Below are 44,220 nucleotides of genomic sequence, written 5' to 3' on the forward strand. Positions count from 1 at the left end.
GCCAATCAATCACCTGATCCAACTTCAATAGTGGGAAGCGGTCGATGTGTTTGGCAATCATGGCTTGTGCGGTTTGCCGGAAGAAGGTGCCCATGGAAAATCCCCTAAATGTCTTGGTGGGAATTTAGGGGATTTTGGGGAATTTTGCAAAGGTCTCAGACGGCCTTTGTTTTAGAGTAGATCTTGGATGGCTGAACGCTCTTCTTCTAATTCGGCCAGCGTAGCGGCAATACGTTTTTGGCTGAATTCGTCCGATAAATCTAAGCCTTGGACGATACGGTAGCTGCCTTCGTCACAAATGACGGGGAAGCCGAAAATCAAACCTTCGGGAATGCCGTAAGAGCCGTCGGATGGAACGCCCATGGTTATCCATTTGCCGCTGCTGCCGAGCAACCAGTCGCGCAGGTGATAGATGGCGGCATTGGCGGCGGAGGCCGCAGATGATGAACCGCGCGCAGCGATAATGGCAGCACCGCGTCCGGCGATTTTCGGCATGAAGACTTCGGTATTCCAGTCGGGTTCGGTAATCATGTCTTGGACGGACTCACCGTTGCTGGTGGCGTAGCGGTAGTCGGCGTACATGGTCGGACTATGGTTGCCCCAAACGCACATTTGCTCGATGGAAGTAATCGGGCGGTTGATTTTTTCGGCAATTTGGCTGACGGCACGGTGATGGTCAAGACGCATCAGGGCGGTGAAATTTTCCGGCGGGATGTCAGGTGCGGATTTCATGGCGATGTAGGCGTTGGTATTGGCCGGATTGCCGACGACGAGGACCTTAACGTTGCGATTGGCAACTTTGTTCAACGCCGCACCTTGTACTTTGAAAATTTCGGCATTGGCGTGCAGCAAATCGGCGCGTTCCATGCCTTGGGTACGCGGGCGCGCTCCAATCAAGAGAGCGATGTCGGCATCTTTGAAGGCGACTTCGGGGTCGTCTGTGGCGAAGATGTCGGCAAGGAGCGGGAAGGCGCAATCCTGCATTTCCATAATCACGCCGCGCAATGCCTGTTGTGCCTGCGGCAGGTCGAGCAGCTGCAGGATAACGGGTTGGTCGCGTCCGAGCATGATGCCGCCGGCGATACGGAAGAGGGTGGCGTAGGCGATTTGGCCTGCCGCGCCGGTAACGGCGATTCGGATGGGTGGCTTGAGGGTCATATTTTTCCTTTTGAAGTCGTTGTTTTACTTGATTTTTGGATTATAGCAGTATTATGGGGAGAATGATGTAGTCAGGCCGTCTGAAATTTGATTTTCAGACGGCCTTGAGTGTTTGAAAAGATTATTCGCCGTTTTTCTTTTCGGCTTGTTCTTCCGCTGCTTCATAGGCTTCGACGATTTTCTGCACCAAAGGATGGCGGACGACGTCTTCGCTGGTGAAGGTGTGGAAATACAGGCCTTCTACATCGCGCAGCTTTTCGCGTGCATCTTTCAAGCCGGATTTGATGTTGCGCGGCAGGTCGATTTGGCTGATGTCACCGGTAATGACTGCTTTGGCACCGAAGCCGATACGGGTCAGGAACATTTTCATTTGTTCGGGCGTGGTGTTTTGCGCTTCATCCAAAATGACATACGCGCCATTTAAGGTGCGGCCGCGCATATAGGCCAGCGGCGCAATTTCAATCAAACCTTTTTCCATCAGTTTGGTTACGCGGTCGAAGCCCATTAAATCATACAGTGCATCGTAAAGTGGTCGCAGGTAGGGATCGACTTTTTGCGCCAAATCGCCCGGAAGGAAGCCTAATTTTTCGCCTGCTTCGACTGCGGGGCGAACCAAAACGATGCGTTCGATTTGGTGTTTTTCCATGGCATCGACTGCGGCGGCAACAGCAAGATAGGTTTTACCCGTACCGGCAGGGCCTAAGCCGAACACGACATCGTGGTTGAGCAAGGCGCGGATATAGCCGTTTTGGCGCGGGGTACGGCCGCCGATGCTGCCGCGTTTGGTGCGGAAATAGTATTGTTGGTCGTGGTGTTTTTCTTCGTGTTTTTCATCTGCGGTTTTTGCTTCAACGGCCGCGAGGCTGATGGCGTTGTCGTCCAAGTCGCCTTTTTCTGCGGCTTCGGCAAGCGACAGCAAGGCATGACGACCGGCGTGTGCCAGTTCGCCCATGAAGGTGAAATGTTCGAAGCGGCGGCTGATTTGGATATCAAGGGCTTTGCCTAAGGCTTCGAGATTGCTGTCGAGCGCGCCGCACAGGCGTTGCAACACGGTATTGTCAATTTCTTCAAACTGCAAATGGACGGTGTGGGTCATATCGGTTTCCGTAAATAAATCTAATTTTTCCATATTATACCTTGTTCAGACGGCCTGCTTTATAATACGTCGCTTCTTTTTAATAAACCATTCCAATCAAAATGAATCACACTGCTTCTCCTCGCTCAGAATTTCTGCGCGGTATCAAAGAAACATCGCCCATGCTGATCGGCTTGTTGCCGTGGGCGCTGATTTTGGGCATGCAGGGCGGGCAGAAAGGCATAAGTTGGCTGGAAATGCTGCTGATGACGGGCATGAATTTTGCCGGAGGTTCGGAATTTGCCGCAGTCAATTTGTGGGCAAATCCCTTGCCGATACTGCTGATTGCAACGGTTACGTTTATGATCAATTCGCGCCATATACTGATGGGTGCGGCGATTGCGCCGTATATGAGGGATATGCCGCTGAAAAAGGCGATGCCTGCGCTGTTTTTTATGTGTGATGAAAGCTGGGCAATGGCGTTTGCTGAAATTCAAAAGCGTAAGGCGGCAGGTTTGCCTGCATTCAATATGCCGTTTTATGCCGGCGTGTGTTTTATTTTGTATGTAACGTGGATTGGTTTTGCGGCATTTGGCGCTGCAGTTGGCCCGCTTTTCGGCGATGTGGCGGCTTGGGGCTTCGGCATGGCGTTTCCTGCGGTGTTTTTAGTGTTGCTGCGCGGTATGTGGAAGAGCTTTGCGGCTTCACGCCCTTGGTTTGTCAGCCTGATTGTGGCGTGCGTAACCTATTTGACCGTAGATGGTGCATGGTATGTTCCGGCCGGAACGTTGTCGGGATTGTTGGCGGCGTATTTGTGGGGAGAGCAAAAATGAAGGATTTGCTGTCGCTGCAATCGTTTCTGCTGTTTTTAAGCATGTTGGCCGTTACTTATTCAACCCGATTAATCGGCTTTTTTGCCTTGCGCAACCGTACATTGAGCCGTCGCGCGCAAGTGGTTATGGAGGCTGCGCCGGGTTGTGTGTTGATTTCTGTGATTGCGCCTTATTTTGTATCGGATAAACTGCATGAGTTGATTGCTATTGCTTTGACGGTATTGGCCGCCAGCCGGTTTTCGATGTTGGTAACGGTATTAATCGGCGTTGGCACTTCGGGCATACTCGGTTATTTGATGAAATAAAAAATTTTCAGACGGCCTTACTTGTTATAATGGCCGTCTGAATTTTTTGATAAAGCAAAAACATGGCAAACCAACGACTCATCTATGGCTTTCACGCCGTCAATGCCCGTTTGTGGCAAAACCCGAAATCGATTACCGAACTCTATATCCAAGAGGGCAAATCTGATGCGCGCACCCGCGATGTATTGGATAAAGCGGCCTCTGAAAACGTGCGCGTACATTTTGCCGATGCCGACCGCCTGAATGCCATCAGCAAAGGGGCGCGCCATCAGGGCGTAGTAGGGTTTATCGATGCTTCCAAAAACTATGTTCACTTGGAAGATGTGTTGGAAAACCTGAGCGAACCGCCGTTTTTGCTGGTATTGGACGGCATTACCGATCCGCACAACCTCGGCGCGTGCCTGCGTACTGCCGATGCGATGGGGGTGCATGCCGTGATTGCGCCCAAAGACAAAAGCGCTGGCCTGAATGCGACTGTCAGCAAAGTTGCCTGTGGCGCAGCGGAAACTGTGCCGTATATTACCGTAACCAATCTTGCCCGTACTTTGCGTGAGCTGAAAGAATACGGCATTTGGATTGTCGGCACGGACATGGGCGGCGACTCCGACCTTTACCACTGCGACTTGCCCGACAGCGTGGCCTGGGTAATGGGCAACGAAGGCGAAGGCATGCGCCGCCTGACGCGCGAACATTGCGACATGCTGGTGTCGATACCCATGTTCGGCACGGTCGAAAGCATGAACGTCTCCGTCAGCGCGGGCATGGTGTTGAGCGAAACGCGCCGTCAGCGGGTGTTGAAAGCAGAGAAATAACGCTTAGGTTAACGTCGTCTGAAAACTGGAAATTTGGTTTTCAGAGACGTTTGTTATAGGCGGATTAGTACCGTCATTCCTGCGCAGGCAGGAATCCATCGTAAAACTTGAGAAACCTTTATTTGAAAAACAGTTTCCGAATTTCAAAAATGGATTCCCACCGTAGCCTGTCCTCGCGTAGGCGGGGGCGGGAATGACGACAACCGGTAAATTGTGTATCGAAAATAAAGTAACTTAGATATAGGTATTTTTTATTTGAATTTAGAATATTGACGGATTAACTTCCCCATACATAGCAAACGTCGTCTGAAAACCAGATTTCCAGTTTTCAGACGACGTTTTACTTAGAGGCGATTCTGTTTATCCGACCATTTCATCGACTTTGCGTTGATAGCTTTTCAACAGCTCCGCCGAGCGGGCAAAGCGTTCGGTTTCATCGTCGGAAAGTTGCAGGTCGATGATGCGGACCGCGCCTTGGCGGTTGACGACGGTCGGTACGCCGATATACACACCGTTTTGTCCGAACTCGCCTTCAAGCAGGGTGGAAACGGGCAACACGACGCCTTGATTGTGCAGGATGGCGTTGGAGATACGGCTCAAGCCCATACCGATGCCGTGGCTGGTCGAACCTTTGGCGGCGATGACTTCGTAGGCGGCATTGCGCACGGTGTTATAGATTTTGTCCATACGCGCCTGCCCGTCTTCTGATTGTTCCAACATCTTCTGAACCGACATACCAGCGATGTTGGCGGTACTCCAAAGCGCAATGATGCTGTCGCCGTGTTCGCCGATCATCATGGCATCGACGCTCCAAGGCGCGACGTCGAATTCGTTGCCCAGACAAACGCGGAAACGGGCGGAGTCAAGGATGGTGCCTGAGCCGATAACGCGCTCTTTGGGCAGCCCTGAAAAGCGCAGAACGGCATAAGACAGTACGTCCACAGGATTGGAGGCAACCAAGAAGATGCCGTCAAAGCCCGAAGCCATGACTTTCGAAACGATGTCGTGGAAGATGCGCAGGTTTTTGTCGATTAAGTCCAAACGGGTTTCGCCGGGAGCCTGCGCCGCGCCCGCACAAATACACACGATGTCTGCATCCGAGCAATCATCGTAATCGCCGACGTAAATGCGCGCAGGCGAGGCGGCATAAGGCATTCCGTGGCGGAAGTCGCGCGCTTCGCCTTCCGCGCGCGTGCGGTTGATGTCGATTAAAACCATGTCGTCGCACAAGGCTTGGTTGAGCATGGAATAGGCGTAGCTGACACCGACCGCGCCCAAGCCCACAACGACCACTTTGTTACCAACTTTTTTCATATTTATTCCTGTTTGTTTGTGAATAGGAATTATTAATAACACTTGGACAGAGTGGCGTCAAATTTCAGACGACCGAGGTCTTGAAATGCTCAAAAAATAGGCGGAAAACGGCGTGCAAAACGACACTTGCCAAACCGTGCAAACCGACCTCATCCAGAAGACAGCGGTTTGGTGCACATCGAGCTATGCAGCAAAAGCCAAATCTTACACCTATTCAACTATTAAGATAATACCTTCAAATTCTTCAGTTTAGATATTGGGCTACTTGCTACACCAAGCTTTTGGGATGCAGAGATCCTATTCAAAAGAAATCGCATTCTCACCGAATTCCAAGGTGCACCGACTGAACAATGTGTCTTGCAAAAACTGATTGATACGATACTAAAGACAATACAGTCCTATACTGAGAAATCGGAAAAGACACGGTAGAATTGGATTTTGTGCTGCAATATGGGCAAAATGTTGTGCCAATTGAAGTGGAAAGTAGATGAGAATTTGAAAACAAAGAGCTTGAAAGTTTATGTAGAGCAAACAGTTTGCAATCAAAGAGGCATTACGCTTTCAATGGCGGATTGTCGTGATTAGGATTGGATGGTAAATATCCATTATATGTTATGAATTCAATATAATTAATCAAGGAATAATGATGAACTTTTTATTATTAGATAGAAATGAAAGACTTCCTTCTAATGCTAGAAATTTAGTCTGTTTAACTTACGATAATTGGAATGACTATTCTTATATTACTATGTTTTTTATGAATTATATCGATGAATATGGAAGTGTTCATCCTATTGGTAATATTAAAATTGGATTTAAAGGACAAACACCTGAAACTTCTACTTGTAAGAAAATTATAGAAATATGCCATGGGAAAACTTTCGAATCTCTACCTGAAAATTTTTTCTCTTTAGCTGAGGATGTTGAGTTCTACAAATCAATTATGAAACTTCCAAAAGAATCAAGAGAATATATATTAGGAAATTTAAACGACGTAGTCTACAAACCAGAATTATTTGATAGGTTTAAAGATGAAGATGTTTTTAAGACATCACTAATGAGATCAATAAGAGATGGAACTATTAAAGAGCAATTTAGAAGAGTTTTAGACGATAAACCACCTCTAACTAACTTTAAGTTTTCTTTCATTCGAACAGAAAAAGAGAATATGGGAAATATACAATTAGATTTCAATGTAATTGCCAATTCAACGCCAAGTACCAACATTCATGCAATTATTGGTAGAAATGGCGTAGGAAAAACAACACTATTAAACGGAATGATTAAATCATTCACTCATCAAATATATGAAGATGGGGGATTTTATACCATTGACTGGTCTGGTCAAAAATATAAAATTAATAATGATTATTTTAGCTATTTAGTAGCAGTATCCTTTAGTATTTTTGATCCGTTTATACCTAATCATGAAGATTTGAAATATTATTCTTATGTTGGTTTAAAGAAGTCGGATACACAATTGAAATCATCAAAAGAATATTTTGAAAAAGATTTTTTGTTGACTTTTCAAGAATGTAAGAGTTTTACTGCTAAAAAAGAACGTTGGCTTAATGCCATTCAAAATCTTGAATCAGACGATAATTTTGCAGAAATGCAATTAAGTAGATTAATAGAAGATAGATTAACTCAAGATGAAATTCTAAAAATAATTGGAAGGATGAGCTCTGGACATGCATCAGTATTGCTAATTATTACTCAGCTAGTAGCTAAAGTTCAAGAGAAAACATTGGTTCTGCTTGATGAACCCGAAAGCCATCTTCATCCACCATTATTATCAGCTTTTGTTCGTGCTTTATCCGATTTATTGGATAACCGAAATGGAGTAGCCATTATTGCTACACATTCTCCCGTTGTATTACAGGAAGTACCAAGATCTTGTGTTTGGAAAATTGAGCGGACGGGAAAAGTTACAAATCCTTATAGACCTAATATTGAAACATTTGGGGAAAATGTTGGTGTTTTAACAAGAGAAGTTTTTGGTTTAGAAGTAATTAAATCAGGATTTCATAAATTATTAACCAAAGAAGTATCAACAGGAAAGTCCTATGAAGAAATTTTATTTAATTTTAATGAACAATTAGGAACTGAAGCAAAGATTTTATTAAAAACCTTAGTACGAATTAGAGATGATAGAGATGGAGGGAATCGCCAGTGATTCGCATAAGATTACCTGCTGATCTCCTAAGTTATTCAGAGATAATTGACGTGTGCTGCAGTCGAAATACCCAATACAGAAGTGATGTATTATCTAATAAACAATATCTATTGGATATAGGGAATGATTACGAAGAATATGCACGATTAAATAATTTATACAGTTTTGATACAATTCTTACTATTGAACCAAATGGACTAATTCATAATACATTGAGTAATTCTCATATGGTTGAATTATATAATTATTGTTTACGTAATACCCGTAGTGGAGATGTATATGATAAGATCCTTGCCTTTGCCAAAAATCCTGAAATAAGATGTCCATTTTGTGGAGGAATTAGCAATCCATCACAAATAGATCATTTTTTACCAAAATCAAGATATGGACATTTTTCAGTATTTCCTTATAACTTAATTCCTATATGCAAAGATTGTAATACAGAATTTAAAAAAGAATTTTTCCCTATAGAAAAAAATGAACAATTAATTCATCCTTACTTGGATGAGGATTGTTTTTTTAATGAACAGTGGTTGTATGCGGAATATATTGATGATGGAACTGAATTTGGAACAGTTAGTTATTATCTTGTTCCTCCAAGTGGATGGTCTGATGATAAAAAGAATAAAATCAAATTTCACTTTGAGAAATTTCATTTGGCAGATAGATTTTCTGAATTTTCATCAGGAAATTTGTCTGATATTTTAGTACAAATGAAAAGTCATAAAATGAATGGTGCATTTATGGAAGACTTTGAAAAATGCAGTATAGATTCTGTTATTACAAAAGAAAGAAAAGCCAATCATTGGAAAAAAGCTCTTTTCCAAGCAGTTAAAACTAAACTTTCAGTGATTTGGGGAAGGATATAAAAAAGATTTTCCTTATGATTAAAAATACAGCTCAATGGGTTTAGCTTCAGCACTTTCAAGAAGTGAACTAAGGTCGTCTGAAACCATTTTCAGACGACCTCTTTTTAACTTTGCAGCAAAGCCAAAGAATATTTCATCATTTCCTATTTGGAAAATATATTGTTCATAAATTGAGATTTATTGCTTAATCATTTATCCGTACAATCCGCCTCATCAGATATTAAGGAGGCAACGATGAAAAAATGCCTGTATTATTTGTCGGACATGGCAGTCCGATGAATGTGTTGGATAAGGAAAATCCTTTCAATACCCACTATTTTTATAACTTAGGCAAGATTTTGTCGGGCTGAGACGATTTTGCAAAAGTCTCAGCTCCGATTTATCTTACATTAACTTTTCTTCCGGCGACGTTCGCCCGGCAGCAGCATATCTGCCCATTTGATAATGTTGGCGACTTCTGCCGGATTAAGTTCGTAGAACTGGCCGCGTTTGAGGCGGTTTGGCAGGCCGATGGGGCCGAAGCCTACGCGGACGAGACGGCTGACGGTCAGGCCTTGGCTTTCAAAAATACGGCGTACTTCGCGGTTGCGGCCTTCTTTGATGACGACGTTATACCATTTGTTTGCGCCTTCTCCGCCTTGTTCGTAGATGCGTTCTACTTTTGCCAAACCATCTTCGAGCATGACGCCTTCTTCGGTCAGGACGCGCATTTGTTCGGTGGTCAACTCGCCCAATACGCGCACGGCGTATTCGCGTTCGACTTCAAAGCTGGGGTGGGCAAAGCGTTGAACCAGTTCGCCTGAAGTGGTTAGAATCAAAAGGCCGCTGGTATTGATGTCCAAACGGCCGATGGCCACCCAGCGGCTACTGGCTGCTTGTGGCAGGCGGTCGAAAATGCTGACGCGGCCTTGCGGGTCGTCGCGGGAAACGATTTCGCCTTCTTGTTTGTAATACAGGATGATACGTGGCAGGCGGTCGGCCCATTTGAGTTTGATGATGCTGCCTTTGACGGTAACGTGGTCGTCGGGCGTAATTTTTTCGCCCAGTTGGGCTACGCGGCCGTTGACCGTTACCCAGCCGTTGCTGATCCATTCTTCCATTTCGCGACGTGAGCCGACGCCGGAAGCGGCCAGGACTTTTTGCAGGCGCTCGGGTTCAAAGCGTGAAAGGTCGCTGCGGCGTTCTTTCAAATCGCGGGCGTGCTCCATGATTTTTTGGTTGGGATTGCGGACCACCAGTTTTTTGGCTTTGGCGGCTCGTTGTTTTGGGGCGGTATTTTGAGCTTTGGGGCCGTCTGAAACTTTTTGGCCGTAAGTTTTGCCTGATGTTTTTCGCTCGTCGTCGGGACGTTTTTTATTGGCAAAGGATTTGGCCGGTTTAGAAGGTTTTTTGGCGGTAGATGATACGCCGTCGCGCCATTGGCGTTTGCTGGAAGGCTGTTTGGACATGATTTTTCCTAACTCGCTTGAAAAAGCGGTTCTTCTGCGGCATTTGCGGCAGGGGTTGGATTGGGGGAAAAGGCCGTCTGAAAATCAGATTCAGACGGCCTGCCGATGAAAGGCTGTATTGTAACTCAACCAGTAAATTTTTGTTTGAAAATCCGAAAATTATGGCGAAAGGCGTTCGCGTATCCAGTTGCCGTCAACCAGGCGGTATTGGATGCGGTCGTGCAGGCGGCTGGGGCGGCCTTGCCAGAATTCGATGCGGTCGGGAATAACGAGATATCCTCCCCAATGTGGAGGACGGGGAACATGCAGGGGATGTTTGACACCGACGGCCGCGGCTTTAGCTACCAATACGGCTTTGCTGGAAATTACTTCGCTTTGCGCGCTTGCCCATGCACCGATACGGCTGGTATACGGGCGGCTTTCAAAATATTCGTCCGAAGCGGCGGCGTCAAGTTTTTCAATGCGTCCTTCAACGCGCACTTGGCGTTCGAGTTCCGGCCAGAAAAAAGTCATGGCGGCAAAAGGGTGAGCCGTATAGGAACGGCCTTTTCGGCTGTGGTAATTGGTAAAGAAAACAAAGCCTTTGGGGTTGACTTCTTTCAGCAATACCATGCGGCTGTTGGGCCTGCCGTCTTCGCCCACGGCGGCAACGTTGACCGCGGTCGGTTCGTTGACTTCGGCGTGAATCGCTTCGTTCAGCCATTGCTCGAATTGGACAATCGGGTCGGCGTGGCATTCGGCTTCCGACAGCTCGCGTTTGTTGTAATCTTCGCGGATATTGTGCAGATCCATGATTTTCCTCCTTAGGTCTGACTGAATCATACTCCGTTTTTTCAGACGGCCTCAAGGGCATTTGTGTATAATCGTAGCCCTTTCCAATATAGAACAATACGGAGTCCTGTCATGCAAACCGAAGTCGAACTGAAAATCTTAAATCCGAAAATGGCCGATTCTCTGCCTGCTTATGCAACGCCCGGTTCTGCCGGTTTGGACTTGCGCGCCTGCTTGGATGAAGCTGTTGTGTTGCAGCCGGGCGATGTGTATCTCGTTCCGACTGGTTTGGCGGTGCATTTGGCCAACCCTGCGTATGCAGCCGTTTTGTTGCCGCGTTCCGGCCTGGGTCATAAACACGGTATTGTTTTGGGTAACTTGGTCGGTTTGATTGACTCGGATTATCAAGGCGAATTGAAGGTTTCTTTGTGGAACCGTGGTAAAGAAGCGTTTACCATCGAGCCGATGGAACGTATCGCGCAAATGGTGATTGTGCCGGTTGTCCAAGCTGCGTTTAAGGTTGTGGACGAGTTTGCCGCCAGCGAGCGCGGTGAAGGCGGATTCGGCAGCACCGGAAAAGCCTGATGATTTGAAAGGCCGTCTGTAAGAGGATAAATTGAAATATTTGATTTCGGTTTGCCGCGGTTCAGACGGCCTTTTTATTGAGGCAACCTTTGCATAATTACACACAAGATTGCATTTTTATATCTTGCCTGCATGGCCGGCGCACCCAATAATACAGGCCGTCTGAAACCTTTACGGAGCGTTGTTATGTCCCGCCCCTCACTTTTTCTGCCTTTGTTTTTGATTATCTTTGGCGCGATTTGGTTTTTACGCGCTACGGATATTTTGCCTGCGACATCGACAATGATTGCCGGCGCATTAATTATTTTGGGCTTTGCCGTATTGATTATGGACGGCATCAACAAACAGTCCATTGTTTCCGGCCCGATGCTGGTTTATATCGGTACAGCCATTTATCTGCACATGAGCTACTGGATTTATCTCTCGCCGTTGCTGGCCATCGGCATGGTCGTGTTGGGTTGCCTGCTGTTGCTCTCGCGCAGCGATATGATTCCTGAGAAACACACAAAATAGAAAGATGAGAGATTTGGGTTTTGCCCTATAAAGGCCGTCTGAACAATGGTATAATCCGCCGTTTCAGACGGCCTGTTTTATTATGGTTTAAATTTGAAATTTACCCTCACGGCCGCACCGTTTTCTTACATTTTGCAAAGTTTCCGCCATGACCCAAGACAAAATCCTTATTCTCGACTTCGGCTCGCAAGTTACCCAGCTGATCGCCCGCCGCGTGCGCGAAGCCCATGTTTACTGCGAACTGCATTCTTTCGATATGCCTTTGGAAGAAATCAAAGCTTTCAACCCGAAAGGCATTATCCTCTCCGGCGGCCCTAATTCTGTTTACGAATCCGACTATCAAGCCGATACCGGTATTTTTGATTTGGGCATTCCGGTTTTGGGCATTTGCTACGGCATGCAATTTATGGCGCACCACTTGGGCGGCGAAGTTAGCCCGGGCAACCAACGCGAATTCGGTTATGCACAAGTTAAAACCATCGACAGCGAGCTGACACGCGGCATTCAAGACGATGCGCCTAATACGCTCGACGTATGGATGAGCCATGGCGATAAAGTTTCCAAACTGCCTACCGGCTTCTCTGTCATCGGCGACACGCCGTCTTGCCCGATTGCCATGATGGAAAACGCTGAGAAACAATTCTACGGCATCCAATTCCACCCTGAAGTGACCCACACCAAACAAGGCCGCGCGTTATTGAACCGCTTTGTCTTGGATATTTGTGGCGCACAACCAAGCTGGACCATGCCGAACTACATCGAAGAAGCCGTTGCCAAAATCCGCGAACAAGTCGGCAGCGACGAAGTGATTTTAGGTTTGTCCGGCGGCGTGGACTCTTCCGTAGCGGCCGCGCTGATTCACCGCGCCATCGGCGACCAACTGACCTGCGTGTTTGTTGACCACGGTTTGTTGCGTTTGAATGAGGGCAAAATGGTGATGGATATGTTTGCCCGCAACTTGGGCGTACGCGTGATTCACGTTGACGCCGAAGAGCAGTTTTTGGCGAAACTGGCCGGCGTGACCGATCCGGAGAAAAAACGCAAAATCATCGGTGCGGAATTTATCGAAGTATTTGACGCTGAAGAGAAAAAACTCACCAACGCCAAATGGTTGGCGCAAGGTACAATTTACCCTGACGTAATCGAATCCGCAGGCGCGAAAACTAAAAAAGCCCACGCCATCAAATCGCACCACAACGTCGGCGGTCTGCCTGAAAACATGAAGCTCAAATTACTTGAGCCGTTGCGCGATTTGTTCAAAGACGAAGTACGCGAATTGGGCGTCGCTTTGGGTCTGCCGCGCGAAATGGTGTACCGTCATCCGTTCCCGGGTCCGGGTTTGGGCGTGCGCATCTTGGGTGAAGTGAAAAAAGAATACGCCGACTTGCTGCGTCAAGCGGATGACATTTTCATCCAAGAATTGCGCAACACTACCGACGAAAACGGTACATCTTGGTATGACCTGACCAGCCAAGCCTTCGCCGTGTTCCTGCCCGTCAAATCCGTCGGCGTAATGGGCGACGGACGCACTTACGACTACGTCGTCGCACTGCGTGCAGTCATCACCAGCGACTTCATGACCGCACACTGGGCAGAGCTGCCGTACTCGCTGCTCGGCCGCGTCTCCAACCGCATTATCAACGAAGTCAAAGGCATCAACCGCGTGGTTTACGATGTCAGCGGTAAACCGCCTGCCACGATTGAATGGGAATAATCCCTGAATAATAAAGGCCGTCTGAACAGATATTGTTCAGACGGCCTTATTCTTTAGGAACCAAGCCCAATTAAAATTGATTTTTTAATTCACGCAGGGCAGCGAAGACTTCGAGTTCGCTGTTTAATTTTCGTCCGCTCAATTCTTCGGCGCGTGCCTGAACTTGGGGCAGGTGTACTCGGAAAAACGGATTGACTTTGCGTTCGTGCACCAGGCTGACAGGCAGTGTCGGCGTGTGTTCGGCAGCGGCCAAGGCCGTCTGAATGTCGGCGTTGTCCGGCTCGATATGCTGGGCAAAGCGCAGATTGGAGGCTGTATATTCGTGCGCCGGATAAAACAGCGTTTCCTCGGGCAGCTGGTTGAATCGGTGGAAGCTGTCGTAAAGTTGCTCGATTGTGCCGGTAAATACGCGGCCGCAACCGGCGGAGAACAAGGTATCGCCGCAGAAAACGTGCAGGCCGTCTGAATTTTCCAGCAGATAGCTGATATGGCGGTCGGTATGGCCGGGGGTTGCCCAAACGGTGATCAAGCCTTCGCCAAACGGGAACTGCGTACCTGCGGTAACGGTATGCGTCGCTACGTCGATGTCGCTTTCGCCATAGATTGGGGATTCCAAAAAGCCGTGGAACAGGCTTTTTGCGCCGCCGGTATGGTCGGGGTGCGGATGGGTAATCCATGTTTGCGCCAGCATCAGGCGATTGTGGACGAGGAATTTCAAAACGGGTGTGGCATCGGACGGATCGACGCAGGCGGCATGGTTGCCTTCTTGAATCATCCAGATGTAGTTGTCGTTTAGGGCTTGGATTGGCGTGATTTTCATATGCTTTCTTCTGGTTAGGGGTTTCAGACGGCCTCTAAATAATCTTTGATATTCGGGCTTTGACCGAATACGGCTTCATGGGCCTGATGGATGCACAGTCGGTTGAACAGCAATCTTTGGGTTTGGTCGCCATCGATAATCCGCACTTGGCCTTGCAGTTTGGGCGCGTCGTGATGAAAGGTATTCTTAAACGCGTGCCAACGGTTGGTTTGCAGATGGATGACGGCAAACATATCGTGCGAAATATTAACGCCGACGCTGAATAGCTTGGGCGAGGCTTGCAGGCAGAAACTGCTGTCACCAAATAGGCACAGCCCCGTGTTTTCCGGATAGCGGAACAATTCGATTTTCACTGCTTCGGGTTCGGCAAAGATGTTGCAAAACAGCCGTTCAAACAACGACGGCTGCGCCACGCCTTCGCTCAACATACCGTAAAGCCCACCTAGCCAATCGACATAGCCGAGAAAAGTGAAACGGTAGTCCTGCATAATGGCTTCGATGCGCTTGGGGTCGCGTTTGCTGATCAAGCGGACAAATTCAAAACCGACTTCCGGCAGCCGCGCCCGAAGTGTTTGATGCAGGCGGTGGGCAAACAGGTTTTTATGGTTGTACGGATTGCGCAGAATGCCGAGGAATTTCAGCCGCAATATCCGCCACAAGGCATCCGGTACTTTGACGGTATCGGCATTTGCCGTAGTTGTTTTCAGACGGCCTGCAGGTAAGGTGCGCAGATGGTTGCAGGCCTCTTCGTAGCCGCTTTCATGACGGTTGAACCAGCTTTCCAGATTGTATTGGTTGGCGGAGTCTTCGACAAAGGTCAGCGTATAGAGGTTTTTCGCCGCCAAGTTGCCGATGATGTTGACACTTATCGCTTCGCTGCGGTTTTGTTCTTTGCCACGGGCTTTTTTGCCAGTATGGAACATTGACAGAGGCAGGCGGTAAACGTTTTGGTTTTGCGGGCTGACCTGCGGATTATGCGCGTGCTGCCGTTGCTCGGTCTGGGCGATAAAGTGGTGTTCCTTCGTCGGATTCGCGGTCAACAGGGCGTAAGGCTTTTCTCCGCATTCAGGAAATTCGCAATCGCTGAGGATAAAGGCTTGTCGAGTCATAATGTCGGGAAAGGCCGTCTGAATATGTCGATTATAGTTTAAAAGTGGGAATTATACAGAATGACGGCGACGGGTTTGGTCTTTATACTCAAAAGGACGCAAAAAGGTCGTCTGAAAACGGATATAGCGAGGTTCGCTAAATCGTTTTCAGACGACCTTAAATCAACGGACTGTTCAACCCATCTATTCTTCTTTTTGGAAAACATGGTTGCGGTGATACTCGAAATATTTTTTGCTTTTCGGTCGAATTTTCAATTTAATATCGGGAGAAATTCCAAGCCGCTTTTGATTTTCCGGATCGATTTTCGGACTGATTTTTATCGTCCCGTCGGTCTCAAACGTAATCAGACCGCTATCGAATAATGCGTCGATATTGGGTGCGAGCATCAGACCATTGGAGGGGTCTAAACGCTCTGTATCGTTGCACTTACTCCAAGGTTTAATATGGCTGGCAATGAGTAAAGACCGAACATCTAAACCTGTTAGCGGGCAGTTCGGATACAGTTCGAGTAGTTTTTGCCGGAATCTGCCTTGCCCTTGACGGGCTTTTATTAAGGTTTCGATTTCGGTTCGCTTTTCTGGTTCAATTTCGGATACTAATTGTTCTTTGAGTTTACCGAGATCTTGTTCCAAAGATTGGGTTGAGTTTATTTGAAAATTTGTTGGTTTGTATAATTCAAATATTCCTCCTTTTTTCCACCATAAAAAGTCTTGGTGCATTGATTCGTGATAATGCTTCCTTGAGTTTGAATTAACACTAAGTACATACAAAGAAGCACGTGTATCATCATTATAGTCAGGAGTAATCTGCCATTGGTTTTTTAGTTCTTCAATCTGTTCATCTACATCTTTTACCTTAAATTGTGTTTTGCCCATATCATGCAGATGTAAGACGATTCTTTTTATAATTTCTATTGTCCCATCAATATGTTCCCCATTGATCCGTGCGGAATATTTTGTTTTTGCCATTTAAGTCTTCCTATCAAAGTTAAGTTTTCTAATTTAATTATTTGGGGTAATGCATTGATTTTCCTATGACCGTCATTCCCGCCTGCGCGGGAATGACAGCGGTTGGTTCGGTCTTCATACGCAAAAGAACATATAAAGGTCGTCTGAAAACAGATTTAACAGAATCCGCTAAATCGTTTTCAGACGACCTTTCTCTTTAAAGCCGAATCAAATCAGCCTGCCGGTTAACCCAAAGCTTTTCGTGCGCCGGCGAAGAGGCGGTACCAGCCGGACAGTTCCGTCCAGTCTTCCGGTTTCCAGCTCATTTGTGCGGCGCGGTACACGCGTTCGGGGTGGGGCATCATGATGGTAACGCGGCCGTCGGCGTTGGTGACGCCGGCGATGCCTTGCGGCGAGCCGTTGGGGTTGAGCGGATAGGTTTGGGTAACTTGGTTTTGTCCGTCGACGTATTGCAGCGCGATGCCGAGGTCGTCTGAAATTTTGCCGCCGTGAAGCGCGAAGTCGGCGCGGCCTTCGCCGTGGCTGACGACGACGGGCAGGCTGGAGCCCTGCATTTCGTTCAGGATCAGGGAGGTTGATTTGGGAACGTGAACCATGCTCAGGCGCGCTTCGAACTGTTCGCTCAGGTTGCGTTTGAACTTCGGCCAGCCTGCCGTGCCGGGGATGATTTCGGCGAGGTTGCTGACCATCTGGCAGCCGTTGCACACGCCCAATGTCAGCGTGTTCGGGTCGGCGAAGAAGGCGGCGAACTGGTCGCGCAAGGCGGGGTGAAACAGGATGGATTTCGCCCAGCCTTCGCCCGCACCGAGTACGTCGCCGTAGCTGAAGCCGCCGCACGCCGCCAGCATTTTGAAGTCGGCAAGGTGGACGCGGCCTGCCATCAGGTCGGACATATGCACGTCGTAGGCATCGAATCCGGTGCGGGTAAAGGCGGCGGCCATTTCGATTTGCCCGTTCACGCCCTGTTCGCGCAGGATGGCGATTTTGGGTTTTGCGCCGCTGTTGACGAACGGCGCGGCGATGTCTTCTTTTACATCAAACTTCACGTCGGCAAACAATGCGCTGCGGTCGTTGTCGCCAATCAGGGCGAACTCGCTGTCGGCGCAGGCAGGGTTGTCGCGCAGTTTCTGAATGGCGTGGCTGGTTTCCTGCCATGCACGTTGCAGGTCGGCGCGGGTTTGTTCCAACACGATGCCTGCCTGATTGCGGATAACGATTTTTTCGTCAGAACCGATGGTGGCAACGGTATGTAAGGGCAACGCTGCCGCTTTGAACAAGGCTTCTGCTGCCGAGACATCTTGTTTGGCGATTTGAATCACTGCGCCCAGCTCTTCATTGAACAATGCGCGTATGCTGGCTTCGTTGACATCGGCTTGGTTGGCAACCAGTGAGGTCAAATCCACATTCAAGCCGCACCGTGCCGCAAACGCCATTTCCGCCAGCGTCGCAAACAAACCGCCGTCGCTGCGGTCGTGATACGCCAAAAGTTTGTCTTCGGCGACAAGCTGCTGAATTACGTTGTAAAACGCTTTCAGACGGCCTGTATCGTCCAAATCGGGCGCGTCACCGCTCATGTTGTTGTACACCTGACCGAATGCAGAGCCGCCCATACGCGCTTTGCCGAAGCCCAAATCGACAAACAGCAATACGCTGTCTTCGACGTTTTTCAACTCGGGCGTAACAGTCTTGCGTACGTCTTTCACAGGCGCGAACGCGGAGATAATCAGGCTTAATGGCGAGACCACGGATTTCTTGTCCGCGCCGTCCTGCCAAACGGTTTTCATCGACAGGCTGTCTTTACCCACCGGAATGCTCAAATCCAATGCCTGACAGGCTTTAGAAACCGCTTCGACGGTGCGGTAGAGTTTTTCGTCTTCGCCCTCGTTGCCGCACGCCGCCATCCAGTTGGCGGAAAGTTTGATGTTGCCGATGTCGCCGATGTTGACCGCAGCGATGTTGATGATGGCTTCGCCGACGCACATTCTGCCTGAAGCGGGCGCGTCAAACAGGGCGACGGTCGGTTTTTCGCCCATAGACATTGCTTCGCCGCGATAAGTGTTGAAGCCCATCATGGTCACGGCGCAGTCGGCTACGGGGGTTTGGTATTTGCCGACCATTTGGTCGCGGTGGGTCATGCCGCCGACGCTGCGGTCGCCGATGGTAATCAGGAAGTTTTTAGCGGCTACGGTAGGCAGGCGCAGAACGCGGTAGGCGGCTTCGGTGATGTCGATATCGCCCGCGTTAAACGGTTTTTCAGACGGCGTAACCGTTTTGTCGCTGCGCGTGGTTTTGGGCGGTTTGCCGAGCAAGACGTTCAGCGGCAAATCGACGGGATTGTTGGAGAACAAATCGTCGCGCACTTTCAAATGGCCGTCGTCAGTCGCCGTGCCGACCACGGCAAACGGGCAGCGTTCGCGTTCGCAGATGGCGCGGAAGGTGTCCAAATCTTTTTCCAAAATCGACAATACATAACGCTCTTGTGATTCGTTGCACCAGATTTGCAGCGGGTTGAGGCCGTGTTCTTCCAGCGGCACTTCGCGCAGTTTAAATACCGCACCGCGTCCGGCATCGTTGACGAGTTCGGGGAAGGCGTTGGAGAGGCCGCCTGCGCCGACGTCGTGGATGGAGATAATCGGGTTTTTGTCGCCAAGCTGCCAGCAGCGGTCGATGACTTCTTGCGCGCGGCGTTCGATTTCGGGGTTGCCGCGTTGCACGGAGTTGAAGTCCAAAGAGGCGTCGTTCGTACCGGTATTCATGGAAGAAGCTGCGCCGCCGCCCAAGCCGATAAGCATACCCGGGCCGCCCAGTTGGATCAGCAATGCGCCTTCGGGGATTTCGTCTTTATGCGTCTGCTGCGCCTGAATGCTGCCCAAGCCGCCTGCAATCATAATCGGTTTGTGGTAGCCGCGAACCTGACCGTCGAACTTCTCTTCAAAAGTGCGGAAGTAACCCAAGAGGTTCGGGCGGCCGAATTCGTTGTTGAACGCCGCGCCACCGATGGGGCCTTCAATCATGATGTCCAGCGGCGAGGAAATATGTTCCGGCTTGCCGTAATCTTGTTCCCACGGCTGTTTGAGGTCGGGGATGTTGAGGTTGGACACGGTAAAGCCGGTCAAGCCCGCTTTTGGACGCGAACCTTTGCCCGTCGCGCCTTCGTCACGGATTTCGCCGCCCGCGCCTGTTGCCGCGCCCGCAAACGGCGCGATGGCGGTCGGATGGTTGTGCGTTTCCACTTTCATGATGATATGCGTGTCTTCCTCGTGGAAACGGTAGCCTTGGTTTTCCGCCGCATCCGGATAGAAACGCTCGACTTTTGCGCCTTCGATCACGGACGAATTGTCTTTATAGGCGACGACCGTGCCTTCGGGATGCGCGTTGTGCGTGTCGCGAATCATACCGAAGAGGGATTTGGGCTGCTTTTCGCCGTTGAGGATGAAATCGGCGTTGAAGATTTTGTGGCGGCAGTGTTCGCTGTTTGCCTGTGCGAACATCATCAATTCAACATCGGACGGATTGCGCTGCAAAGCCTGATAGTTTTCAACCAGATAATCGATTTCGTCGGCGGAGAGTGCCAAACCCATTTCGGTATTGGCTTTGACCAAAGCCTCTTTACCGCCGCCCAAAACATCAACGGTGGAGAAGGTTTCGGATTCGAGATGGTGGAATAATTTGGAGGCCGTCTGAAAATCGGGCAGTACGGATTCGGTCATGCGGTCGTGCAGCAAAGCCGCCCATTGCTGTTTCTGCTCATCATTCAGACGACCTTCCAGACACACCGCCATGCCGCGCTCGATGCGCTCTATGCCTTCCAAACCGCAGTTTTCCGCGATATTGGTCGCCTTGGAAGCCCACGGCGAAATCGTACCCAAACGGGGCGTTACCAAAAATAAATGCAAGCCCTCGCGCGCTTCGGGCGTTTCTTTAACGCTTTGCGCCGCCAACAAGGCTTGCAGTTTTTCGACAGTCGCGGCATCCAATGCTTTCTCGCTGCCGACAAAATACCAAAATTCGCTTTTCAGTTTCACTTCGGGCAGACCGAGTGCGGCTGCTTTTTGCAAGAATTTTTCAACACGGAAATCGGAAAGGGCGGTTACACCGCGCAAGGGCAGAACAACAGACATGGATTCAGCTCACAAAATGCAGTTGGGGAATCCATTATTATACCTGAAAAATGCAATTTTGCTTGTGAATTTATACTTCAAGTGTTGACAATTTTTGCTTGTAAATTGAAGGGGAATAAGGCAATCGTGCCGCCCAGTTTTTTATTTTGTACCTGATTATTGGATTATTTTTGTTTATTTTTGAAGAATCGGGAGGAATGGGGACGGATAGGTGTAAAGGTATAAAGTGAAAATTATTTAATTGTTGACTTTGACATTTTGCTGACAATAAGGCCGTCTGAAACCTTACTTTCAGACGGCCTTGCTTTATCCTTTTCTTTTGTTTCCCAACATATCCAGCAAGCCTGCCAGATTGTTTTTGCCCTCTTCCTTGCTCACAATCGGTTCGCCGCCTTTGCGCCCTAAAATCTTGATGTCTTCCTGCGGCATTTCGTCTATGAAGCGGCTGGGTTCGGGGAACTGCCATGTGCCTTGTTTTTTGCGTTTGACGCAGTGGGTCAGCGTAAGCTGGCGTTTGGCGCGGGTGATACCGACGTACATCAGGCGGCGTTCTTCTTCGACGTTGTCTTCTTCGATGCTGTCGTTGTGCGGCAGGATGCCCTCTTCGCAGCCGACGAGGAAAACGTAGGGGTATTCCAAGCCTTTGGAGGCGTGCAGGGTTGAGAGTTTGACGGCATCAACTTCTTCTTCGCTTTTGCCTTCCAAGAGCGTCATCAAGGCGACGGTTTGGGCAAGTTCGATGATGTTTTTGCCGTCTTGTTCGCTTTTGCGCTCTAGCCAGCCGGTCAGGTCGCTGACGTTGCGCCATTTGATTTCGCCGGCTTTGCCTTCTTCGCTGGCAAGCAGGTGGTTTTCGTAGTCGATTTCTTTGAGCAGGCTGTTGATGAGTTCGCCCGCTTCGCTGGTTTCGGCTTTGGCGCGGTAGCTGCCGAACATATCCATAAAGGCTTGCAGGTGTTGGCGGTTGGTATTGTTCAGTAACGCGAGGGCTTCTTCGGTTTGCGCGGCTTCATACAGGCTGCATTCGTGTTCGTGTGCGTAGGTGTTGAGCTTGCCCAGCGTTACATCGCCGATGCCGCGTTTGGGCGTGGTAACGGCGCGCAGGAAGGCGGGATCGTCGTTGGGATTGGCAAGCAGGCGCAAATAGGACAAAACATCTTTAATTTCGGCTTTGTCGAAAAAACTCTGCCCGCCGGAAAGTTGATAGGGAACGCGCGCGCTGCGCAAGGCTTCTTCAAAAATTCGCGCTTGATGGTTGCCGCGGTATAACACGGCGAAATCGGCGTATTGGGTTTTGTCGCCGCCGACCAGCTTCTGCTTGACGATTTGGCTGACGACCCAGTCGGCTTCGTGTTGCTCGTTTTGGCAGGCAACGACTTTGACGATTTCGCCTTCGCCGAACTGCGACCAAAGTTTTTTGGTGAACAGTTTGGGGTTGTTTTCGATGACTTTGTTGGCGATTTTGAGAATCCGCGCGGTGGAGCGGTAGTTTTGCTCCAATTTGATGACTTTCATCTGCGGATAGTCTTCCTGCATTTTGCGCAGGTTTTCCATGTTCGCGCCGCGCCATGCGTAGATGGACTGGTCGTCGTCGCCGACGGCGGTAAACATGCCTTCCGCACCGGTCAAGAGTTTCATCAGCGTAAATTGGCAGGTGTTGGTGTCTTGGCATTCGTCAACCAACAGGTAACGCAGCCGCCGCTGCCATTTGTTGCGCACTTCGCTGTTTTGCTGCAACAGCACGGCGGGCAGGCGGATTAAGTCGTCGAAGTCCACCGCCTGATAGCTTTGCAGGGTTTCCTGATAGCTTGCATACACGCGCGCGATTTGTTCTTCCCATGCGTTTGAGGCCGTCTGAAGTACGTCTTCCGGCGTTTTCAAATCGTTTTTCCACAGGGAAATTTGGTGTTGAGCTTTGAATAAGGCTTCTTTACCCGTGCCGCCCAAAAGTTCGCCGATGATTTTCGCGCTGTCGGTGGAATCGAGGATGGAAAAGTTTTTTTTGTAACCGATATGGTTCGCCTCTTCACGCAGAATCTTCATGCCCAAAGAGTGGAACGTGCAAATCGTCAGCCCGCGCGTTTGCGACTTGGGCAGCATTTTGGCGACGCGCTCCTGCATTTCCGTAGCGGCTTTGTTGGTGAAGGTAATCGCGGCAACGGTATGCGGCAGATAGCCGATGTTGACAATCAAATGCTTGATTTTTTGCGTAATTACGCCGGTTTTGCCGCTGCCGGCGCCGGCAAGGACGAGCAGGGGGCCGCCTAGATATTTGACCGCGGCTTGCTGTTGGGGGTTGAGTTTCATTGAAGGGGAAGACGGGTAATGTGGGGAGCAATTATACAACAAGGCCGTCTGAAATTTTCAGACGGCCTTGGGCGTTTTTTAGAGTAAACCCTATGCAAAATATTTCAATTTGCCTTTGAAGTCTTCCAGCTTCTCATAGCCTTTTTGCGCCATGATGGCTTTTAATTCAAGGGAAACCCGTTCAAAAATGTCTACGCCTTGCTGGTGTAGCGCCGTGCCGATCTGCACCATACTTGCACCGCACAAGATGTGTTCAAACGCATCACGACCGCTATAAACGCCGCCTGTTCCAATGACTTGGATAGACAGCTCCAGTCTTTGATAGAACGCGTGGACATTGGCGAGCGCAGTCGGTTTGATGTATTGGCCGCCTATACCGCCGAAGCCGTTTTTCGGGCGGATCACGACGGATTCGTCTTCGATATACATGCCGTTGCCGATGGAGTTGACACAGTTGACGAATTTTAAGGGATAGCGGTTGAACACTTTCGCCGCTTGTTCGAAATGGACAATATCGAAATACGGCGGCAATTTGATGCCCAAGGGCTTGTCGAAGTAGGTAAAGGCATTATCCAAAATCATCTCGGTTGTTTCAAAGTCGTAGGCAATTTGCGGTTTGCCGGCGACGTTTGGGCAGGATAGGTTGAGTTCGGTAATGCCGTTAAACCGGCTGTTTTGCACCTTTTCCAACAGGATATGTGTTTCGCCGGGCGACAGGCCGACCAGTGATAGGAAAAATGTCCGTTCCGGCTGAGACTCTTGAATGGTAAGCAGGTAATCCAGATAGTAATCAATACCTTGATTCGGCAAACCCATCGAATTGATGCTGCCGAGAGGGACATCCCGATAACGCGGCTCGGGGTTGCCTTGACGCGGGGTAAGCGTTGCGGTCTTGGTAATGAAAGTGCCTGCCGAAGACTGTCTGACCTCTTCCAATTCCTCAACAGTCATACATGACACACCAGCGGCATTCATCAGGCAGTTGTCAAAAGGAAAACCGGCAATTTGAGTTTTCAACGATACCATCTCCTGCTCCTTTTCTTCGCAAAATCAAATTGTTTACCAAGCGTAACACGAAGAGGCGGTACGATTTTTAACAAACATCAAATGACAAAGCATGTAGGCGGATGTTGTTTTCAATATTGAAAAAAGGCCGTCTGAAAAACTCAAAATAGTCTTTCAGACGGCCTTCACTACATGGCATCAATTAGGAACAAAAGCTGTCGGCTGATTTGGATATTGGGTTTTAAAAATCAGGCCAACCATTCGGCCAAAGCCGCTTCAAAACGTTTCAAGCCTTCAGCCATGTCTTCATCGTTCAGCAGCAGGCTGGGGGCAAAGCGCACCACATTGGCGCCGGCAACCAGTACCATCAGGCCGTGTTTTAAAGCGGCGGCGGTGATTTCCGAAGCCTTGCCTTCGTATTTGTCCGCCAACACGCAGCCGAGCAGCAAACCCATGCCGCGGACTTCTTTAAATACGCCAGTTTTTTCGCCCAATTCACGCAATGCCGTCTGAAGTTTATGGCCTTGTTGTTTAACGTGCGCCAATGTTTCGGGGGCATTGATGATGTCGAATGCACGGCTGCCGACCGCGCACGCCATTGGGTTGCCGCCAAAGGTCGAGCCATGTGTTCCAGGGCCGAAGGTTGGGGCGATTTTATCGGTTGTCAGAATTGCGCCAATCGGGAAGCCGCCCCCCAAGGCTTTGGCGGAGCTGAGAATATCGGGTGTTACGCCGTAATGCTCGTAGGCAAACAGTTTGCCCGTATGCCCCATGCCGGTTTGCACTTCGTCCAAAATCAGCAAAGCGCCGTGTTTGTCGCACAAACGGCGTGCGGCTTGAAGATATTCTTGGGTGGCAGGCAGGATGCCGCTTTCGCCTTGAATCGGCTCGATAATCACGGCGCAGGTTTTGTCGCTGATGGTTGCTTCCAATGCGGCAACATCATTGAAGGGAACGTGGGTAATGCCGGCCGGCAGCGGCGCGTAGTCTTTGCTGTATTTGGGCTGGCCGCCGACGGATACGGTAAACAGGGTGCGGCCGTGGAAGCTGTTGAGGCAGGAGATGATTTCGGTTTTGTGTTCGCCAAAATGATCGCGGCCATATTTGCGCGCCAGTTTCAGCGCGGCTTCATTGGCCTCTGCGCCGGAGTTGCAGAAAAACACTTTGTCGGCAAAGGTGTTTTCGACCAATTTTTTGGCCAATTCTTGCGCCGGTTGGGTGGTATAGATATTAGAAATGTGCCAGAGTTTTTGCGACTGCTCGGCCAAGGCAGCGACCAAATCGGGATGACAATGGCCTAGCGCGTTCACAGCAATACCGCCTGACAGGTCAATGTATTCTCGTCCTTCGGTATCCCAAACCCGGCTGCCGAGCGCGCGTTCCGGAATCATGGGGGCGAATGAGAAATTGGGTGTCAGGTAGTTTTGCATGTTCTTTTCCTTTTGATATTGTCAACAATCTCTTAAATTATGCGCCTATTGATTGAGAGATTCAATATGGTAATCAGGCCGTCTGAAAACTGGCTTTCAGACGGCCTGATGCTTATTTATGCTTGATTTCCCAGCATTGATGGATTTTTTTGTTGCGGAAATCGTCGGGAACGGATTGTTTGGAAATGTCTTTGACGGCGTATTGCTCCGATACCGAATCGTCCAAGACGAAGCTGCGCAAGTTGTTGGAGAAGTACAAAATGCCGTCTGAAGCGAGTAGGTTCATCGCGCCGGCTATGAGTTTTTGGTGGTCGCGCTGGATGTCGAGGATGTCGAGCATCTTTTTGCTGTTGGAAAAGCTGGGCGGATCCATGACGATAAGGTCGAACTGTTTACCTTCGGCGGCGGCGTTTTGCAGGTATTGGAACACGTCGGCGCGGACGATTTTGTGTTGTTCGGGGCTGATGCTGTTGAGTTCGAAATTGCGTTTTGCCCAATCGAGATAAGTGTTGGATAAATCGACGGTTTCGCTGGATGCCGCGCCGCCGGTGGCTGCATAGACGGTGAAGCTGCCGGTGTAGGAAAACAGGTTGAGGAAGCGTTTGCCTGTTGCGGTTTCGCCGACTTTTTTGCGCGTGTTGCGGTGGTCGAGGAAAAGGCCGGTATCGAGGTATTTGTCGAGGTTGACCCAAAACTTGCGGCCGTTTTCAGTGATGACGAAATCGTCGCCGGTTTTGCCGGTTTTCTCGTATTGCTGCAGGCCTTTTTGACGTTCACGGCGCTTGAGGTGGATTTGTTCGGGCGCAAAACCGGTCACAAAACCGATGGCTTCCAATACATCCTCAAGCCATGCTTCGTATTCTTCGGGCTGCATCAGCCAGCCGGTATCGTATTCCTGAAGATGGATTTGGTCGCCGTAAACATCGACGGCAAAGGGAAATTGGGGAATATCGCGGTCGTAAATGCGCCAGGCTTCGATATTGTTGCGTTTTGCCCATTTCATAAGATGTTTGATGTTTTTGCCCAAGCGGTTGGCAAAGGGGGTAACGTCGGTCATGGTTTCAGACGGCCTGAATAAGTATTGGGAAGGGTTTGGATTTTAACGCACTTGATGCCTTTTTGCTTGACTGTTGTCTATAAAATCTATATTATCCGCCTTTCGTCTTTTGATACGAAGCCATCGTCATCCAACCTAAACCGCCGTTTCGGGCGCGTTTCTTTTATTGCTTGCATATTTGCAAAGCCTTTTCTGTGCAGGTTGTCGTCGATGTTAACCACAAGCAAGATGCTTGCGACAACCCTGTAACTTCACATTTCCCGTATCGTTACTTTCCTTTGCTTCAGGTCGTCTGAAATTATTCAGGCGTGCGCGTTGTTGTCTCTTAGGATAGATATGTCTATTAAATTTGCCGATTTGAACCTTGATAAAAACATTTTGTCTGCAGTACGCAGCGAGGGTTATGAAAGCCCGACCCCGATTCAGGCGCAAGCGATTCCGTTTGCTATGGACGGCCGCGACATTATGGCTTCGGCACAAACCGGCTCCGGCAAAACCGCAGCCTTCCTGCTGCCGACTTTGCAAAAACTGACCAAACGCAGCGAAAAACCGGGTAAAGGCCCGCGCGCGTTGGTGTTGACGCCGACCCGCGAATTGGCGGCTCAAGTGGAAAAAAACGCGCTGGCGTATGCTAAAAATATGCGTTGGTTCCGTACTGTCAGCATTGTCGGCGGCGCATCTTTCGGCTACCAAACCCGTGCTTTGAGCAAACCGGTTGACCTGATTGTCGCCACTCCGGGCCGTCTGATGGACTTGATGCAGAGCGGCAAAGTTGATTTTGAACGTTTGGAAGTGCTGATTCTGGACGAAGCCGACCGTATGCTGGACATGGGCTTTATCGACGACATCGAAACCATCGTGGAAGCGACGCCGAGCGATCGTCAGACTTTGTTGTTCTCCGCCACTTGGGACGGCGCGGTGGGCAAACTGGCGCGCAAACTGACCAAAGACCCTGAAACCATCGAAGTTGAGCGTGTGGACGATCAAGGCAAAATCGAAGAGCAGCTGTTGTACTGCGACGATATGCGCCATAAAAACCGCCTGCTCGACCACATCTTGCGCGATGCCAATATCGATCAATGCGTGATCTTCACATCCACTAAGGCCATGACCGAAGTCATCGCGGATGAATTGTACGAAAAAGGTTTTGCCGCCAACTGCCTGCACGGCGATATGCCGCAAGGCTGGCGTAACCGCACGCTGATGGACTTGCGCAAAGGCCGTTGCAAAATTTTGGTTGCCACCGATGTAGCCGCACGCGGTATCGACGTACCGACCATTACCCACGTTATCAACTATGACTTGCCGAAACAGGCAGAAGACTACGTTCACCGCATCGGCCGTACCGGCCGCGCAGGCCGTACCGGTATCGCGATTACTTTTGCCGAAGTGAACGAATACGTCAAAGTACACAAAATCGAAAAATACATCGGCCGTAAATTGCCTGAGCTGACCATCGAAGGCATGGAACCGACACGCAAACGCAAATCTGCCGGCGGCAAACCGAAAGGCAAAGGCGGCTGGGGCGATCGCAAATCCGGCGGCTGGCGCGGCGATAAGAAACCGGCAAAAGAGGGCTTCGGCGGTAAAGCTCGCGGCGAAGGTCATAAAAAAGACGGTTTCAAGAAAGATGGCTTTAAGAAAGATGGTTTCAAAAAAGCTGACGGTTTCAAAAAAGGCGGTGAAGGCTTTAAAGGCAAGCGTAAGTCTAACGACAACTTTGGCGGCAAACACAAAAGAGGTTGATTTTTTCAATCTTAAGGCCGTCTGAAAAAGGCATAAGGGCGTGTGAAGACACGCCCTTTTTGATGATTTCAAGTTTTCGCATATAAAAAAGCGTGGGATTGGTCCCACGCTTTTTTTCAGACGGCCTTCTTACAAAGCGGCCAATACGGCATCGCCCATTTCCGAGCAGGAAACCAGTTTGGTGCCTTCTTCGTAAATGTCACCGGTACGCAAGCCTTGTTGCAGTACTTTTTGTACAGCGTTTTCAACTTGTTGCGCGCGTGCCTCGTCATTTAGGCTGTAACGCAGCAGCATGGCGAGGGACAAAACGGTTGCCAGCGGATTGGCTTTGTTTTGACCGGCAATGTCGGGAGCTGAGCCGTGGGATGGTTCGTACAGGCCTTTGCCGTTTTCATCTAAAGAAGCGGAAGGCAACATACCGATAGAGCCGGTCAGCATAGACGCTTCGTCAGACAGAATGTCGCCGAAGATGTTGCCGGTGGCAATCACGTCAAATTGTTTGGGGGCGCGTACCAATTGCATGGCAGCATTGTCGACGTACATATGGGAAAGCTCGACATCAGAGTATTCTTTGCCGACTTCTTCAAAGATTTCGCGCCACAGTTCGGTGGTTTCCAAAACGTTGGCTTTGCCTACGGAGCAAACTTTTTTGCTGCGTTTTTGGGCGGATTGGAAGGCAACGTGGGCAATACGGCGGATTTCGCTTTCGCTGTATTTCATGGTGTTGTAGCCTTCGCGTTCGCCGTTTTCTAAAACACGGATGCCGCGCGGTTCGCCAAAGTAAATATCGCCGGTCAGTTCGCGTACGATAAGGATGTCAAGGCCGGCTACGATTTCCGGTTTCAGAGTGGAAGCATTGGCCAGCTCTTTATACAAAATGGCAGGGCGCAAATTGGCAAACAGATTCAAGTCTTTACGGATGGCCAACAAGCCGCGCTCAGGGCGCAGCGGACGGTCGAGATTGTCGTATTGAGGAGAACCGACTGCACCAAGCAAGACCGCATCGGCTTTACGGCAAAGGTTTTGCGTGAATTCTGGATAAGGATGGCCGTATTCGTCATAGGCTTCACCGCCCAAAGGCGCGTATTCGTAGCTGACATCCAAACCTTGTTCGATAAGTTTGTCGAGTACGCGGACGGTTTCTGCAACGATTTCAGGGCCGATGCCGTCGCCGCGCAAGATAGCGATATGTTTGGTCATTTCGTGTTTCCTTATGGGAAGGTTTTAGGTAAAGGGCAGGTCGTCAGTTTTTCAGACGGCCTTAAATCAATTTGCTCTGAAAACGCTGATTGTACCATTATGGTACTGGTAAAGTTGGGTAGAAATCGCATAGGCAGAGTCTTCAAATGCCTGCAGGACAATATTCGCCATCGCCTGCAAAGCCTCTTCATCGGACGGGCTGCAAACGAGCAGGGCGTTGCGTGCCGGGACTGCAAAAACAGGATTGGCAGGCAGCATAGGATCGTCTTTAAGTACTTCGTCTAAAAGCAAAATCAGGGAAGCATCATAGTCGTTATCCAAATGGATTTGAGCCAATGACCAACCTTCGGCATGATGAATTTGGACACGTCCATTCATCCGTTGGCGCAAATTATCCATAACGGTACGATACAAGGTGTCTTCATCTTCAATACCGGCCTCTTTCATATGCTCATGATTGAGCGTATGCATGGATTCGTCCGTATCCACCATATAAAGCAACATGATATCGCCCGCAATCGGTTTATATACCAGATAATCGGCAGGTTCGGCTTCGTCCGTATTTGTAATCAGTCTGGTGTTTTCCAGATAAATCGTATTTTTAATCGTAGGAAGAATTTGTTGTGCTGAAACACTGGCATCAGTGTCTTGAATCTTATAGATAACCGCTAAATTGGCAGCAACAATAGCCTCCAAGGCCTCAGGATTTTGCAGATAACTTGTGTAATGGTTGCTCAAATATGTGCTGAATGACGCTTCATCGTCTTCGGAAAAATGGACGATGATAGGCGAGGAAGCAATAGTTTCGCCCCAGTCGATTTTTGCCTCAAGATACAATTCTTCTTGGATGCGATGGGCAAAGTATTCGACAAATTCCTGCCAAGTCATTAATTTAGGTTTAGAGCGGAACAACCTGCTGAAAAAAGACATATTTTGTTCTGAATAAGGGGATAAGGCCGTCTGAAATATTATAGACGTTCGGTTTCAACACGGATTTTAAAAACAACTTTGCGTATGTTCGCCCTGACACCGACCAATGGGGCATGCGCATCATTCGGGAAAAATAGCGCAAATTCGCCGGGCTCCAAGGTCAACCAGGTTTCCGGCTCGCAGTCGAAAAATTCGATATCGCGCTTTTCGTTGTAGCCTAAACCGTTTTTCAGACGGCCTCTGTCTATCCAGCCATACGTTTCGCTGCCATCAATCGGCGTTTGAATATCAATGTGTTTTAAGTGCGCTTCAGGCTGGGCTTCTCTCTGCGTCCTCATCGGCTCGCTGCCGATAAAAATACGGATATTGGGATTCTCGCATGGCACTTGGCCGTCCGGCAGATTGGCAAAATCCAAGGTCTGCAACAGATGGAAGGCTTCGGCAAAGTCGGGATGCAAGGCAGCGTAGCGGGTGGCATTGCTTATGGTGTCGGTAATCATAATATATTTGTGTAGATTAAAGGCCGTCTGAAACACTTAAATTTTTCAGACGGCCTTTTGTATATCAACCGTTAAACAGCCAAGGCTGGCTTTGGCGGCGTTTTTCTTCAAAGGCGTGAATTTCGTCAGCGTGTTGCAGAGTCAGGCCGATTTCGTCTAAGCCGTTCAAGAGGCAGTGTTTGCGGTGTTCGGTAATATCGAATGTGAATGTTTCGCCGCTAGGGGTAGTCAGGGTTTGTTCGGCAAGGTCGATGGAGAGCTGATAGCCTTCGTTGGCTTCAACTTCTTTGAAAAGCTGGTCCACCTGTTCTTCAGTCAACACGATGGGCAGGAGGCCGTTTTTGTAGCAGTTGTTGAAGAAGATGTCGGCAAAGCTGGGGGCGATGACGGCGCGGAAGCCGTAGTCGTCCAATGCCCAAGGGGCGTGTTCGCGTGAAGAGCCGCAACCGAAGTTTTTACGCGTCAACAGGATTTGTGCGCCTTGATAGCGTGGCTGATTCAGGGAGAAATCCGGATTCAACGGGCGTTTGCTGTTGTCCATGCCCGGTTCGCCGTGGTCGAGGTAACGCCATTCATCAAAGGCATTGGGGCCGAAGCCGCTGCGTTTGATGGATTTCAGAAATTGTTTGGGGATGATGGCATCGGTGTCGACGTTGCTGCGGTCGAGCGGGGCAACGATGGCGGTAATTTTGGTAAAGGCTTTCATGTCAGATTCTTATAGTAATAATGGGAAATTTTATGGCTATTCGGGTTAGCGTGTGCTGTGCAAACCGATTCGGTTGCCTTCTGTGTCTTCGATAAATGCTGCAAAGCCGTTGGCAATTCGGAATTTCTCTTGTAACAGTTTGCCGCCTGCTGCAACGGCTTTTTCTGCTGTTTCGGCACAATCCGGGCAATTGAAGAAAATGGTTGTACCGCCGTGGCCGGGCTGGGCGTTGCTGTCATGCCAAATCATGCCGGCCGTACCGTGTTGGGTGTAATCGGCTGGAAAAATGATGAAACGGAATCCGTTGCCGCCAATGTCTTGCAGGGGTTTGCTGAATACGGATTCGTAAAAGGCTTTGGCGCGATCAAAATCGTGAGCGTGAATACCAAACCAGCTTGACGGATTACTCATTGTTTCTTCCTTTTGCTTGGAATCGTGAAAATGTCTGAACAAATAATAAAGTATCAGGCCGTCTGAAACGGAGTCAGGAGATTCAGACGGCCTGATTTACCGAATTATTCGGTAGCGGCTTCGATTTTTTCTCCAACATGGCTCATGCCGCGGCCCACTGCATTGCCGCCTTTTTTAACGGCTTCGCCGGTTTTTTCGGCAATGTTTTCAGCAGTTTCTTTGGTTTTATCGGCTACGCGCTCGGCAGTCTCTTTGGTTTTGTCCCAATTGCGGTTGGCATCGTTTTTTGCGCCGGACCAAGTGCTGGAACAAGCTGACAGGATGAGGGCTGCGGCAGCCAATGCAAACAGTTTTTTCATACTAGATTCCTTTCGAGTTATCAATGATTTAGAAGGTTTTCGGACGTCTTGCGCAATAGGAAAACTTACTTGAGCAAGGTATTGTTTCAGACGGCCTGATCAATAAAGGCCGTCTGAAAATACTTTAAGCCATAGTGCGGATGTCGGTAAAGTGGCCGGTAACCGCGGCTGCGGCTGCCATGGCAGGGCTGACGAGGTGGGTGCGTCCGCCGTTGCCTTGACGGCCTTCAAAGTTACGGTTGGAAGTGGAGGCGCAACGTTGTCCCGGGGTCAGGCGGTCGGCATTCATGGCGAGGCACATAGAGCAACCTGGCTCGCGCCATTCAAAACCGGCTTCGATAAATACTTCGTGCAAGCCTTCTTTTTCCGCCTGTTCTTTAACCAAACCGGAGCCGGGAACAATCAATACGCGTTGTACATTGTCCGCTTTTTTGCGGCCTTTGGCGATGGCGGCGGCTTCGCGCAAATCTTCGATGCGGCTGTTGGTGCAAGAACCGATAAAGACGATATCGACAGGGATTTCGCTTAATGGCGTACCGGCTTCCAAGCCCATGTATTCGAGCGCGCGTTCCATGCCGCTGCGTTTAACCGGATCGGTTTCTTCGGCAGGATTAGGCACTTTGCCGCTGATGTCCAAAACCATTTCAGGCGAGGTGCCCCAAGTTACTTGAGGCTCGATGTCCTCGGCTTTGAAGTGGTATTCTTTGTCGAAGACTGCGCCTTCGTCAGACACCAGTGTGCGCCAGTACTCGACGGCTTTGTCCCACGCTTCGCCTTTAGGTGCGAAAGGTTTGCCTTTTACATAGTCGATGGTGGTTTGGTCAACGGCAACCATGCCTGAGCGCGCACCGGCTTCGATCGCCATATTGCACAAGGTCATGCGGCCTTCCATGGAAAGGCTACGGATGGCTTCGCCGCCAAATTCGATGGCGTAGCCTGTACCGCCGGCAGTACCGATTTGGCCGATAATATAAAGTGCCACGTCTTTGGCGGTAACACCGGGTTTCAGACGGCCTTCAACGGCAATCAGCATGGATTTGGATTTTTTCGCGGTAATGCACTGAGTCGCCATGGTGTGCTCGACTTCGGAAGTGCCGATACCGTGCGCCAATGCGCCGAATGCGCCGTGGGTAGAAGTGTGCGAGTCGCCGCAGACAACGGTCATGCCGGGCAGGGTAGCGCCTTGCTCCGGGCCCATAACGTGTACGATGCCTTGGCCTTTATCCATAAACGGAAAGTAGGCGAGTGCGCCAAACTCTTTAATGTTTTTGTCCAAAGTATCGACTTGCAGTTTGGAAATCGGATCTTGGATACCTTTGTCCCAGTCGCCGGTCGGGGTGTTGTGGTCAGCTGTAGAGACCACGCTGTCGATACGCCAGAGTTTGCGGCCGGCCATTTTCAAGCCTTCAAATGCTTGCGGGCTGGTGACTTCGTGAACCAGGTGGCGGTCGATGTAAAGCAGGACAGTGCCGTCTTCTTCTTCGCGGACGACGTGGCTGTTCCAAAGTTTATCGTAAAGGGTTTGTGCGCTCATGATGAGTATTCTTTGCTATTGTTAGGTATGAATGATGGTTTGTGTTTATGGGCGGATTTTAGGCTTTTTATAGGGGCTGTGCAATAGAAATTTGTCCAATTTTTAAAATTTGTTGCAAAGTTTCAAAAAACCTTATTAAAAATTAGACAAATTGTAGAATTGTTGACAAAAAGATGCATCTTATCTGAAAGAATACTTGTCGAAATGCACTAAAAAGTTCTATCATTCTCACTCAATATCCACACTTAACAAAGAGGTATAGAGAATGAAATTACCGGTAATGGCTGCCGAACATCTGTCGCAACTTCAGGCGTTTGAAGCGAAAATCTTGTGCAACCACGCCAAAATCGAAGCATGGTTCCGTTCGCAATGGAACGAACACCGTCCGCCGTTTTATGGTTCGGTTGACATCCGTAATGCCGGTTACAAAATTTCATCTATCGATATGAACCTGTTTCCGGGCGGCTTCAATAATTTGAATCCCAACTTTATCCCGCTGGCGGCGGTTGCCGCGCAGGATGCGGTACAGCGTGCCTGTGAAACAGCCAAATCCGTATTGATTATTCCCGAAAACCATACCCGCAACACGTTCTACCTGCAAAACGTTTACGCACTCAGCGAGATTTTGCGTTCGGCAGGGTATGAAGTGCGTTTGGGTAGCTTGAATCCTGAAGTAACCGAGCCGACCGAGTTTGAAACTGCATTAGGCGATAAAATCCTGCTGGAGCCTTTATTGCGTACCCGCGAGCGCGTTCATCTTGCAGACGGCTTCTCGCCTTGCGTCGTCCTGTTGAACAACGACTTGTCCGTCGGCGTTCCCGATATTCTCAAAGACATCAACCAAACCGTATTGCCTCCGTTGCACGGCGGTTGGACGACGCGCCGCAAAACAGAACATTTCAGCGCATACAACCAAGTCGCCGCCGAATTTGCCAAGCTGATTGGCATCGACGAATGGCAGATTAACCCGTATTTTGAAAAAATCGGCGGTTTGGACTTCCAAGAGCGCGAAGGCGAAGATGCGTTGGCAGGCGCAGTAGAGCGCGTATTGGCGAAAATCCAAGCCAAATACGACGAATTGGGCATTACTGACCAGCCTTTCGTGATTGTCAAAGCCGATGCAGGTACTTACGGCATGGGCGTGATGAGTGTAAAATCCGCCGATGAAGTACGCGGATTGAACCGCAAAAACCGCAACAAAATGGCGAAGGTGAAAGAAGGTTTGGAAGTCAGCGAAGTGATTGTCCAAGAAGGTATTTATACCTATGAAACCATGAACGGCGCCGTGTGCGAACCCGTCGTTTATATGATGGACCGTTTTGTTATCGGCGGCTTCTTCCGCGTACACGAAGGACGCGGCGCGGATGAAAACCTCAACGCCGGCGGCATGGTGTTCGTCCCACTGTCGAACAGCATTCCCACCGGTAGCGGCGACAATTCCCAAGAAGCGCCTGAAGCCTGTAAACGCGTATTTGAACAATGGGATTCGCTCGGTATGCCGCGCTCTGAAAAAGACTGCGACGTGGACAATGAACACAACCGCCTCTACGTTTACGGCGTCATGGCGCGCCTGTCCTTGCTTGCTGCCGCATTGGAGCTGGAGAAAACCGCGCCTCAAGCCTAATCAAGCGTTGATCAATATTGTCAGGCCGTCTGAAAATCAGTTTTCAGACGGCCTTTTCTGTCTGTACAATTCATTCTAACTAAAAAAACATGATTTATTTTTATGAGCAAACCAGCCAATCCAGTTGAGATAACCGACAATCTGCAAGACCAAACCATGCAGCGCAGCAATACCGACAATGCGCCGCGTTCTGCTATTCATCAAACCTTGTATTCCGCCGATACCTTTGTTCAGTATGATTATATCGCCGGAAAAAACTTGCCCGATATTGTCCGTCCGCAAGAAGGTCAAATCAACTGGCTGCATTTTGTCGGCATCAATGATGTTGCCTTGCTTAAACACGCGCTTGAGCCTTATGGTATCCATGAGCTGGTTATTGAAGATATTCTTAGCCGCAAACAGCGTCCGAAAATCGAAGACTACGGCAGCTATGTTTTTACTGCCGCACAGGTTTACCACTATACCTCCACAGGCAAGCTTCATTCCGACCAAGTGTATGTGATTATCGGCAAAGATTTTGTGTTGTCTTTCCAACAAAAACCATTGGGCTTGTTCAGCCATCTCCGCCGGCAGATGCACGAAAATCCGCACAATATTTTGAACAAAAATACGGCGTTTCTTGCTTATTGCCTGCTTGACCGCATTGTGGACGACTATTTCATCGTTTTGGAGTCGTACAACAACCGTGTTGAAGCAATAGACAAGTCCCTGTTTAAAAATGAAAACAGCGATATTCTCAGTAAGATTCACCGCCTCAAGCGCGATGCCGTCCGTCTGCGACGCACGCTTTTGCCATTGCGCGATGTGTTCTATCAACTGGCCGTGCGCGGTGATTTTGCTATTTTCAAAGGCGAATCGACCGTCTATCTGCGCGACGTGTACGACCACAATATGCAGCTTATCGAATCGCTTGATGCCTCGCGTGATATGGTGTTGAGCATGATGGACATTTATCTTTCCTTCCAATCCAACCGCATGAACCAGCAAATGCGCGTGTTGACGGTTATCACCATCATCTTTATGCCGCTGACCGTCATCACCGGCATCTACGGCATGAACTTCGACAATATGCCCGAACTGCATTGGCATTACGGCTATTTCATGGTTTTGGGTGTGATGCTGTGCATCATCATCGGACTGCTGATTTTCTTTTCGCGTAGAAAATGGCTGTAAACGGGTAGGCAAGGAGTTGAAAGTCAACGTTTAAAAACGGTAGAATGATTTGGCACACGTGCAGTCTGAAGTTTTCAGACAATTTAAAAATAAATATCAAAAGGAGAAGAAACTATGAAACCGGAACGCCAGCTACCTTCCCATGAACTCATCATGTCCGAGCTGATGATGCCTTATACGGCAAACTTCAGCGGCAATGTTCACGGTGGCGATCTTCTGCGCCTGCTTGACCAAGTGGCATATTCCTGCGCCTGCCGTTACAGCGGTACCTATTGCGTTACTCTGTCTGTTGATAAAGTATTGTTTAAAGAGCCCATTCATGTCGGCGAACTGGTAACCTTTTACGCCAGCATCAACTACACAGGCCGTACTTCTATGGAAGTCGGCATCCGTGTAGAGGCGCAAAACATCCACACCGGCGAAGTGCGTCATACCAACAGCTGCTACTTCACCATGGTTGCCGTTGAAGACGGTAAGCCGGTTCCTGTACCGCCTTTGGAAATCAATACACCGCGCCAACGCTGCCGTTATGAAAGGGCTAAAAAACGCAAAGAATTGAGTTTGCAGGCTGCGGACAAAGATTCTGGCTGCAACTAAATTCAATTTATTAAATAACGAAGGCCGTCTGAAATCCTGTTTCAGACGGCCTTCACGCAAAAGCCATAAACCGCTTGTTTTGTGGTAGAATCAACAAGATTTTTGCCATACGAAATTACAGATAATCATGACCGACGCAACCATCCGCAACGACCATAAATTTGCACTTGAAACCCTGCCTGTTAGCCTTGAAGACGAAATGCGCAAGAGCTACCTCGATTACGCAATGAGCGTGATTGTGGGACGAGCCCTGCCGGATGTCCGCGACGGTCTCAAGCCGGTACACCGCCGCGTGTTGTACGCGATGCACGAGTTGAAAAACAACTGGAATTCCGCCTATAAAAAATCGGCGCGTATCGTCGGCGACGTTATCGGTAAATACCACCCCCACGGCGATACAGCCGTTTACGACACCATCGTCCGCATGGCGCAAGACTTCTCCATGCGTTATGTGTTGATCGACGGTCAGGGCAACTTCGGTTCTGTCGACGGCTTGGCCGCAGCAGCCATGCGTTATACCGAAATCCGCATGGAAAAAATTTCCCATGAAATGCTGGCGGATATTGAAGAAGAAACCGTTAATTTTGGTCCCAACTATGACGGCAGCGAACATGAGCCGCTGGTGTTGCCGACCCGTTTCCCTGCATTGTTGGTAAACGGTTCGTCCGGTATTGCCGTCGGTATGGCAACCAATATCCCGCCGCACAATTTGGGTGATACCATCAATGCCTGCCTGCGTTTGTTGGACGAGCCTGAAACTGAAATCGACGAGCTGATCAATATCATCCAAGCGCCCGATTTCCCAACAGGCGCAACTATTTACGGCTTGAGCGGTGTGCGCGAAGGCTATAAAACCGGCCGCGGCCGCGTGGTGATGCGCGGTAAAACCCATATTGAGCCTATCGGCAAAAACGGTGAACGCGAAGCCATCGTTATCGATGAAATCCCATATCAAGTCAACAAAGCCAAGCTGGTTGAGAAAATCGGTGAGTTGGTACGCGAAAAAACGTTGGAAGGCGTATCCGACCTGCGCGACGAGTCCGATAAATCCGGTATGCGTGTCGTGATCGAATTGAAACGCAATGAAAATGCCGAAGTCGTTTTGAACCAACTCTACAAACTGACCCAGCTGCAAGACAGCTTCGGTATCAACATGGTGGCCTTGGTTGACGGCCAGCCGCGCTTGCTGAACCTGAAGCAAATCCTGTCCGAATTCCTGCGCCACCGTCGTGAAGTCGTTACACGTCGTACTTTATTCCGCCTGAAAAAAGCGCGTCATGAAGGTCATATTGCCGAAGGTAAAGCAGTTGCCTTGTCCAATATCGACGAAATCATTCGTCTGATCAAAGAATCTGCCAACGCGCCGGAAGCCAAAGAAAAACTGCTGTCCCGCCCATGGCGCAGCAGCTTGGTTGAAGACATGCTCAGCCGTACGGATTTGGATCTGCAAATGATGCGCCCTGAAGGCTTACCAGAGAATTTGGGTCTGCACAGCCAAGGCTATTATCTGAGCGAATTGCAAGCTGATGCCATTTTGCGCATGAGCCTGCGTAACCTGACCGGCCTCGATCAGGAAGAAATTGTCGGCGAATATAAAAACCTGATGAGCAAAATCATTGATTTTGTGGATATTCTTTCCAAACCAGAGCGCGTTACCCAAATCATCCGCGAAGAATTGGCAGACATTAAAGCCAACTTTGGCGATGAGCGTCGCAGCGAAATCAATCCGTTTGGCGGCGATATTGCCGATGAAGACCTGATTCCGCAACGCGAAATGGTTGTTACCCTGACTCATGGCGGCTACATCAAAACCCAGCCGACGACCGATTATCAGGCGCAACGTCGCGGCGGCCGCGGCAAACAGGCAGCGGCAACCAAAGACGAAGACTTTATCGAAACCCTGTTTGTTGCCAACACGCATGATTATTTGATGTGCTTTACCAATTTGGGCAAGTGCCATTGGATTAAAGTGTATAAACTGCCGGAAGGCGGCCGCAACAGCCGCGGTCGTCCGATCAACAACGTTATCCAATTGGAAGAAGGTGAAAAAGTCAGCGCCATCTTGGCCGTGCGCGAGTTTCCGGAAGACCAATACGTCTTCTTTGCCACTGCACAAGGCATGGTGAAAAAAGTCCAGCTGTCTGCGTTTAAAAACGTCCGCAGCCAAGGCATCAAAGCCATTGCGCTTAAAGAAGGCGATTACTTGGTCGGCGCAGCGCAAACCGGCGGTGCGGACGACATTATGCTGTTCTCCAACTTGGGCAAAGCCATCCGCTTTAACGAATATTGGGAAAAATCCGGTAACGATGAAGCAGAAGATGCCGATATCGAAATCGAAAACGAAGATTCAGACGGCCTGGATGATGAAAATGCCGAAAACGCATTGCCAAGCGGCAAACATGGTGTCCGTCCGTCCGGCCGCGGCAGCGGCGGTTTGCGCGGTATGCGCCTGCCGGCCGATGGCAAGATTGTCAGCCTGATTACCTTCGCCCCTGAAGCCGAGCAAAGCGATTTGCAAGTATTGACCGCTACCGCCAACGGCTATGGCAAACGCACCCCGATTGCCGATTACAGCCGTAAAAACAAAGGTGGCCAAGGCAATATCGCCATCAATACCGGCGAGCGCAACGGCGATTTGGTTGCCGCGACTTTGGTCAGCGAAACCGACGACCTGATGCTGATTACCAGCGGCGGCGTCCTGATTCGTACCAAAGTTGAGCAAATCCGTGAGACCGGCCGTGCTGCCGCAGGTGTACGCCTGATTAATCTGGATGAAGGCGAAACCTTGGTCAGCTTGGAGCGCGTGGCTGAAGAGGCTGAAGATGAAGCCGCTTTAGAAACCGATGCAGCTGAAAATCAAGTGGTAGAAGCTGAAGATACTCCGTCTCAAGAATCTTAAACGTTAATGAAAAAGGCCGTCTGAAAAGTTTTCAGACGGCCTGCTTATTCCAAAAGAAAATCCCGTGAGCGCAACCGAACCGTTCGATTTACCTCTTTTTCTGAAAAATCTGCCCAATCTGCCGGGCGTGTACCGTTTTTTTGACGAAGACAACAATGTTTTGTATGTCGGCAAAGCGGTCAATCTCAAGCGGCGCGTTTCCAGCTATTTCCAAAAAAACGACCATTCGCCGCGCATCGCATTGATGGTAAAACAGGTTCACCATATTGAAACCACCATCACGCGTTCCGAAGCCGAAGCGCTGATTCTCGAAAACAACTTCATCAAAGCCTTGTCGCCGAAATACAATATTCTTTTCCGTGATGACAAAAGCTATCCTTATTTGATGCTCAGCGGCCATCAATATCCGCAAATGGCGTATTACCGCGGCACGTTGAAAAAGCCTAATCAATATTTCGGCCCGTATCCCAACAGCAATGCCGTGCGCGACAGCATTCAAGTGTTGCAAAAAGTCTTTATGCTGCGTACCTGCGAAGACAGCGTATTCGAGCACCGCGACCGTCCTTGTTTGCTTTACCAAATCAAACGCTGCACCGCGCCTTGTGTCGGCCACATCAGTGAAGAAGATTATCGCGACAGCGTGCGTGAAGCAGCCACTTTCCTCAATGGCAAAACCGACGAACTGACGCGTACCTTGCAACATAAAATGCAAACCGCCGCCGCCAATCTGCAATTTGAGGAAGCTGCCCGTTACCGCGATCAAATCCAAGCACTCGGCATCATGCAGAGCAATCAGTTTATCGACAGTAAAAATCCGAACAATCCAAACGATATTGATTTACTCGCGCTGGCGGTTTCAGACGGCCTGGTTTGCGTACACTGGGTCAGCATACGCGGCGGACGGCATGTAGGCGATAAAAGCTTTTTCCCCGACACCAAAAACGATCCCGAGCCAAACGGACAAGATTACGCCGAAGCCTTCGTCGCCCAACATTATTTGGGCAAAAGCAAACCCGACATCATCATCAGCAACTTTCCCGTTCCTGATGCGCTGAAAGAGGCTTTGGAAGGCGAACACGGCAAGCAGATGCAATTTGTCACCAAGACCATAGGCGAACGCAAAGTCTGGTTGAAAATGGCGGAACAAAACGCGCAAATGGCGATTGCACAACGCCGCCTGCAACAAAGCAGCCAGCAACACCGCATTGATGAACTGGCAAAAATCCTCGGTATGGATTCAGACGGCCTCAACCGCCTTGAATGTTTCGATATCAGCCACACGCAAGGCGAGGCCACTATTGCGTCCTGCGTTGTGTACGATGAGCAAAACATCCAGCCTTCGCAATACCGCCGCTACAACATCACGACTGCCAAGCCTGGCGACGACTACGCCGCCATGCGCGAAGTGTTGACGCGCCGTTACGGCAAAATGCAGGAAGCCGAAGCCAACGGCGAAAGCGTCAAATGGCCGGATGTCGTGTTGATTGACGGCGGCAAAGGGCAAATCGGCGTAGCCGTATCGGTATGGGAAGAACTCGGGCTGCATATTCCTTTGGTCGGTATCGCCAAAGGCCCTGAGCGCAAAGCTGGTATGGAAGAACTCATACTGCCTTTTACCGGCGAAGTCTTCCGCCTGCCGCCCAACAGTCCGGCCTTGCATTTATTGCAAACCGTACGCGATGAGTCGCACCGCTTTGCGATTACAGGCCACCGCAAAAAACGCGACAAAGCACGCGTTACTTCCTCACTCAGCGAAATCCCAGGTATCGGCAGCAAACGCCGCCAAGCATTGCTCACCCGATTCGGCGGTCTGCGCGGCGTGATTGCCGCCAGCCGCGAGGACTTGGAAAAAGTTGAAGGCATCAGCAAAGCATTGGCGGAAACCATTTACGAGCATCTGCACTGATTGGCTTGAACAGCAAAAAGGAACAATATGAAACCTGTCATCATCAAAAATATCGAGATCGACAAAGGTCTGCCTAAAATTGCCGTGCCGCTGGTGGCCGCCAATACGCAGGAATTGGAGCAGGCTTTGCACGTATTGAAAGATACGACTTTTGACATTATTGAATTTCGTGCGGATTTTTTTCAAGAAGCGCTTGATGCCGATTTTATTGCCGAGCAATTAGGCATTGTCCGACAGGCTTTCCCTGACAAGCCCTTGCTGTTTACGTTTAGAAGGGCGCAAGAGGGCGGCAATACGCCTTGTACGGAAGACTATTATTTTGAATTATTGGAAAAAATCATCCGTTCCAAACAAGCTGATATGATCGACATCGAGCTTTTTGCCGAGGAAAGCGGCGTAAAACAAACCATTGCTTTGGCGCATGAGTATCAAACTGCCGCCTTACTTTGTAATCACGATTTCCAAGCCACGCCGTCTTTGGCAGACATTATAGGCCGTCTGAAAACAATGGCAGAGTGGGGCGCGGATATCTGTAAAATTGCCGTGATGCCGCAATCGCCGCAAGATGTATTGACCTTATTACAGGCAACATATAATGTTTCACAAATTATCGACCGCCCGATTATTACTATGTCTATGGGTAAAATCGGGGCCGTCAGCCGCTTGGTCGGCTCGACTTTCGGCTCGGCCGTTACCTTTGGTGCAGCAGGAAAAACGTCGGCCCCCGGCCAAATTGATGCCAATGAATTGAGGAAAATCTTGGCAATTTTGGGATAGTTTAATTATTAATATTTAAGGCCGTCTGAAAAATATTTTTCAGACGGCCTGATTTTTTTAAATTTATTTCTTTTAATTTTAAATAAAACCTGTAACAATAGGCTTCCTATTTTAATAACTAGAGGAGAAATAAAATGACTACTACTACTAAAGAAAACCTGGCGAATCCAGGTCCAGTAGGCCTGTGTGGCTTTGCATTGACAACTTGGTTGCTCAGTCTGATTAACGGCGGCTTTTTTACTGCTCAAGAGGGTATTGGCTTAGTTTTGGGCATGGCTCTCGCCTTTGGTGGTATCGCCCAAGTTATTGCCGGTATGTTTGAGTTCAAAAAAGGCAATACGTTTGGCTTTACCGCTTTTATCAGCTATGGCGCCTTCTGGTGGACATGGGCTTTGTTTACCATCTTTTTCAAAGGAGAAACAGCCCCGGCATTTATCGGCTGGTATCTCTGCGCATGGGGTATGTTTTCGCTGATGATGTTTGTGGCTACCTTGACCAAGCCTAAAGTATTGAGCGGTATTTTCTTTTGCTTGACACTGACTTTCTTTGCTTTAGGTATTGGCGATGGCATGGAAAATCATAGCATCGTCCATATCGGCGGTTGCTTAGGCTTGGTAACTGCTCTCGGTGCGTTCTACTTGGCAGCGGCAGAAGTCATCAACGAATCTTTCGGCAAGACAGTTTTGCTGGTTGGCGAGCGTAAATAAGCTTAACCATACAAAATGCCGTCTGAACGGTGGAAATGAAATCAAAGATTTCGGCCACAATGTTCAGACGGCATTTTTTATTTGTCATCGAATAAATCGACATCAAATAAATCCGGCTCTTTGATGCGCTCCCGACAATCAAGCTTGATGTCTTCAGTAACCCGGCAGCAGCACGGCAAAATTTCTCCGGGCGCGACAAAAGCGAGTGGAAAATTATCATAAGAGACTTTCCCATCCAAGATTTTAACCCGGCATGAACCGCAATAACCGCTGCGACATTGGTATTCAACCTCGTGTCCGGTGCGCTCCAAGCCCTCCAATAAGGTTTCGCCTTGTTGGAGTTGGAAGGTTTTGTCGTGTGTGCTAATGAGTACCATGTGTGTTTTAGGGCATAGAGGCCGTCTGAACAATGTTTCAGACGGCCTTAAATTATAAATTCAAATAATCAAGCCTTTTTCCCACAAGGCCAAAACGACATGAAGCTGGCTGTTATATTTTTTTTCATTACCCACAATTTCGCGCCAGAAAACGGATTTTTTCTGATTTGCCCATTCGGGATCATTTTTTAAAAGGCTGACCGCTGCAACGGCATATTCTCCGTTTTTGGAATGTTTGGTTTTGACTTTTCCGGGTTGATTCCTTTAACCAACCCCGCACGACACAATCCCAAAAATGCATTCTTGGGGCATCCTTTTTTTCTAATTGACTCCTTGATGGGAAATGATGCCGCAATCTCTGTCCAAGCTTGTTCCATATCTTC

General features: G+C 49.3%; 38 protein-coding genes and 2 pseudogenes. 17 read left to right on the forward strand and 23 right to left on the reverse strand.

Annotation, left to right across the window (positions count from 1 at the left end):
* Positions 1-171 precede the first annotated feature (171 nt).
* The gene (locus ACTHSP_RS02540; protein WP_440345581.1) at positions 172-1,158 is read right to left on the reverse strand and encodes a malate dehydrogenase; all 987 of its coding nucleotides are present in this window, start codon (positions 1,156-1,158) and stop codon (positions 172-174) included.
* Positions 1,159-1,279: 121 nt separating this feature from the next.
* Positions 1,280-2,254 (reverse strand): PhoH family protein, encoded by a 975-nt coding sequence (locus ACTHSP_RS02545; RefSeq protein WP_440345601.1) that lies wholly within the window; start codon positions 2,252-2,254, stop codon positions 1,280-1,282.
* Positions 2,255-2,355: 101 nt separating this feature from the next.
* Between ACTHSP_RS02545 and ACTHSP_RS02550 the strand changes: the two genes are divergently transcribed.
* From ACTHSP_RS02550 to rlmB, 3 genes are all read left to right on the forward strand, one after another.
* Positions 2,356-3,066, forward strand: coding sequence for an AzlC family ABC transporter permease (locus tag ACTHSP_RS02550; protein ID WP_440345583.1), 711 nt, complete (start codon positions 2,356-2,358; stop codon positions 3,064-3,066).
* Positions 3,063-3,371, forward strand: coding sequence for an AzlD family protein (locus ACTHSP_RS02555; RefSeq protein ID WP_003686428.1), 309 nt, complete (start codon positions 3,063-3,065; stop codon positions 3,369-3,371). The genes ACTHSP_RS02550 and ACTHSP_RS02555 overlap by 4 nt, the downstream gene beginning before the upstream one ends.
* A 62-nt stretch (positions 3,372-3,433) precedes the next feature.
* Positions 3,434-4,183 (forward strand): 23S rRNA (guanosine(2251)-2'-O)-methyltransferase RlmB, encoded by a 750-nt coding sequence (rlmB, locus tag ACTHSP_RS02560; RefSeq protein WP_440345584.1) that lies wholly within the window; start codon positions 3,434-3,436, stop codon positions 4,181-4,183.
* Positions 4,184-4,543: 360 nt separating this feature from the next.
* Here the strand turns inward: rlmB and ACTHSP_RS02565 are convergent, their stop codons facing one another.
* Positions 4,544-5,497 carry an L-lactate dehydrogenase gene (locus ACTHSP_RS02565; RefSeq protein ID WP_049351069.1) on the reverse strand — a complete coding sequence of 318 codons (954 nt, stop codon included), beginning with the start codon at positions 5,495-5,497 and terminating at the stop codon, positions 4,544-4,546.
* Between the two features lie 646 nt (positions 5,498-6,143).
* On the opposite strand from ACTHSP_RS02565, the gene ACTHSP_RS02570 reads away from it, so the two are divergent.
* The 3 genes and pseudogenes from ACTHSP_RS02570 to ACTHSP_RS02580 all read left to right on the forward strand — a co-directional run.
* The gene (locus ACTHSP_RS02570) at positions 6,144-7,673 is read left to right on the forward strand and encodes an AAA family ATPase (RefSeq protein ID WP_049351068.1); all 1,530 of its coding nucleotides are present in this window, start codon (positions 6,144-6,146) and stop codon (positions 7,671-7,673) included.
* Entirely contained in the window at positions 7,670-8,542 is an 873-nt protein-coding gene (locus tag ACTHSP_RS02575; protein WP_152333320.1) for an HNH endonuclease, read from the forward strand. The genes ACTHSP_RS02570 and ACTHSP_RS02575 overlap by 4 nt, the downstream gene beginning before the upstream one ends.
* Positions 8,543-8,784: 242 nt before the next feature.
* Positions 8,785-8,850, forward strand: a pseudogene (locus ACTHSP_RS02580) (dioxygenase); the annotation flags it as partial.
* Between the two features lie 81 nt (positions 8,851-8,931).
* Here the strand turns inward: ACTHSP_RS02580 and ACTHSP_RS02585 are convergent.
* A complete protein-coding gene (locus tag ACTHSP_RS02585; protein WP_049351066.1) occupies positions 8,932-9,990 on the reverse strand; it encodes a pseudouridine synthase in 1,059 nt (352 codons plus the stop codon).
* A 159-nt stretch (positions 9,991-10,149) separates the two neighbouring features.
* Positions 10,150-10,782 carry a pyridoxamine 5'-phosphate oxidase gene (pdxH, locus tag ACTHSP_RS02590; RefSeq protein ID WP_049351065.1) on the reverse strand — a complete coding sequence of 211 codons (633 nt, stop codon included), beginning with the start codon at positions 10,780-10,782 and terminating at the stop codon, positions 10,150-10,152.
* A 111-nt stretch (positions 10,783-10,893) separates the two neighbouring features.
* On the opposite strand from pdxH, the gene dut reads away from it, so the two are divergent.
* The 3 genes from dut (at position 10,894) to guaA (ending at position 13,573) form a co-directional block, all read left to right on the forward strand.
* Complete coding sequence (gene dut / locus ACTHSP_RS02595) at positions 10,894-11,346, forward strand: dUTP diphosphatase (RefSeq protein ID WP_003680707.1); 453 nt, start codon at positions 10,894-10,896, stop codon at positions 11,344-11,346.
* Between the two features lie 186 nt (positions 11,347-11,532).
* On the forward strand, positions 11,533-11,859 hold the full coding sequence (locus tag ACTHSP_RS02600; RefSeq protein WP_039862324.1) for a hypothetical protein: 327 nt from the start codon (positions 11,533-11,535) through the stop codon (positions 11,857-11,859).
* A gap of 148 nt (positions 11,860-12,007) precedes the next feature.
* Positions 12,008-13,573 carry a glutamine-hydrolyzing GMP synthase gene (gene guaA / locus ACTHSP_RS02605; protein WP_003686344.1) on the forward strand — a complete coding sequence of 522 codons (1,566 nt, stop codon included), beginning with the start codon at positions 12,008-12,010 and terminating at the stop codon, positions 13,571-13,573.
* Between the two features lie 70 nt (positions 13,574-13,643).
* On the opposite strand, the gene gloB is transcribed toward guaA, so the two are convergent.
* The 8 genes from gloB to ACTHSP_RS02645 form a co-directional block, all read right to left on the reverse strand.
* Positions 13,644-14,393, reverse strand: coding sequence for a hydroxyacylglutathione hydrolase (gene gloB / locus ACTHSP_RS02610; RefSeq protein WP_049351064.1), 750 nt, complete (start codon positions 14,391-14,393; stop codon positions 13,644-13,646).
* 23 nt (positions 14,394-14,416) lie between these two features.
* A complete protein-coding gene (locus tag ACTHSP_RS02615; protein WP_049351063.1) occupies positions 14,417-15,502 on the reverse strand; it encodes a hypothetical protein in 1,086 nt (361 codons plus the stop codon).
* A gap of 183 nt (positions 15,503-15,685) precedes the next feature.
* Positions 15,686-16,471 (reverse strand): HNH endonuclease, encoded by a 786-nt coding sequence (locus tag ACTHSP_RS02620; RefSeq protein WP_440345585.1) that lies wholly within the window; start codon positions 16,469-16,471, stop codon positions 15,686-15,688.
* Positions 16,472-16,695: 224 nt separating this feature from the next.
* Entirely contained in the window at positions 16,696-20,592 is a 3,897-nt protein-coding gene (gene purL, locus ACTHSP_RS02625) for a phosphoribosylformylglycinamidine synthase (protein ID WP_440345586.1), read from the reverse strand.
* 306 nt (positions 20,593-20,898) lie between these two features.
* Positions 20,899-22,899, reverse strand: coding sequence for a DNA helicase Rep (gene rep / locus ACTHSP_RS02630; protein ID WP_440345587.1), 2,001 nt, complete (start codon positions 22,897-22,899; stop codon positions 20,899-20,901).
* Positions 22,900-22,989: 90 nt separating this feature from the next.
* A complete protein-coding gene (locus ACTHSP_RS02635; RefSeq protein ID WP_440345588.1) occupies positions 22,990-23,925 on the reverse strand; it encodes a dihydroorotate oxidase in 936 nt (311 codons plus the stop codon).
* A gap of 227 nt (positions 23,926-24,152) precedes the next feature.
* Complete coding sequence (locus ACTHSP_RS02640) at positions 24,153-25,334, reverse strand: aspartate aminotransferase family protein (protein WP_440345589.1); 1,182 nt, start codon at positions 25,332-25,334, stop codon at positions 24,153-24,155.
* 112 nt (positions 25,335-25,446) lie between these two features.
* Complete coding sequence (locus ACTHSP_RS02645; protein ID WP_440345590.1) at positions 25,447-26,391, reverse strand: class I SAM-dependent methyltransferase; 945 nt, start codon at positions 26,389-26,391, stop codon at positions 25,447-25,449.
* A 336-nt stretch (positions 26,392-26,727) separates the two neighbouring features.
* On the opposite strand from ACTHSP_RS02645, the gene ACTHSP_RS02650 reads away from it, so the two are divergent.
* Positions 26,728-28,137, forward strand: a complete 1,410-nt coding sequence (locus tag ACTHSP_RS02650) for a DEAD/DEAH box helicase (RefSeq protein WP_440345591.1) — start codon at positions 26,728-26,730, stop codon at positions 28,135-28,137.
* A 129-nt stretch (positions 28,138-28,266) separates the two neighbouring features.
* Here ACTHSP_RS02650 and leuB read toward each other — a convergent pair whose 3' ends face one another.
* From leuB to leuC, 7 genes are all read right to left on the reverse strand, one after another.
* Entirely contained in the window at positions 28,267-29,337 is a 1,071-nt protein-coding gene (leuB, locus tag ACTHSP_RS02655) for a 3-isopropylmalate dehydrogenase (protein ID WP_049351056.1), read from the reverse strand.
* A 66-nt stretch (positions 29,338-29,403) separates the two neighbouring features.
* Positions 29,404-30,267 carry a DUF1444 family protein gene (locus tag ACTHSP_RS02660; RefSeq protein ID WP_440345593.1) on the reverse strand — a complete coding sequence of 288 codons (864 nt, stop codon included), beginning with the start codon at positions 30,265-30,267 and terminating at the stop codon, positions 29,404-29,406.
* Between the two features lie 38 nt (positions 30,268-30,305).
* The gene (locus tag ACTHSP_RS02665) at positions 30,306-30,767 is read right to left on the reverse strand and encodes a YhcH/YjgK/YiaL family protein (protein ID WP_049351054.1); all 462 of its coding nucleotides are present in this window, start codon (positions 30,765-30,767) and stop codon (positions 30,306-30,308) included.
* A 64-nt stretch (positions 30,768-30,831) separates the two neighbouring features.
* Positions 30,832-31,473 carry a 3-isopropylmalate dehydratase small subunit gene (gene leuD / locus ACTHSP_RS02670; protein WP_003677355.1) on the reverse strand — a complete coding sequence of 214 codons (642 nt, stop codon included), beginning with the start codon at positions 31,471-31,473 and terminating at the stop codon, positions 30,832-30,834.
* A 45-nt stretch (positions 31,474-31,518) separates the two neighbouring features.
* The gene (locus tag ACTHSP_RS02675; protein ID WP_049351053.1) at positions 31,519-31,884 is read right to left on the reverse strand and encodes a VOC family protein; all 366 of its coding nucleotides are present in this window, start codon (positions 31,882-31,884) and stop codon (positions 31,519-31,521) included.
* A gap of 104 nt (positions 31,885-31,988) precedes the next feature.
* Positions 31,989-32,243, reverse strand: a complete 255-nt coding sequence (locus ACTHSP_RS02680; protein WP_049351052.1) for a hypothetical protein — start codon at positions 32,241-32,243, stop codon at positions 31,989-31,991.
* A 124-nt stretch (positions 32,244-32,367) separates the two neighbouring features.
* The gene (leuC, locus tag ACTHSP_RS02685) at positions 32,368-33,777 is read right to left on the reverse strand and encodes a 3-isopropylmalate dehydratase large subunit (protein ID WP_308111671.1); all 1,410 of its coding nucleotides are present in this window, start codon (positions 33,775-33,777) and stop codon (positions 32,368-32,370) included.
* Between the two features lie 265 nt (positions 33,778-34,042).
* On the opposite strand from leuC, the gene gshA reads away from it, so the two are divergent.
* The 7 genes from gshA to ACTHSP_RS02720 all read left to right on the forward strand — a co-directional run bounded on the left by gshA (position 34,043) and on the right by ACTHSP_RS02720 (position 43,460).
* Complete coding sequence (gene gshA, locus ACTHSP_RS02690; protein ID WP_440345594.1) at positions 34,043-35,401, forward strand: glutamate--cysteine ligase; 1,359 nt, start codon at positions 34,043-34,045, stop codon at positions 35,399-35,401.
* A gap of 102 nt (positions 35,402-35,503) precedes the next feature.
* Positions 35,504-36,574, forward strand: a complete 1,071-nt coding sequence (gene corA / locus ACTHSP_RS02695; RefSeq protein WP_440345595.1) for a magnesium/cobalt transporter CorA — start codon at positions 35,504-35,506, stop codon at positions 36,572-36,574.
* A 114-nt stretch (positions 36,575-36,688) separates the two neighbouring features.
* A complete protein-coding gene (locus ACTHSP_RS02700) occupies positions 36,689-37,171 on the forward strand; it encodes an acyl-CoA thioesterase (protein ID WP_049351048.1) in 483 nt (160 codons plus the stop codon).
* A gap of 127 nt (positions 37,172-37,298) precedes the next feature.
* On the forward strand, positions 37,299-40,070 hold the full coding sequence (gyrA, locus tag ACTHSP_RS02705; RefSeq protein WP_440345596.1) for a DNA gyrase subunit A: 2,772 nt from the start codon (positions 37,299-37,301) through the stop codon (positions 40,068-40,070).
* A 64-nt stretch (positions 40,071-40,134) separates the two neighbouring features.
* Entirely contained in the window at positions 40,135-41,976 is a 1,842-nt protein-coding gene (gene uvrC, locus ACTHSP_RS02710) for an excinuclease ABC subunit UvrC (protein ID WP_114926207.1), read from the forward strand.
* Between the two features lie 27 nt (positions 41,977-42,003).
* A complete protein-coding gene (gene aroD / locus ACTHSP_RS02715; RefSeq protein ID WP_440345597.1) occupies positions 42,004-42,753 on the forward strand; it encodes a type I 3-dehydroquinate dehydratase in 750 nt (249 codons plus the stop codon).
* A 134-nt stretch (positions 42,754-42,887) separates the two neighbouring features.
* Positions 42,888-43,460, forward strand: a complete 573-nt coding sequence (locus ACTHSP_RS02720) for an acetate uptake transporter (RefSeq protein ID WP_440345598.1) — start codon at positions 42,888-42,890, stop codon at positions 43,458-43,460.
* A 77-nt stretch (positions 43,461-43,537) separates the two neighbouring features.
* Here the strand turns inward: ACTHSP_RS02720 and yfaE are convergent, their stop codons facing one another.
* The 3 genes and pseudogenes from yfaE to ACTHSP_RS02735 form a co-directional block, all read right to left on the reverse strand.
* Entirely contained in the window at positions 43,538-43,837 is a 300-nt protein-coding gene (yfaE, locus tag ACTHSP_RS02725; protein WP_440345599.1) for a class I ribonucleotide reductase maintenance protein YfaE, read from the reverse strand.
* Between the two features lie 60 nt (positions 43,838-43,897).
* Positions 43,898-44,014 (reverse strand): annotated as a pseudogene (locus ACTHSP_RS02730) (DUF6979 family protein); the annotation flags it as partial.
* An 11-nt stretch (positions 44,015-44,025) separates the two neighbouring features.
* Positions 44,026-44,220 (reverse strand): DUF6979 family protein (locus tag ACTHSP_RS02735; RefSeq protein WP_440345600.1); only part of this gene is annotated, 195 nt, incomplete at its 5' end.

Source organism: Neisseria sp. P0001.S005, from assembly GCF_051963715.1.

Excerpts from the sequence above, each read along its gene's own strand:
- ACTHSP_RS02675 (WP_049351053.1), bottom strand. The coding sequence starts at position 31,884 with ATGAGTAATCCGTCAAGCTGGTTTGGTATTCACGCTCACGATTTTGAT.
- ACTHSP_RS02615 (WP_049351063.1), bottom strand. The coding sequence starts at position 15,502 with ATGACTCGACAAGCCTTTATCCTCAGCGATTGCGAATTTCCTGAATGC.
- ACTHSP_RS02600 (WP_039862324.1), top strand. The coding sequence starts at position 11,533 with ATGTCCCGCCCCTCACTTTTTCTGCCTTTGTTTTTGATTATCTTTGGC.
- purL (WP_440345586.1), bottom strand. The coding sequence starts at position 20,592 with ATGTCTGTTGTTCTGCCCTTGCGCGGTGTAACCGCCCTTTCCGATTTC.
- ACTHSP_RS02565 (WP_049351069.1), bottom strand. The coding sequence starts at position 5,497 with ATGAAAAAAGTTGGTAACAAAGTGGTCGTTGTGGGCTTGGGCGCGGTC.
- gloB (WP_049351064.1), bottom strand. The coding sequence starts at position 14,393 with ATGAAAATCACGCCAATCCAAGCCCTAAACGACAACTACATCTGGATG.
- leuC (WP_308111671.1), bottom strand. The coding sequence starts at position 33,777 with ATGAGCGCACAAACCCTTTACGATAAACTTTGGAACAGCCACGTCGTC.
- ACTHSP_RS02550 (WP_440345583.1), top strand. The coding sequence starts at position 2,356 with ATGAATCACACTGCTTCTCCTCGCTCAGAATTTCTGCGCGGTATCAAA.
- ACTHSP_RS02635 (WP_440345588.1), bottom strand. The coding sequence starts at position 23,925 with ATGGTATCGTTGAAAACTCAAATTGCCGGTTTTCCTTTTGACAACTGC.
- ACTHSP_RS02540 (WP_440345581.1), bottom strand. The coding sequence starts at position 1,158 with ATGACCCTCAAGCCACCCATCCGAATCGCCGTTACCGGCGCGGCAGGC.
- ACTHSP_RS02660 (WP_440345593.1), bottom strand. The coding sequence starts at position 30,267 with ATGTCTTTTTTCAGCAGGTTGTTCCGCTCTAAACCTAAATTAATGACT.
- ACTHSP_RS02545 (WP_440345601.1), bottom strand. The coding sequence starts at position 2,254 with ATGACCCACACCGTCCATTTGCAGTTTGAAGAAATTGACAATACCGTG.
- ACTHSP_RS02620 (WP_440345585.1), bottom strand. The coding sequence starts at position 16,471 with ATGGCAAAAACAAAATATTCCGCACGGATCAATGGGGAACATATTGAT.
- ACTHSP_RS02650 (WP_440345591.1), top strand. The coding sequence starts at position 26,728 with ATGTCTATTAAATTTGCCGATTTGAACCTTGATAAAAACATTTTGTCT.
- ACTHSP_RS02640 (WP_440345589.1), bottom strand. The coding sequence starts at position 25,334 with ATGCAAAACTACCTGACACCCAATTTCTCATTCGCCCCCATGATTCCG.
- ACTHSP_RS02570 (WP_049351068.1), top strand. The coding sequence starts at position 6,144 with ATGAACTTTTTATTATTAGATAGAAATGAAAGACTTCCTTCTAATGCT.
- corA (WP_440345595.1), top strand. The coding sequence starts at position 35,504 with ATGAGCAAACCAGCCAATCCAGTTGAGATAACCGACAATCTGCAAGAC.
- gshA (WP_440345594.1), top strand. The coding sequence starts at position 34,043 with ATGAAATTACCGGTAATGGCTGCCGAACATCTGTCGCAACTTCAGGCG.
- pdxH (WP_049351065.1), bottom strand. The coding sequence starts at position 10,782 with ATGGATCTGCACAATATCCGCGAAGATTACAACAAACGCGAGCTGTCG.
- ACTHSP_RS02720 (WP_440345598.1), top strand. The coding sequence starts at position 42,888 with ATGACTACTACTACTAAAGAAAACCTGGCGAATCCAGGTCCAGTAGGC.
- rlmB (WP_440345584.1), top strand. The coding sequence starts at position 3,434 with ATGGCAAACCAACGACTCATCTATGGCTTTCACGCCGTCAATGCCCGT.
- dut (WP_003680707.1), top strand. The coding sequence starts at position 10,894 with ATGCAAACCGAAGTCGAACTGAAAATCTTAAATCCGAAAATGGCCGAT.
- ACTHSP_RS02700 (WP_049351048.1), top strand. The coding sequence starts at position 36,689 with ATGAAACCGGAACGCCAGCTACCTTCCCATGAACTCATCATGTCCGAG.
- ACTHSP_RS02680 (WP_049351052.1), bottom strand. The coding sequence starts at position 32,243 with ATGAAAAAACTGTTTGCATTGGCTGCCGCAGCCCTCATCCTGTCAGCT.
- gyrA (WP_440345596.1), top strand. The coding sequence starts at position 37,299 with ATGACCGACGCAACCATCCGCAACGACCATAAATTTGCACTTGAAACC.
- ACTHSP_RS02555 (WP_003686428.1), top strand. The coding sequence starts at position 3,063 with ATGAAGGATTTGCTGTCGCTGCAATCGTTTCTGCTGTTTTTAAGCATG.
- ACTHSP_RS02645 (WP_440345590.1), bottom strand. The coding sequence starts at position 26,391 with ATGACCGACGTTACCCCCTTTGCCAACCGCTTGGGCAAAAACATCAAA.
- leuB (WP_049351056.1), bottom strand. The coding sequence starts at position 29,337 with ATGACCAAACATATCGCTATCTTGCGCGGCGACGGCATCGGCCCTGAA.
- ACTHSP_RS02585 (WP_049351066.1), bottom strand. The coding sequence starts at position 9,990 with ATGTCCAAACAGCCTTCCAGCAAACGCCAATGGCGCGACGGCGTATCA.
- ACTHSP_RS02665 (WP_049351054.1), bottom strand. The coding sequence starts at position 30,767 with ATGATTACCGACACCATAAGCAATGCCACCCGCTACGCTGCCTTGCAT.
- aroD (WP_440345597.1), top strand. The coding sequence starts at position 42,004 with ATGAAACCTGTCATCATCAAAAATATCGAGATCGACAAAGGTCTGCCT.
- yfaE (WP_440345599.1), bottom strand. The coding sequence starts at position 43,837 with ATGGTACTCATTAGCACACACGACAAAACCTTCCAACTCCAACAAGGC.
- guaA (WP_003686344.1), top strand. The coding sequence starts at position 12,008 with ATGACCCAAGACAAAATCCTTATTCTCGACTTCGGCTCGCAAGTTACC.
- rep (WP_440345587.1), bottom strand. The coding sequence starts at position 22,899 with ATGAAACTCAACCCCCAACAGCAAGCCGCGGTCAAATATCTAGGCGGC.
- leuD (WP_003677355.1), bottom strand. The coding sequence starts at position 31,473 with ATGAAAGCCTTTACCAAAATTACCGCCATCGTTGCCCCGCTCGACCGC.